The organism is Bradyrhizobium sp. JR4.3 (assembly GCF_040547695.1).
GTDB classification, from domain to species: domain Bacteria; phylum Pseudomonadota; class Alphaproteobacteria; order Rhizobiales; family Xanthobacteraceae; genus Bradyrhizobium; species Bradyrhizobium canariense.
On sequence record NZ_JBEPQF010000001.1, the window covers coordinates 440715 to 495957 of the forward strand.

Here is a 55243-nt window from a genome sequence, read left to right on the forward strand (position 1 = left end):
TGGTGACACAAAATGAAAATCGCGGATGCCAATGCAGCCACGAAATTGCGATTTTTACCCGGCGCTGCCTTTGGTCCAGAATTGTGATGCGGAGCGTGAAATATCCGACATAGAGTGGCGGAAATGGTCGGCGCGCCCTAGCTAAAAACAACGGGCAGGCAACGGCTTAAGCAGCCAAGCGCTCAAAAGGGCGGAAGAGGACATAATGGGCATCAACCAGGGTCCGATCAGTCTCGATCAGAAATACACCCAGGACACCGGACATATTTTCACGACCGGCATTCAGGCCCTGGTCCGCCTGCCGATGGCCCAGATCCGGCGCGACCGTGCCGCGGGGCTGAACACCGCGGGCTTCATCTCCGGCTATCGCGGCTCGCCGCTCGGCGGCTACGACCAGCAGCTCTTCGCCGCGCGCAAGCATCTCGAGCAGTACAACATCAAGTTCCAGCCCGGCGTGAACGAAGATCTGGCCGCGACCGCGGTCTGGGGCTCGCAGCAGCTCAACCTCTCGCCCGGCGCCAAGTATGACGGCGTGGTCGGCATCTGGTACGGCAAGGGCCCCGGCGTCGATCGCTGCGGCGACGTCTTCCGCCACGGCAATGCCGCGGGCTCCGCCAAGAACGGTGGCGTCTTGTGTCTCGCCGGCGACGACCACGGTGCAAAATCCTCGACGGTCCCGCATCAATCAGACCACGCCTTCATGTCGGCGCTGATGCCCTATCTCTACCCGTCGAGCGTCCACGAGATGATCGAGATGGGCCTTCTCGGTATCGCGATGTCGCGCTATTCGGGCTGCTGGGTCGGCATGAAGGTGATCACCGAGACGGTGGAGACCACCGCCGAGATCGACCTCACCGACGAGATGACGCCGTTCGTGATCCCGACCCATTTCGAGATGCCCGAAGGCGGCCTCAATCTGCGCTGGCCCGACGACCGCTTCGCCCAGGACCGCCGCCTGCAGGATTACAAGGGCTTTGCCGCGATCGCCTTTGCGCGCGCCAACAAGGTCAATCGTGTCACGATGGATTCGCCGAATGCCCGCTACGGCATCATGGCGTCCGGCAAGAGCTACGAGGATATCCGTCAGGCGCTGCGCGAGCTCGGTATCACGCCCGAGGTCGCCGCCAAGATCGGACTTCGATTGTACAAGATCGGCATGCCCTGGCCTCTGGAGCCGGAAGGCGTCAGGCAATTCGCCGTGGGCCTCGAGGAAATCTTCATCATCGAAGAGCGCCGCGAGATCGTCGAAAATCAAGTGAAGCAGGAGCTGTTCAACTGGCGCGACGACGTCCGTCCCCGGATCATCGGAAAGATGGACGACCACGACAAGCGCTTCCTCCCCTTTGCCGAAGAACTCAGCGTCGCCTCACTGGCCAGCTCGCTCACCGAGCGTCTGCTTCGACTTGATCTCAATCCCGAAATTGCAACGATGCTGCGCGCCAAGGCCGATTGGTTCAACGGCCGCCAGGCGTCGCAAATGCAGGCGACCGCGCCTGTCGCCCGCACCCCGTATTTCTGCTCCGGCTGCCCGCACAACACATCGACCAAGGTGCCCGAAGGCAGTCGCGCCTTTGCCGGCATCGGTTGCCACTTCATGGCCCTGTGGATGGATCGCTCGACCGAGACCTTCACACACATGGGCGGCGAGGGTGTGCCGTGGGTCGGCGTTGCCCCCTTCACCAAGGAAGAGCACGTGTTCGCCAATCTCGGCGACGGCACGTATTTCCACTCCGGCAGCCTCGCGATCCGCCAGGCGATCGCCTCCGGCGCCAACATCACCTACAAGATCCTCTATAACGACGCGACCGCGATGACCGGCGGCCAGCATGTCGACGGCGAATTGTCGCCGCAGCAGATCACCTTCCAGCTTCACAGCGAAGGCATCCGCGAGATCTATCTGGTCTCGGAAAACCCCGACGCCTATCCGGCGAACGAGATCGCGCCCGGCGTCAAGACCGCGCATCGTGACGAGCTCGATGCGGTCCAGAAAACCCTGCGCAAGGTCAAGGGCGCGTCCGCCATCGTCTTCGTGCAGACTTGCGCCGCCGAGAAGCGCCGCCGCCGCAAGCGTGGCACGATGGAGGATCCTGCGCGCCGTGTGCTCATCAATCCCGCGGTGTGTGAAGGCTGCGGCGATTGCTCGGTGCAATCGAACTGCATTTCGGTCGAGCCGCTGGAGACCGAGTTCGGCCGCAAGCGCGCGATCAACCAGTCGACCTGCAACAAGGATTATTCCTGCGTCAAAGGCTTTTGCCCGTCCTTCGTCACCGTCGACGGCGGCAAGATGCGCAAGCGCGCGCCGGCGGGCGTCGGCGATATCGGCGTGCTGCCCGAGCCGGCATCGCGCCCGAACCTGGACAAGCCCTACAACATCGCCGTCGGCGGCGTCGGCGGGACCGGCGTGCTGACCATCGGCGCGCTGCTCGGCATGGCCGCCCATATCGAGGGCAAGGCCTCGATGATCCTCGACATGTCGGGTCTTGCGCAAAAGGGTGGGGCGGTGCTGAGCCACGTCCGCCTGTCTGATCATCCGGCCGAGGTGACCTGCTCGCGCATCGTCACCGGCACGGCCGATGTCGTGCTCGCAGCCGACGAGGTGGTCGCGGTTGCCAAGGACACCATCTCGCTCTGCGATAGCAGCCGCACCCGCGGCATCATCAACAGCCACGTCATTCCGACCGCGGACTTCGTTCTCAACCGCGATTTCAACTTCCAGACCCGCAAGCTGAACGGGTTGCTGGAGACTGCGCTGCACAAGGACTCGGTATTCTTCGACTTCACCAAGCCGGCCGAACAGCTGCTCGGCGACAGCATCGCCACCAACATGATGATGATGGGCTACGCCTATCAGAAGGGCCTCTTGCCGTTGTCGGCGGAGTCGATCGAGCAGGCGATCGAGGTCAACGGCGTCTCGATCAAGATGAACAAGGAAGCCTTCCGCCTCGGCCGCCTCGCGGTCGCCGACCCCCAGCGCCTCGCCGATATGCTGAAGGGAACGGACGAGGCCGTTGCGCCCAGGACCCTGGACGCCATGACGCTCGACGAACTCGTCGAGCACCGCGCCAAGCATCTCACCGCCTATCAGAACGGCCGGCTGGCCAAGCGCTACCGCAAGCTGGTGGATCAGGTCAGCGACGCCGCCAGGCAGGGCGGCTATGACGAGGCGCTGACGCGCGCCGTTGCGGTCAACTACGCGAAACTGCTGGCCTACAAGGACGAATACGAGGTTGCGCGCCTCTACACCGATGGCGCGTTCGAAAAGCAGCTCCGCGACCAGTTCGAGGGCGACTTCAAGTTCAACTTCAACCTGGCACCACCTATTCTCAGCAGGGGCGTCGATGCGCTCGGCCGCCCGAAAAAGCGCGCCTTCGGCCCGTGGATGCTTCCGGTGTTTCGTGTGCTGGCAAAATTCAAGTTCCTGCGCGGTACGCCGCTCGACATCTTCGGTCGCAGCGCCGACCGCAAGCTCGAACGCGATCTGATCACCGGCTACGAGAAGGACGTCGCCACCGTGCTCGGCCTGCTGTCGCCGCTCACGATCGACACCGCGGTGGAGCTGCTGTCGTTGCCCGACCGCATCCGCGGCTACGGCCCGGTGAAGGAGAAGGCCGTAGCGGATGCCAAGGCCCGCTACGCCCAGCTCGCCGCCGACCTCGCGAACCCGCCGCCGGCTCCGCGGCAGATCGCGGCGGAGTAGAATTTTCGTGGGTGGACTCGCTAATCCACCCACCAAATTCCTGTTTTAAATCAACCACCGGTCTACTGTGCATGGGGTTGTTTTCGCAGAAAAGTGTGTTCCGATAAAACGAAACCGCTTGTGCTGTCGGGCAAAACACCTTTACGGTTCTGCCCGTCGTTCCCGTCATTGCGAGCGTAGCGAAGCAATCCAGAAATGCGTCCGCGGAAAGATTCCTGGATTGCTTCGCTGCGCTCGCGTGACGATTCCGGAAGCAGAGGCCCTCCCACCGCACCTCGGCCATTTGCGCGAACCCGCTGCTCTCTCGCCCGGCGGAATATTTCCGCGCTTGCCAACAGGGCAGCAGCGGTTCAGAAAAAACTGGAAGTGAGAAACGCCAGCGGAGACCTTATTTGACCATCAAGGGCAAAGCCTACATTGCCGGGATCTACGAACACCCGACCCGGCATGCGCCGGACAAATCCACCGCCCAGCTCCATGCCGAGGTCGCCAAGGGCGCGATCGAGGATGCCGGGCTCAGCAAGGACGATGTCGACGGCTATTTCTGCGCGGGCGACGCCCCGGGCGGCGCCTGGCCGATGGTCGATTATCTCGGCCTGAACACCAAGAAACTCCGCCATGTCGATTCCACCGAGACCGGCGGCTGCTCCTACATCATCCATCTCGGCCACGCCGCCGAAGCGATCGCCGCGGGCAAGTGCTCGGTCGCGCTGATCACGCTGGCCGGCAAGCCGCGTACCGGCGCGATGCCGCCGCGCGCGGCCGGCGCCGAGGCCGATTTCGAGACGGCTTACGGCGCGACCACGCACAATGCCTACGGCATGTGTGCCATGCGTCACATGCACGACTACGGCACCACCAGCGAGCAGCTCGCCTGGATCAAGGTCGCGGCCTCGCACCACGCGCAATACAATCCGCATGCGATGCTCAAGGACGTCGTCACCGTCGAGGACGTCCTGAACTCGCCGATGATCTCCGATCCCTTGCATCGCATGGATTGCTGCGTCGTCTCCGACGGCGGTGGCGCGCTGATCGTGACCACGCCCGAGATCGCAAAAAGTCTGAAGAAGCCGCTGGTCAGACTGATTGGCCACGGCGAGGCGATGAAGGGCCCGCGCGGCGGCAAGGATCTCGACCTCACTTACTCCGCCGGCATCTGGTCCGGCCCGCGTGCCTTCGAGGAAGCCGGCATCACGCCGAAGGACATCAAATACGCCTCGATCTACGACAGCTTCACCATCACCGTCTTGATGCAGCTCGAAGACCTCGGCTTCTGCAAGAAAGGCGAGGGCGGCAAGTTCGTCGCCGACGGCAATCTGATCTCGGGCGTCGGCAAGCTGCCGTTCAACACCGACGGCGGTGGCCTCTGCAGCAACCATCCCGTCAACCGCGGCGGCATGACCAAGATCCTCGAGGCCGTGCGGCAGCTGCGCGGCGAGGCGCATCCGAAGGTGCAGGTCAAGAATTGCGATCTCGCCATCGCCCACGGCACCGGCGGGCTTCTCGGTGTCCGCCACGCCGCCTCGACTGCGATTCTGGAGCGCGTGTGATGAGCGAAGCCAAGAAATATCCGGCCCCGGTGACGAACCCTGAGACAGCGGCGTTCTGGGACGCGGCCAAAGAGGGCAAGTTCATGATCAAGCGCTGCACCGCCTGCGGCGAAGCGCATTACTTCCCCCGCGCGATCTGCCCGTTCTGCTACTCCGACAAGACGGTGTGGGAGGAGTCTTCGGGCGAAGGCACGATCTACACTTACAGCTTGATGCGGAAGTCGCCGACCGGTCCTTACGCGATCGGCTATGTCACGCTGAAGGAAGGACCATCGCTCCAGACCAATTTCGTCGATTGCGATCTGACGACGTTGAAGATCGGCCAGAAGGTGAAGGTGGTGTTCAAGCCGACGGACGGGGCGCCGCTGCCGTTCTTCACGCCGGCGTAGTAGGCGCGGCGAGTTCTTCCCTTCTCCCCTTGTGGGGGAAGGTGGCGCGAAGCGCCGGATGAGGGGTATCTCTCCACAGAGAGATTGTTCGATGAGGAGCGAACCCCTCACCCAAACGAGTTTGTTGCGGGCACCTTGTAGCCCTCTCCCACAAGGGGAGAGGGCGCAACAATGGGCGCCGCTCAGCTGAAGCTGCCGGGAGGAAACAACAAAAATGTCCGCCAGATACGACGAACTCAAAGGCCTCAAGAACCTCGGCCAGAAATATGCCTACACCGACCGCGAAGTGATGCTCTATGCCTACGGTATCGGCCTCGGCGCCGATCCGATGGACGAAAACGAGCTCGCCTTCGTCAACGAGGGCACGCTGACGCCGCGACCGCTCAAGGTGGTGCCGACCTTTGCGTCCGTTGCGGCGTGGGGCGCGGGTCCGGGCGAGATGAACCTCAACCGCGTGATGGTGGTCGACGGCGAGCGCGACATCACCTTCCACCAGCCGCTGCCGGTCGCCGCGCACATCACCGCCGATTCCTCCGTTGTCGAAGTCTACGATAAAGGCAAGGACAAGGGCGTCGTCATCAGCCACCAGACCGTGCTCAAGAACGAGAAGGGCGAGAAGCTGGCAACGCTGGTCGCCTCGCGCTTCGCCCGCGGCGACGGCGGCTTTGGCGGGCCGAACCTGACCCAGCCGGATCCGCACAAGATCCCGTCGCGCGCACCCGACACGACCATCGACATCGTGACGCGTCCCGACCAGGCGCTGGTCTATCGCCTCTGCGGCGACCGCAACCCGCTGCACTCCGACCCTGAGTTCGCGAAGAAAGCCGGCTTCCCGCGTCCGATCCTGCACGGCATGTGCACCTACGGCATCACCTGCCGCGGCGTGCTCCAGACCTATGCCGACTACGATGCCTCCGCCTTCCGCCAGCACGTCGCGCGGTTCTCCTCGCCGGTCTATCCCGGCGAGACCGTGACCATGGACCTCTGGAAGGACGGCAGCGTGATCTCGTTCGAAGCCAAGGTGAAGTCGCGCGGCGTCACCGTGATCAAGAACGGCAAGACGGTGTTGGGTTAGCAACACGCGACGGCCGTCGTCTCCCTCGCCCCGCACTTGCGGGGAGAGGGCGGGGTGAGGGGCTCTCACCACGAGCCGAGACGGTATTGAGACCTGTACCCCCTCACCCGGATCGCAAGGGCGATCCGACCTCTCCCCGCAAGCGGGGCGAGGTAAGAAAAACAAAACCAGGGAGACGCCACCATGGGACTACTCGACGGGAAGGTTGCGCTGATCACCGGCGCGGGCGGGGGGCTCGGTGAGGCCTACGCGAAGCTGTTCGCGCGGGAAGGGGCCTCCGTCGTCGTCAACGACCTCGGCGGGCCCCGTGACGGCTCCGGCGCCGACACATCGATGGCGCAGCTCGTGGTGGATGCGATCAAGGCCGAAGGCGGCAAGGCCGTTGCCAATCGCGCCGACATCTCCACGATGGAAGGCGGCCAGTCGGTGTTCGACGACGCCATCAAGCATTTCGGCCGCGCCGACATCCTCGTCAACAATGCCGGCATTCTGCGCGACCAGACCTTCGCCAAGGCCTCTGAGTCCGACTGGGACAAGGTCATTAAGGTGCATCTGAAGGGCACCTTTTGTTGCACCATGCCGGTGTTTCGCTGGATGCGGGAAAACGGCGGTGGCGTCATCGTCAACACCTCCTCGACCTCGGGCCTGATCGGCAATTTCGGCCAGAGCAATTACGGCGCGGCCAAAGGGGGCATCTGGGGCCTGTCCAACGTGCTGGCGATCGAGGGGCGCAAATACAACATCCGGATCTGGACGCTTGCGCCGGGCGCGCTGACCCGCATGACCGCAGACCTGCCCCGCTATAAGGAGAACCCCGGTGCGGCGCTGGGGCCGGACGGCATCGCGCCGGCCGTGCTATACATGGTCAGCGATTTGTCGGGCGACCAGACCGGCAAGGTGCTGGGCGTGTCCGGGCCCCGCGGCGTGCGCGAAATGCGGATGATGGAAATGGACGGCTGGAAGCCGCCGCACACGGGCTGGAACGCCCAGGACATCGCCGATCATGCCAAGGAGATCTTCTTCTCCGAAGAGCAGATCAAGATGGGGGCGCGGCGGTTTTAGCCATCGACAGAGAGAAACAAGGACAACGATGAAGCTCACCGCCGACGCCAAGGGCACCTTCGCAATCGCGCCGACGCCGTTCCACGATGACGGCCGGATCGACGAGCGCTCGATCGACCGCCTGACCGATTTCTACGAGGAGGTCGGCTGCGACGGCGTCACGGTGCTGGGGATCCTCGGTGAGGCGCCGAAGCTCGATGCCGCCGAGGCCGAGCAGGTGGCGGTACGCTTCGTCAAGCGCGCCAAGAAGATGCAGGTGATCGTCGGCGTCTCCGCGCCGGGTTTTGCCACCATGCGCTCGCTGGCGAAGGCCTCGATGGAGGCCGGTGCAGCCGGTGTGATGATCGCGCCGCCGCCGTCGTTGCGGACCGACGACCAGATCATCGGCTATTACAAGCAGGCGGCCGATGCCATCGGCCCCGACGTGCCCTGGGTGCTCCAGGACTATCCGCTGACCTTGTCGGTGGTGTTCACCCCCGCCGTGATCCGCAAGATCGTCACCGACAATCCGAACTGCGTCATGCTCAAGCACGAGGACTGGCCGGGGCTGGAAAAGATCTCGACGCTGCGCAATTTCCAGAAGGACGGCTCGCTGCGGCCGCTCTCGATCCTCTGCGGCAATGGCGGGCTCTTTCTGGACTTCGAGATGGAGCGCGGCGCCGACGGCGCCATGACCGGCTATGCCTTCCCCGAGCTTCTGATCGACGTCGTGCGACTTTCGAAGGAAGGCAAGCGCGACGCCGCGCATGATCTGTTCGACGCGCATCTGCCGCTGATCCGCTATGAACAGCAGCCCGGCGCGGGCCTTGCCGTGCGCAAATACGTGCTGCAGAAGCGCGGCATCATCGCCTCCAGCGCCCAGCGCAAGCCCGGCGCCACCATCACGCCGACGGCGAAGGCAGAGGTCGAGTACCTGCTGTCGCGAGTCGCCCGCGTCGACAAGCGCGCAAATCTCGGCTCGCAATCCAGCGCGGCAGGTTAATCGAATGGCCGAGGCATCAGCATCACGCCCTGCGTCGACGATCCTCCTGCTGCGCGACGGCGCGAAGGTCGACGGCAAGAGCCGCGACGAAATTGAAGTCTTCATGATGGTCCGCCATCATCAGATCGAGTTCAATTCGGGCGCGCTGGTGTTTCCCGGCGGCAGCGTCGATGCCGGCGATCAGGAGATCGTCGCCCGCTCCGATCTGTATTCGGGCGGCGAGGGACTGAGTGAAGCGGACCGCGGATTTCGGATCGCCGCGATCCGCGAGACCTTTGAGGAAAGCGGGATCCTGCTGGCGCGGTCGAAGGATTCCGGCACGCCGGTGGATGCCAGGCGAGCCGGTGAGATCGCCGACGCGCATCGCGTCGCGCTCAACGAGCACAAGATCAGCTTCCTGAGCATTCTGGCCGATAACGGGCTCCAGCTCGCGCTCGATACGCTGGTGCCTTACGCGCACTGGATCACGCCCGAGGGGATGCCAAAACGTTTCGACACCTGGTTCTTCCTTGCGGCAGCGCCGCCCGACCAGCTCGGCGCGCATGACGGCCGGGAGTCGACCGATTCGATCTGGGTCTCGCCGCGCGAGGCGGTGGAGGGAGGCGAGAGCGGCCGCTTCAAGCTGCCGTTCCCGACCACGCGCAATCTGATCCGGCTCGCCAAGCAGGGAAGCGTGAGCGCGGCGCTGGAGCACGCCCGCGGCATGTCCGTCGTGACGGTGATGCCTGTCATGACCAAGACCGAAACCGGCCGTCAGCTCCGCATTCCCCGCGAGGCCGGCTATGACGGCGAGGTGTTCGAGGTCGGGGCGCTCGGCTAGAACACTTCGACACACAACGAAGTATCGGCGAGGGCAGACGCGCTAGGTTCCGTCCCTGACAACGGGATCGAGCGCGCGACATGGACAACCGACAGGACAACAACATTGCCGTCGAGCTGGCGTTGCTGCTCGCGCTGGCGACGCTGTGGGGCGGCTCCTACACCTTCATCAAGCTCGGCGTCGCCACCATTCCGCCGATCACGCTGATCGCGGCGCGCACCACGATTGCGGGCCTCCTGCTGCTCGCGATCATGTGGGCGCGAGGCATCAGGATGCCGACGGATGCCGCGACCTGGCAACGCTTCGCCTTCCAGGCCGTGCTCAACAGCGTGATCCCCTGGACGTTGATCGCCTGGGGCGAGCGGCACGTCGATGCCGCGCTCGCGACCATCCTCAACTCGGCCGGCCCGATCTTCACCTTCCTGCTCACGGCCCTAGTGACGCGTCACGAGGCGACGACACCGCGAAAGCTGGTTGGCGTGGTTGCCGGCATGGCCGGCATCCTGCTGATCGTCGGCGTCGACGCCGTCCATGATGTCGGAAGCGGCCTCGTCGCGGAGGCCGCTATCGTTGCCGCCACCATCTGCTACGCCTGCGCCGCGATCTTCGGCCGCAGCTTCAAGGGCCTCGATCCCATGGCGCCCGCGGCCGGCTCGCTGCTGGCGGGGGCGGCGGCGCTGGTCCCGGCCTCGCTCATCGTCGAGCAGCCCTGGACACTGTCGCCCTCGCTGAGTTCCGTGCTGGCGCTGCTCGCGCTGGCGACATTCTCGACCGCCGCGGCCTTCGTGATCTATTTCCGCCTGATCCAGACACTGGGCTCGGTCGGCACCACGGCGCAGGCTTATCTCCGCGTGCCGATCGGGGTTGCCATCAGCGTCGCCTTCCTCGGCGAGAGCCTGAGCCGGACCGCCTGGATCGGCCTTGCCTGCGTCGTTCTCGGCGTCGCCGCCATGACCATCCCGGCCCGGCGGCCGGCCGACGTCAAAACGTCATAAAGCCGAGGCGGCGGGGGTCCGGCAGGGCTGCAATACTAAGGATATTCGGCGGCGAGACGCATGTTCCCCCGGGACCGCAATACGTCGTATATTGGAGCTCCAATAGCCGGGTCCTCACATCACCAATGTCCGCCGAATTGACGCCGACCCCTGAGAAAAAGCGAACATTCTCGCTCTCCATCGGCCAGCTCACGTTCGGCAGCTTCCTTCTGGTGCTGGCGGTGATCATCGTCACCTCGACCGCGAGCGTGATCGCGATCCGGCACATCGACACGACCTTTGCCGAGCTGCAGCGGCTGCAGAGCGTCGGCGACCTCGCCGAGGACATCGACCGCCGCATGAACGAGCTGCGGCTCGCCGCGCGCGACTTCGTCACCGATCCCGGCGCCGGCATCCAGTTCAAGCAGGTGGGCGAGGCGGCCTCGACGCTCAGCGACATCCTGAAGAAGACCCGCATCGAGCTCGTGCCCGAGCAGCAGGACATGATCGACGGCGTCAGCGAGCGGCTTGCGACCTATCGCAGCGGGCTGGAGCGGATCTCGACGCTGATCGACCGCCGCGCGCAGCTGCTTGCCGGCCTGCCGCCGCTCCGTGACCAGTTCGACGCGGCTGTCTCTGGCACTGCGGACCGAGAGCTGGCGTCCCGCTTGTCGGAAGCGCAGAGCCGGATCGCGCTCGGGTTGCTTGCGCGCAACCCGTCTGCGGCTGAGCAGGCGGCGCAGAGCATGCGAGCGATGGGCGTCACTGATCCCAAGCTCAGATCGGCCGTCAACGACTACGCCGAGGCGATCATCGCGGTCGCTGTCCGTGAACGGCAGATCGCCGACATCGATCGCGAGGTGCTGGGAACCGAGGGCCGGCTGATCGGCCGCGTCACCGAATTGCTGCGCGAGGTCAGCGCCCGGCGCGGTCACGTGCTGTCGCGCGACTTTGCCCGTACGCTGACGGAGGCGCGCTGGCAGAGCATCGTGCTCGGTACCATCGGTGTGCTGATCGGTATTCTCGCGGCCGGCTTCGTGGTGCGGCGGACAGTCCGTCCGCTCGCCCAGATCGCGCGGTCGATCCGCGCGCTCGCAGCCGGCGAGAAGAACACCTCGATCCCGTCCGCCGATCTCGACAATGAGATTGGCGACATCGCGCGGGCGGCCGAAGTGTTCCGCCGCGCGCTGGAGGAGGCCGACACGGCGCGCGAGGCGGCGGTGCGCGCACTGACCGAGCAGCGCCTCGCCGAAGAGAGCTACCGGAAACTGTTCGAGGGCTCGGTCGATGGCATCTATGTCACGACGCCGGCCGGCGACCTTCTCAACGCCAATCCGGCGCTGGCGCGGATGATGGGCTATGACAGCCCGCAGCAGCTGATCGACAGCATCAACGACATCGCCCACACCATCTACGTCAATCCCGAGGCGCGCGTCGAATATCAGCGGCTGATGGCACGCGACGGCATGGTGCGCGAGTTCGAATACCAGGTGCGCCAGCGCGGCGGCGACATCCTGTGGCTGTCCGACAGTGCCACCGGCGTCCGCGACGAGGCGGGCAAGATCGTCCGCTACGAGGGCACGCTGCGCGACATCACGGACCAGAAGCGCGCGGAAGACGCCATCGCCGAAGGGCGGCGCCTGCTCCAGCAGGTCATCGACACCGTGCCCGCGGTCATCAACGTCAAGGACCGCGACCTGCGCTACGTGCTGATGAACCGCTATATGGCCGGCATCTTCGGAATCGAGCCTGGCGATGCGCTCGGCCGCACTACGGCCGACCTGATGTCGCGCTACGGCGCGGCCAAGTCCGACGAGAGCGACAAGCGCGTGCTGACGCTGCGGAAAGGCCTCGGCTTCTACGAAGAGGAGTACATCGATGCTTCCGGCCACATGCGGCAATGGCTCGTCAACAAGCTGCCGCTGCTCGATGCCGAAGGCGAGATCGAGCGGATCGTGACCGTGGCGCTCGACATCGGCGAGCGCAAGCGCGGCGAGCAGGAGATGCGGAAAGCCAAGGAATCCGCCGAGACCGCGCTGCGCAATCTGCGCGAGACCCAGGCCTCGCTGATCGAGGCGGAGAAGCTGGCCGCGCTCGGACGCCTCGTCGCCGGCGTCGCGCACGAAGTCAACAATCCCGTCGGCATCAGCCTCACGGTCGCCTCCGCGCTGGAGCGCAAGACCGCTATGTTCACCGCCGAGGTCGAGCGTGGCGAGCTGCGCCGCTCCACGCTCAACGACTTTCTCCATACCAGCCGCGACGCGTCCTCGCAGCTCGTCTCCAATCTCAACCGCGCCGCCGAGCTGATCCAGTCGTTCAAGCAGGTTGCCGCCGACCGCAACTATTCGGACCAGCGCAGCTTCGATCTCGGTGACCTCACCGAGCAGGTGGTGATGAGTCTGCGGCCGGGCCTGCGCAAGCACAATCTGACGCTCAACGTCGAGTGCCAGCCTGATCTGACCATGAACAGCTATCCTGGACCGTACGGGCAGGTGCTGACCAATCTGTTTCTCAACGCGGTGGCGCACGCCTTCCCGGACGGTCGGCCGGGGACCATCGACATCCAGGTGCGCGAGTCCGGCAAGGACAATGTCGAAATCATCTTCTCCGACAATGGCTGCGGCATGTCGCTCGACGTCCGCCGCCGTGCCTTCGATCCGTTCTTCACGACGCGGCGCGACCAGGGCGGCACCGGCCTCGGGCTGCACATCGTCTACAGCATCGTCACGAACAGGCTCGGTGGACGGCTCGATCTGGATTCCGAACCGGGCAGCGGCACACGCATCCAGATCATCCTGCCGCGCGTGGCGCCGCTCGAGCAGGCCGCGGAATAGCTCGAACGTTTTCGAGCGAAGTAGATGCCGGTCCGGGTGTAGAAAACGCGTCGAAACAACAATCCAGAGCTTCGGTCGATTCAATTAAAACCCGAAGCTCTAGTCGGCCTCTGCAAGCTTGTGCAGCGTCGCGCCGAAAATCTGGCTGGCCTTGCCGACCAGCGCGGTGCCCGTCATGTCCCCGCGCGTCTCCGTGAAGGTGCCGCTGACGCCGATGCCGACCGCGGCAGGCCCGCCGAACAGCGGATTGTCGTCGCCCCGCGGCGAGGTGTGACGCTGGACCAGCACCTCACCCTTGAAGGTGTTGTCCTTCACCGTGTAGCTGCCGGTGTAATAGAGGTAGGCATCGCCGCCAAGAATCTTGCCGTCGCGAAAAAGGATCACGCCGCTGCCCTTGCCGACCCGACCATCGAGCAGGTTCACGTGAATCGAATAGAGGCCGTTCTTCATAACGTCCCGAGGCCGGCCGCCGTCGCCCAATGGCGTAACCGGTAGGCATTTATGCCAAAGCGCATGCGGCCGCGCAACGCGGGAGTTTGGCCGCCGGCCTTGCGAGCCTGTCCGTGAGCCGTAGTTGTCCCGGCTTGTCTATGACACCGCCATGACGGTCTGATCATGAAGCGAGGCCAGTCGTTGCGAATCAAGTTGGCCCGCGAAATGCATAACCATTGTTGCACTGGCCGCGGGGTGCTGGAGCAAGACAAACGTGAGCAACTGGATCGATTCCGGCGGCGAGGAGCCGCGTCTGTACAGTGTGCGTCCCACGATTTGCGAAACACGACAACAGCGGATTGGCGGCGCGGTACGCTGGCGAACCGTGGCGAGCCTCGCTTGCGCCCTGGCCTTGATCGCACTCGCACCCCCCTTCGGGCACGCGCGCGACCGCGGCCAGTTCGTCAACACCAATGCCGAATTGAAGGCCTGGTTCGACGGACTGCGAAGCGGCAAGGGGCCTTGCTGCTCCGATGCAGACGGCTCGGCACTCTCAGACACCGACTGGGACAGCAAGGACGGGCACTATCGGGTCCGCGTCCCGCGCTATGGCTACGTGATCGACGGCCGACCGCAGGAGCTCGTCTGGGTCGAGGTGCCAGAGGAGGCCGTGATCTCGGAGCCGAACCGGGTGGGACGCACCATGGTCTGGCCGATCTACGGCTACATGGGCGTGGCCATCCGCTGCTTCATGCCCGGCAGCATGACTTAGGCGCGCGGGGCCGCACGTCGCCCGGTGCGCCGATGCGGCGCGCGCCGTGTCAGGTATATTTCTTGTCGCGCTCGAGCAGCTCGATGGAGATGCCTTCGGGGCCGCGGATGAAGCAGATCCGCACGCCGGGGCGGATCGTGGTCGGTTCACGCGTGAAGGTGACGCCCTTGGCCTTGATCTCGGCAGCGACGCCGTCGATGTCCTTCACCGTGAGACCGAAATGGTCGAGCCCCTGATGCGGGTGCGGCGGCGGCGGGTTGACCGCGTTGTCGCCCTCGAGTGGCGCAATGAAGATCCTTGCGCCTCCAAGATTCACGTCGATCCGTCCGGGAGCTTGCACGATCTCGCCACCAAGGATGTCCCGCAGCCAGGCCGCCGTGGCCTCCGGATCGGGGCTGCGCAGATGGACGTGATCCCAAGTGACGACTGGCATTTCATGTTCTCCCGACGGGTCTTGACGTTGCAGCGCATGTTAGCGGCCTCGGCCGGTGACCGCCACCGCTCTTGCCGACTCGCCAGTGCGCGGGAACCTTAGTTCGTCTTCCGGATTAAGGTAAGCAGTGGCGGAATCCGTTGTCGAACGTGCTTCCGCCGCGATCGGTGAGGCAACCATGAACGCTGGGTTTGACCGCATCGGGTTAGGGCGTTTCGCCGGGCCCGGCGAACGACTGGCGCGGGCGGTGACGATCGCGAGCGTTTCAGTTGGGCGAGGCCTGCTATGGCTGTTGGCGGCCATCATCGTCGGTTGCGGCGTCTGGATGCTGCTCCCTGTTTCCAGAGGCAACAGTGCCGAACCGGTGAGGTCTGACGTGGCAGCGGTCGAGACGGCGCCTTTGGGCGATGCGGCCGCCCCGTCGTCGCCTTCCGAAGCTCAGATTCCGACAATGGCAGAACTCGGTCGGATCAGGATTTCATCTCAGACCTGGCGCCGCGGCGGCCTTGGCTCGAAGGCGCTGGTGACGCTCACGCTCCGCAACGACAATGACTATGCCGTAAAGGATGTCGAGATCGTCTGCGCTTTTGCGCGGCGCGATGGCAGTCATCTCACCGACCGCAGCCGCGTTCTGGCTGATACGGTCGGCATGAAGAGCCGCAAGACTTTTGCGCGCATTCCTGTCGGCTTCGTCAACGTGAATGCCGATCAGGCGATGTGTTCGCTTGTGGCAGCACGCCGGACCTAAGGCCGGCATTTTCCGGTAGCGGAAAAGTTACTGTCCTGGGGGCTTGGGCAAAAAACTTGGCGTCGCCATTTGAACCGAACGGCTGGGCCAGGAACCAATTAAATGATCGCCCGTTAAGGCGGAGAGCCCACGCGGGGATGCGACGGGCGGAGCGTGGCCAAATGCCCATTTTTCGGTATTTCTTCTTTGTCGGTGGAGCCTTGCTCGCACTGCTGTTCGCGGCGAACTCCGTTCTGCCGACTTCGCCTGTGACTCAGGCTGTCGCAACCGCAAGCAACGAACAGCCTTTGATCCGGATCCGGTCCGATCGCCACCTGCCGGAGCGCGTCGTTCTCGACACCAGTCAGCCGACGCTTGCCGCCCCTGCGGTGAAGATCGCCGCCGTCGCGGCTCCCCAGCCGCCCGCGGAGAGCATGTCTCCGGCTTTGGCCGAGATTTCAGCCAAGGCACGGGTCCGCGAGACGTTCGCCCAATTCACGCCGGCCGCGAAGGCCAATACCGCTGCCGCCAAGAGGACCGAAGCCAAGACGCAAATTCAGCCGCAAGTTCAGGCGCAGGCCCAGCTTCCTCAGGCCCAGCCCCCTCGGACCCCGGCGCAGCAGCCCAAGCGCAAGGTCGCCAGAACGCGTCCGATGCCGCAGCAAGGTGGGCCGATGATGGTGATGGCGCAGCAGCCGCATTTCGGCTTCTTCAACAGCACTTGGTAAGAGCGGGTCCGACCCTTCTCGAATCCGGCAGGAAGGGCTTTTTATTGGCCGGCCTCTCTGCTAATTCGAACCCATCCGAACGTCGTCCGGCCTGCTGGCTCGCCAGCAGCGATCTGGGGCGTCTCGGTTGCGGCCCATTGCCTGGGCCAGGGCGCTCGTAGCTCAGCTGGATAGAGCATCGGATTTCGATTCCGAGGGTCGGGAGTTCGAATCTCTCCGAGCGCGCCAATTCCGGATATGTTCCGAAGAGGCGTTGACAACAACGACCGTCGCAGCGGCCTGGCCCGTCAGCCTGCCGTCGGACCCGCTTGCCGGCCCCGTGCCAGCGTGTCGGACGGGGTTTCGTGGAAGGTCGCGCGGTAAGCTGCGGAAAACTCGCCCAAATGGTGAAAGCCTTGGGCGCGCGCGCATGTGGCGACGGTGGCGCCGCCGCCCTTGAGAAGGCGAGACCGCGTCGCCCACAATTTTTTCAGGCGAATGTACTGGTGCAGGCTCATGCCACACACCTTGCTGACGGCGCCGCCGAGCGTCCGGATCGAGACGCCAAACTCGCCGGCGAGATCGGCGGTATAGATCGGAGCAGTCTGATGTGCAGCGACGTAATCGTCGATCCGCTGCACGAGTTTGATCGACCGCTCGCCCTGGACGGAGGCACTCCGGTCTGAGAGTGGATCGATGCGAAACAGATCGTCGAGCGCGAGCAGCAGGCCTTCCTGGAGATGGGCGGCCACCTCAGTCGTTTCGAACAAGGCCGGCTGCACCGACGCGGTTCGCAGAATGTCGAGAAGGAGCTGCCGTGCGTGGAGCAAAGCGGGGCGGTTCGCGCCGTGGGCCCGCAAATCGTCCGCCTGATCGAACCAGCCCCGGTCACTCAGGCCGGGTGAGAAGATGATCATCGCATGATGATTGGTCCGACGCTCGACGAAATGGCATTCATCGCTGCCGCGGAGCGCGATGAAGAAACGCGCGTCCAGATCCATGCCCTTGGAATTGACCTGAAGGTCGTCCGTCATGGGCAGGATCACCATCCCCCCGGGCATCCGATAGGCGCCGTCGAGGATGCGCGCGAACGAGCGCATCATGACGATGCGGCAGCCGGGCAGGGAGACGACAGCGCGAGCCGCCGCGAAATTCCGGACGTCGAGCGGAATGCTTCTCGCATCCTCCATCGACTCGATCGGCCGAAACGCATCGACGTCGGCAAAGCCGATCAATCGAAGCGCGGATGATGGGGCGAGGGCGTCGAACAACATGCGTGTGGCCGGCTGCCGCATATGACAATCAAATGAACGTCAGAACATCGCCATCAATGGCGAAACATCGCGTTTCAGTAAACCGGATTCCGGGCCGTAGTATTGCGGACATCATGGCATGCAGCCCGGCGGATCGATGTCGTCGTCAACGGTCTCGCGTCATCGGCTGGCCGGAGGCGAGGTCGATGAAATGCAGCCGCGTGCAGGCGGGACAGGCAAAGGAGGCAAAGCTCTGTGCCTCCTGTCTCTGTTGCTTCTCAAGATGTGTCTGCACATTCATGCCCGTCTGGGGACATCGAAAAACGATCAAATCGACCATCGTCGGAGAATGATGGCGTGGCGGATTTCGTCTTTGATCTAGATCAGTTTTGGAATGACTCCAGACCAACATCCTTGATCTCGCAAAAGCGAAGGGGCCCCGGAGGGCCCCTTTAGAATCACCAGCGGCGATAACGTGGTCCGTAGTAGCGCGGGCCACCATAATAGCGCGGCGCATATCGGGGACCGTAATAGGGGGCCGGGGCACCGTAGTATCCATAGTAGTTCGGGCGCCAGAAACAACGTCCCCAGGCGTCACAGACCATGCGGACCTGCTCGACGTCCGAGACCCGCGGCGTCGCAGGAGCTGGCGCGATGGGCATGGCAGACGCCGCCGGCGATGCGGCCAACGCACCCAACAGGGACGCGGCGACGAGGCCAATTCTAAGCTTCATGATGTCTTTCTCCGCTTACGCAATACAGGGATATCGAAGTTTGTTCTGATCAAATTGTGGCGGGAGCGAAATGTAATGCTGATGAACAGGTCTTCAGCCAGCCCGCCGCAGGCCTGACCTTTAGCTCCGCCAGACTATCCCAGGTTCGTGCTCTTGACCAATGCTGCGCTTGCGTTGCGCTCCGCGGGAAATCGCCGCCATCCTTGATCCCGCGCAATCCAACTGTGCAGCTTCGCCCCTAAGCTTGGCGTCGTGGCCAGCCTTTCGAGCATTTCGAAGAGCCGGCTCGCGAGGTCGCTTTGGAGCTGTGCAATGGACAAAATGAGAATCGACAAGGGTGACTGGCTGGTCGTGTGCGACGGGCGCAAGGCGCTCATTCTGGAAAACCTCGGCGACGAGATGTTTCCGAACCTCCACACCAGGGAGGTGCACGAACAGCCCAATCCCTCGACCGGTGCGCAAGGGACCGACGCGCCGGGCAGGCTCCATGGCGCGGCCGGCAGCACGCGCAGCTCGGTAGAGCAGACTGATTGGCACGACGAGGCCGAGCGCGCCTTCCTGCGCGGCCTGGCCGGACGGCTCGATGCCGCCGTCAGCTCAGGCGAGACCTCGGCCTTGACCCTGGTGGCCTCGCCGCGTGCGCTTGGGATGATCCGCGCCGATTATTCGGATGTGGTGCGCAAGGCACTCCAGGGCGAGGTCGGCAAGGACCTCGTCAAACTGCCGGTCTACGAGATCGAGAAGCAATTGCTGCTGTCGGGCGCCGCCAAATAGCGGCCCCCGCAGAGGACGCGCCTGCGCTCCTCAGAAGCAGGGGTGCCGGCGGCGGTCCTGGCCGACATAGGCGGCTGCGCTCTGGTAGCAATGGTTGGTAGACGGGCCGTCGTACAAGGCGAACGTCCCTGGCGTGATGCCGGGCCCGTAATTGTGCAGATAGCTGATCGGGTAGGGCAATGGGTTCGCGTAGTGGCGGTGGTACCGGTGATGTCCCCGCGCCTCTGCGAGGCCGGGGGCAAGGATTGCGGCCGACAGGGCTGCAATCGCGGCTACAAGCTTCAACTTGCTCATCTCGAATCTCCGGAACCCGCACGAATAGGTCAGCCGTTTATAACCAGTTCGGGCGGCCGGAGCACCCGTCTGCCGCCCGAAAACCGGGGCCAATCCCGCAGATTCCCGGGTGGGTGTGACAGAATTGCCGGTTCTATGGTCCAGACCTGCCCATTTTTGGCCTTTTCGAGATGCTTAACGAATTCCCCACACAAGTGTGACCAAAGAGAATTAGCTCAAGACTCCTGTTGCCGGCTTTTTGGGGTCCATAGGCCGGTCCATTCCTGAAGGCTTTCGCCGTCACCTCGCCATGCGCATCACGCTTCTGAGCCTGCTGTTGCTCTCGGTCGTCGCCGCCACGCCGGCGCGCGCCGAACTGCACATCACCCGCGACCACGGCGGCTATGTCGAGGAGTACAAGGCCAAGTACAAGCGCGTCCGCGAGAAGGGCGAGCGCGTCATCATCGACGGCATCTGCAACTCGGCCTGCACCCTGGTGCTCGGCATCGTGCCGATGAACAAGATCTGCGTGACGCCGCGCGCCAGCCTCGGCTTCCACCAGGCCTACTACGACAAAGCCTTCACCTTCGGCATCAAGGTCACCAGCGCGGAGGGGACGTCCGACCTGATGGCCTATTACCCCGACACGGTGAAGGACTGGATTCGCCGCAATGGCGGGCTCACCACCGACATGAAAAAGATCAAGAACGGCGTCGAGCTCTGGAAGATCATCGATCCCTGTCCGGACGAATGGTGAGCGGCTGAGCAGCCGCTTCCGTCGCAGCGCAGCATCGTCTGAACGGAATTGGCCGAAATTCGCATTGCCGCATTGGCCCCCGGTGGGGCAATGAGGGCGGCAATGAACCAAAATCAAGAAGCCCTGACCGCCCGTGCCGCGCCGATCCTGTTCGTCCTGCTTTGGAGCACGGGCTTCATCGGCACCAAATACGTCGTCAACAATGCCGATCCCTTGACCTACCTCGCGATCCGCATGGCGTTCGTGGTCGGTCTGATGGCGATCATCGCCACCGTTGCGCGACCGAAATGGCCGGACCGTATCGGCATCGCGCACAGCGCGGTCGCGGGCATTCTCGTCCATGGCTTCTATCTCGGCGGCACCGCAATCGCGATCGCGCACTCGATTCCGGCCGGGCTCTCCGCGCTCATTCCGGGCCTTCAGCCGATCCTGACCTCGACCATCGCCAACCGCTGGCTCGGGGAGAAGGTGACGCCGGTGCAATGGGCGGGGCTCGTGCTTGGCCTCGGCGGCGTGGTGCTGATCCTGCACGGCCGTCCCATGACCGGCGAAGCCGGGCTCGGCTGGCTCGCCTCCGTGGTCTCGCTGATCAGCATCACCCTCGGCACGCTCTATCAGCGCCGCTACTGCAACCATATCGACTGGCGGGCCGGCAATCTCGTGCAGTACGTGTCCGTCACGATCTTCTTCGCGATCGGCGCCTTCCTGTTCGAGGACCGCGTGGTGCACTGGACGCGCGAGTTCATGCTCGCGCTGGCCTGGCTCGCCGTGGCGCTCTCGATCGGGTCGATCGGGCTGCTGTACTGGCTGATCCGCCACGCCGCCGCCACGTCTGTTGCAAGCCTGTTCTATCTGGTGCCAGCCGTGACGGCGCTGATGGCTTATCTGCTGTTCGGAGAAAAGCTCGATGCGCTGGCGATCGCGGGCATGGTGATGTGCGCGGCCGCGGTGTTCGTGGTCAACCGACGCTTCTAGGACCGGCGGGCCGGGCCGCCGGAATACATCCCTGACGTGCGGCGTGCGTCGTGCTAGGCTTGGGGCATTTCAGCCTCCCTTTCACACGGTGATTTCCATGAAGAAAGCGCGTCGTGCACTGCTCGGCAGATCCCTGAAGCCAGTCCGGATTGCCTGCCTCAACTACGCGGAGCCGATGATCAGCGGCCGCAAGATGGCCAGGCTCACAGCGGCGCTCCAGAAATGCTACGACAAGCACTTCCTGCCGGTGTGGGGCTATCCGGTCGACCTCTATGTCACCGAAAAGCCGAAGCCGGGCGACTGGCAGCTGGTCTATTTTGACAAGGCGTCCCACAAGAACATGCTCGGCCGCCATGAGCTGACGCATCGCCGCCAGCCGATCTCAAAGATCTTCGTCAAGGCGCTGGGCGACGAGCCGGTCAGCGTGGCAGCCTCGCACGAGCTGTTCGAGATGGTGCTCGATCCCATGGCCAATCTCTGGGCCGACAAAAACCCGAACACCCAATATGCCTATGAGGTCTGTGACGCCGTGGAAGAGGACACCTTCTTCGTGGCCGGCTTTGAGATGTCGAACTTCGTCTATCCCTCCTGGTTCGAACCGTTCAAGCACCGCCCGGGCACCAAGTTCGACCACAAGGGAACGCTGAAAGAGCCGTTCTCGATGACCAAGGGCGGCTACGTCATCAAGAAGGTCAACGGCAGGAAGGTGATCAAGGCGTTCGGCTCGCCCGAGAAGCGGCGGCGCTTCAACGCCGAGGACCGGCGAGGTCATCGCAGCGAATTCCGAGATCCGCAAGGCGTCCATCACCCGGGCCGGCGTGCAGCCAAGCGGCGAGGGTAGGGTATCGCTGGAGCCGTCTCCGGGCGCGTCCACACCCGGAGACCTCGGCCTTTGCGATCAGCGCTTGGCCTTCTTGGCCTTCTTTTTCGACTTGGCAGCTTTCTTGGTGGCCTTCTTTGCCGTTTTCTTTGCTGCTTTCTTGGCCGCCTTCTTCGACGACTTCTTTGCAGCTTTCTTCGAAGTCTTCTTGGCGGCCTTCTTCGAAGTTTTCTTCGCAGCCTTCTTGGCTTTCTTCTTGGAAGCCTTCTTCGGCGCTACTTTCTTTGCAGCCTTCTTGGCGGCTTTCCTGACCTTCTTCACCGCAGCGACAGCGGCGTCCTTGGTCGCTTCCACGGCGGTGGTGATCGTATCCATCGCCTGTTCAGTCATTGGCTTGTCGTCGTCCATATCGTCCCCCACGGTTTGCATGGAGCGATGACGATAGCGCGTTTCATAATTGTGTCAAAGCAACGCTCAACCTTTGCGGATTTTTGCGTAGACGGCGAGCGCGCGCTCACATCCCTTGGCAAGATCGACGATCGGCTGCGGATAGGTCTTGCCGAGCGTGACGCCGACGCTCGCAAGCTCGATCGGCGTCGCCTGCCGGGGCTGGTGGATCAGCTTGGTCGGGACGTCGATCAGGAGGTGCTTGACCAGGAACGAGGCGACCACCTCGCACCCGGTTGTGCATCACGCCAGTGTGCCAGAGTTCGCGCAGGCCGGCGTCGACGATGGGATAGCCGGTGCGGCCACGCTGCCAGGCTGCGAGCGCCTTGGCGTCGGGCTTCCATGGGAAGCCATCGAAGTTTGCTTGCAGGTTTTCGGTGGCAAGGTTGGGATGGTCGTGCAGCAGGTGCCGGCAGAACTCACGCCAGCCAAGCTCGCTCAGGAACTTGTCGACGCCGGGACCGATCGCGGAGTTTTCCGCCGCGGCGAACCGCGCGGCGTGCCACACTTGGCGCGGGCTGAGCTCGCCGAACCTCAAATGCGGTAACAGATGTGAGGTCCTCTCCCGGTCCGGGCGGTTGCAGCGACTGCTCCAGCCACCAGCGCGCCGCGGCGCCCGGCGCTCGCCCGGCCGCCTCATCGAGCGCATAGAGGCAGATCACCGGCGCGCCGGTCGTTGCAGCGGCCTTGGCGGCAGCGTGGAGGGCGGGGTGATCGGACAGGCGGAGGTCGTCGCGAAACCAGACGACGATGGGGGGAGCGCTTGGCGTAGTCCTTAGCGTAGTTCTGGGCGTGGTCAGGGGTATCCTCGTTAACGATTTGGAAAGCATGTCGCGGTGGGAACCGCGTTAATGCGACCGTAAGCCGATTGCACGAATATGCAGGAATTACAGGAGTCATTCCATTCATGTACGGACGAGCAACGGCGAAGTTTCTGCCGCAATTCAAACTTGGCACCAAGGCGCTCCTGTGCGCGGTGCTGCTGATCGCCATGAATACGGCGCTCGTGGTCGGCGCCGGCTATTGGTCGCTCAGCTCCGCTTTCAATGATCGTGCGCTGCGCGATATCGAGGTGAGTTTGCGCACGCTGGCGCTGGCCTTTGCCGAAATCGTTCCCGACGCCAAGATCACGATGAAGGATGGCGCGGTCGCGCGCGCCGAGATTCCCAAGATGCCGGACTTCAGGGATCACGCCATCGTCGATCGCGCGGTGTCCTATGTCGGCGGCAACGCGACACTGTTCGTGTTCGACGAGGCGAGCGGGCAGTTCGTGCGGCGCTCGACCAACGTGAAGAAGGAAAATGGCGACCGCGCCGTCGGGACCCAGCTTGCCGCCGATCATCCGGCGCAGGCGCTGCTGCGTCGTGGCGAGGCCTACAAGGGCCCGGCCACCCTGTTCGGCAAGACCTTCATGACTGCCTATTTCCCGATCGCCGACGCCAGCGGCAAGGTCGCCGGCATCCTCTATGTCGGCATCCCGATGGCCCAATTCGAGAGCATGCTGGCCCAGACGATCGAAAGCATGGCGGCCGCCGCCGGGCTCGCCGCGCTGCTGGTGCTGGTCCTGACCTTGCTGGTCGTCCGCCGCGTTACCAAGCCGCTCACCTCGGTGACGCGCTCGCTGACGGCACTCGCCGAAGGCCAGAGCGACGTCGAGATCGATTGCGAGGATCGCGCCGACGAGATCGGCGAGATCGCCCGCACGGTCGCGGTGTTCAGGAGCAATTCGCAGGAGCGGGCGCGGATGCGCAGCGAGCAGGCGGCGGCTTCGGCTGCAGCCGCCGATCAGCGCAAATCCGACCTGCGCAATTTCGTCGAGGAGTTCCGTGGCGGTGTCGGCGGCATTCTCGACAAGGTGCTGACATCGTCAGGCGAATTCGAGCGCGCGGCGCGGCAGCTCACCGACACCGCGCGCTCCACCGCCGATCTGTCCGCGCGGTCGGCCGGAGCTTCCGAAAACGCCTCCGAGCACGTGCGTTCGGCGGCGTCGGCCTCGGACGAGCTGTCTCAATCGATCTCCGAAATCACCCGGCGGGTGCAGGAATCGAATGTCATTTCCGCTGAGGCGGTGCGGCAGGCCGAGGCGACCGATCAGCGCATCGCGCAGCTCTCCGAGGCGGGCGCGCGCATCGGCGATGTCGTCAAGCTGATCACCTCGATCGCCGAGCAGACCAATCTCCTGGCGCTGAACGCGACCATCGAGGCCGCGCGCGCGGGCGATGCCGGCCGCGGTTTTGCGGTGGTGGCCCAGGAGGTCAAGACGCTGGCCGGCCAGACCGCCAAGGCGACCGACGAGATCTCGAACCAGATCGCCAGCATGCAGCTTGCGACGGAGGAATCGGTTGTCGCCATCAAGGCGATCAGCCAGACCATCGAGCGCATCAGCGGCATCGCGGGCTCGATCTCGGCTGCGGTCGAGCAGCAGAAGAGCGCCACCCAAAACATCGTCGCCAGCGTTCGCGCGGCGGTATCGGGCACGGCCGATGTCGCCGTCAACGTCCGTCAGGCCGCCGAGGGTGCGAACGAGACGGGTGAGACGTCCAGCCGGATGTTTGCCTCCGCCCAGGCGTTGTCGGGCGAGAGCCTGCATCTGAAGGCCGAGGTCGAGGGCTTCCTCGAACGCGTACGCGCGGCGTAAGAGCTAACATCGTCATCCCGGGCGGCGCTGACGCATCGCCCGGGAATGACAGTTCCGTTATTTCGGCTGCGGCACGATCCGGATGTAGGGCTTCGGCTCCTTCCAGCCCTGCGGGTAGATCGTCTTGGCCTCGTCATTGGAGACCGAGCCCGCGATGATGACGTCGTCACCCTGCGACCAGTCGGCCGGGGTCGCGACGCGGTGCTTGGCGGTGAGCTGGAGCGAGTCGATGACGCGGAGGATCTCCTGGAAGTTCCGGCCCGTCGTCATCGGATAGACCAGCACCAGCTTGATCTTCTTGTCCGGCCCGATGATGAAGACGTTGCGGACGGTCTGGTTGTCTGCGGCGGTGCGGGTGAGGGGATCGCCCGAGATCGCGGCCGGGAGCATGCCGTACAGCTTGGAGACGTTGTAATCGGTGTCGCCGATCATCGGATAGTTCGGGGCCGCGCCTTGCGTCTCCTTGATGTCCTCCGACCATTTGGCGTGGCGGTCGACCGGATCAACCGAGAGGCCCATCAGCTTGACGCCGCGCTTGTCGAATTCCGGCTTCAGCTTGGCGAGCGCGCCGAGCTCGGTCGTGCAAACCGGCGTGAAGTCCTTGGGGTGCGAGAACAGCAGCGCCCAGCTATTGCCGATCCAGTCGTGGAACTTGATCTTCCCTTCGGTGGTCTCGGCTTCGAAGTCGGGGGCGGTGGCGCCGATCGGAAGTGTCATGGTTCTACCTCATGTTATTGAATTTACTTGCGAATTCATCTTGGACCGTGGTGACCATTATAGGGGCTCCACGATCCCAAGTGAACGCTAACTGAACTGCTTCAAGTAAAATGTGAATTCCTTCTTTGAAGGCCTGATTTCCTAGCACCTTTTTGTTACAGCCGCGCCTGCGGCGAAACATCTCCACCGGGGCTATACGGGCGCGATTGCCCCGAGAAAGCCTTTTATGACTTCCATCACGCTCGCCCGTCGCTTCCCAGAACCGAAATGGTCCTGACAGCGACCAATTGGCAACCATCTCAAAAAGTCGCGACCCCCGTACCGAATCATTAACCACCCCTTTACGCCGGCATGAAAATGCTGGCCGATCAGAAGAAATCTGGAAGTGAACTATGTCTGCCGCTGCGCATAAGTCTATTGAGTCGCCGTCCCTCGAACCGTCCTGCCGCGATACCTCGGCCCATGCACTGACCATCGTGCGCGACGGCGTGATCACGGGCGAAGGCCCGACCACCAAGGGAAGGGTCCATTTCTCCCGCTCGCTCGATGCCGATGACACCGCCTGGTGCGCCCGCATCCTGACCGCCACGGCCGTCAACGACCAGCCGATCAGCCGCACTGAGGCCGAAGTGCTGTTCGAGATCAACGAAGCTGCGACCGAGCGTACCGATGGCGGCCGGTTCGACGACCTGCTCGCCAAGGCGGTGGCCCATTATGCCGCCAGCGCCTCCGGCCTGAAGGTACCGCCGCGCAGCGTCGCGCTGTCCGCCGAGTCCGATATCGAGGGCTGGGCGCCGTCCTATGCCTCCAAGGTCAACAGCGAAATGCTGGAGTGGATCGCCGGCCAGATGCGCGGCAAGCGCCACAACAACCGTCGCCTGATGGCGATGGTGGCGACCTTCCTGGGCGCCACCGCGCTGCCTCTGGCGGGCCAGCTGCCGAACGTGTTCGACATCGGCATGTAAGATTCTGCGCCTCTCACGAGGACGCATTTGAACGGCGGGGTTATTTCCCCGCCGTTTTTTGTTTGCCGGCGTCCGGCTCCAGCCCGAGCGTGCGACCCGGGAAGCCGGCGGCGTCGAAATAGCGCTGGCTGCCGACGCGCTGGAAGTTCAGCACGGTCTGCAGGCCGTTCTCGGACTTCTTCGACTTCTCGCCCCCTTTGTACGCCTTCGGCATGATGCCGTTGGGCAGGGCCTCCGACATCACGCGGCCGACGAGGCCGCCGTTCTGCGAACTGCGCAGGCCGAGGAGCTGGGCGGCCGTCATGCCGACGTCGGCATTGCTCACCGGGATCTCGCTGACATAGCCGGCTTTGAAGTCCGGGCCGATGGCGGCCATGAAGTTCATGGTGTCGCCGCGGCTGAAGCTGCCATGCATGCCCTGGCCCTGGCGCAGCACGGTGTCGGCGACCTGCACCGAGCAGTTGGTCGGCGCCTCGCCGCAATCGCTGGCATAGGAGCGGAAGTTGACGACGATCGCCGGCGTCGGCGTCGCCGCCTTGCCGCGCAGGTTGATGCTCGACAGCGGCAGGGTGCCGGGGAAGCGGCCGAGCGAGTCGTCGACAAACAGGCCGGAGACGTAATCCTGCTCAAGCAGCGTCTTGATGGTCCTGGCCGCCAACTTCTTGTCCTTGTTCGGCAAATAGATCAGGTCGGAGCCGCCATTGGTGGCGACGACGAGATCGGGCTTTTCCGGATCCTTGCCGAGCACGCCGTTGCCGGCCTTGGGATGCTTGTTGCCCTCGACTTTGGCGTTCTTGTCGTTGGGATCGAACAGCGGCAGTTCGAGCGCCTTGGCGAGGTCGAGCGCCAGAAAGCCCATCGGCAAAAAGTCCTTCGGCGTGTCGTCATAGCTGAGCTTGGCCGAGGGGCTGGTCTTGCTTTCCTTGGAGATGGTCGAGAAGCCATGGTCGGCCTGGACCATGATGTTGGTGTTTGCTGCAAGGCCGAGCTCGTCCAGCGCCTTGCGGAGCTGGGCGAGGTTGTTGTCGGCATTCTTGATGCCGGCCATCGAGGTCGGCCCGTTGATGCCGGGCATGATCTGGTTGAGGCTGTCGCCGGTGTTGTGCTGACTGCCGTCGGGGTCGCGCGACCAGAACACCAGCACGAACGGCTTGTTGCGGGCCTTGAACATCGGCAGCACGACCTTGGCCGCGACGTCGGCGAAATAGGCCTGCTGCGCGACGTTGGCCACCGTGGTGCCGGGCGTCTTGGCATCGCCCGCCTTGGAGTTGTCGCCGCGCGGCGGCGTTGCGAGGGGCAGGCCGGCCTTGGTGAGAGCGGCCTTGACCTCGTCTGACAGCGTCACGCCATTTTTGCCGCCGGTGGCATCGTCGAACACGACCGAATGCAGGCCGGTCTTTTCGGGCTTGTCGGTGTGGTCGAACTGATAGGTCGGACCATGCTTGCCGAGCGCGGCGGTGCTGTAGCCCTTGTCGCGGGCCAGCTTCAGGATCGTGTCTTCATTGAGATAGTCGCCCTTGAAATGCTCGTCGATGTCGCCGAGCACGGCGTCATTCTCGATGAAGGGGACGACGGTGTCGCCGGCGGGCACCGAGGTGTAGTTGGTCCAGATCGTGTTGGAGAACACGCCGGTATCGCCGAGATAATGGCCGGTCGACATCGCCGAGCCGTTGGCCATGGTGAAGGTCGGGAACAGCGAGTGCGAATTCTTGAAATTGACGCCCTTGTCGCGGATTTCGGCCATTGCGGGAGCGGTCTCGGGTGTGACCTTCAACGCCCGCAGACCGTCGGGAATGAACAGGATCAGGTTGCGGGGCGTGTTGTTCTCAGCGGAGGCGGGTCCGGTCGAAAGTCCGGCGGACAACACTGTCAGTCCGGCTGACAGCAACACCAGTGAACGGCGCATCAAAATCTCTCCCTGCGAGGCGGCTTGGCCGCCAACCGCGGCCCCCGGCTTCGTTTAGTTTCGCTGCATGACGGTTTTGTTACAAGAGCGGTTGCGGATGCAAGAGGATTGGGGAGGGGCTCATCGCAAAAGCTCCTGGTAATGACGGAGTTCGTAGGATGGGCAGCGCACTTGCGATATCCATCATGCTTCCGCGTGACAAAAGCGTGATGGGTTCGCTTCGCTCTACCCATCCTACAATCCGCAGACGCGCCTTCGCATCCTCGCGGCTTGTTCGCCCGAGCTTTGCCTCGTCGCCTCACCCTCAAATGAAAGAGGGCGCAGGGAAGACCGGGTGCCGGCTGGCACCCGCGGTCCACTGTGCGAAATTGTCGTAAGAACATTGCACAGCGGCATACAGGTGAAGCCCAACACACGGCCTTCCCTGCGCAGTGGTTTTACGGCTTATGCCGTGCTCTCCCCGGGGAGCGATGCACTATTGCCCCCGTCGCCTTGCGGATGGCTGATGCGTGTGCCCGGTTGAGCACCCCACATCACCGCAACGCTTGGCGCACAGACCCCGGGCGCCAGGACCACACGATTTCGCCGTACGCCGATCACACCGGTCGTGTGCGCGAAGCCTTCACTCACGGTTGCCCGCCCTGCGAAGCCGTTCGCGCCGATGTGGCCCACGTCCACCGCCGTCCGGCCCGCGTTCGTGACGATCGCGATACGCCCCTCTTCCTTGGGTCGGAGTGAGAAAATTCCTAACAAAAATCCGAATTCTAATAAAGAGAAATATTTTGTCGCCGGTCCGTTGACCCCGGATTTGGGTGTTTCGTCTGAGACGACGCAAGAGATTGTGGCCGGAGCGGTCAATCCGGCGCGGTCGGCACCGGCGTATTCTGCGCGACCGCCTTAGCCGGCGCTGCCGCCGTGGAATTGCGGCCGCCATTGGCCAGGTTGCGGCGAAGCGATGGCGGCGCCGCCTGCAGGGCAAAGATGATCGCGATCTGGGTCCGGTTCTGGAGACGGTATTTGCGCATGATGTTGCCGATATGCGCCCGCACCGTGTTCTCCGAGATTTTGAGCTCGTACGCAATGTTCTTGTTCTGCATTCCGCGTGCGATCAGCATCATCAGGTCCCGCTCGCGTGGCGTTGGTGTGATCGGATGTTTCGAATCCGGACTCATGACTGCTCCTCCGTGGCCTCTGGTCGACGCGAACACCCCAGCATGTTCTCACTCCGTCTTGAGTGCCTCGATCGGACTGAGCTTGGATGCCTTGTGGGCGGGATAAAAACCGAAGATCAGGCCGGTCGCGATCGAGAAGGCGAGGGCAAGGCCGATCGCCTGGCCATCAATCGAGGTGATCCATCCTGCCATGCGAGCGACCGTCATCGAGAGCGTGACGCCGGCACCGACGCCGATCGCCCCGCCGAGCAGGCAGAGCACGAGCGCCTCGCAGAGAAACTGAAGCCGGATGTCCCGCATCCGCCCGCCAAGCGCGCGGCGGATTCCGATTTCGCGCGTGCGCTCGGTGACCGACACGATCATGACATTCATGATGCTGATGCCGCCAACCAGCAGCGAGACCGAGGCGATGGCGACGAGCAGGAGCGCGACGGTGCGGATCGCTCCCTGCTGCGCTTCCATGGCGGCGGCCGGATCCTGGACCTTGAAGTCGTCCTCCTGGCCGGCGGGAATACGGTGCCGCTGCCGCAGCAGGTTTTCGATCTCCGTTCGCGCCCCCGCCATCTGTCCGTCCGCAGCCACCTTGGCGATGATGTAGGCGACCGAATCCCGGTTGATGTTGCTTGCGCTGCCGAGGAAGCGCAGCTTGGCGGTGGTGAGCGGCACGAAGGCAACGTCGTCCTGCGCCGGTCCCTTGCGATCGAGGACGCCGACCACTTCGAGCGGCACCTTCATGATCCTGATCTGTGCGCCGATCGGGTCCTCGCCGGGCGCGAACAGCTCATGCGCCACCGTGCTGCCGAGGATCACGACCTTGCCGGCGCCTGCCTCCTCGCTGCCGGAAAAATAGCGCCCGGTCGCAAGCTGCCAGTCGCGCACCATGAAGTGCCCGGTCGTCGTCCCGTTGATCGTCGTGTTCCAGTTCTTGCTCTCGTGAATGACCTGCGCCGTTCCTGCAATCGAACCGGCCGCGGCCTGGATCTCGGGGATCTGCTCGAGAATCGCCTGCACGTCGCTCTCGGTCATGGTCAGCTTGCTGCCATCCTTGAGACGCACGCCGCCCTGGTAGACCGCGCCGGGGTTGATCATCAGCACGTTGGCGCCGATCGAGCGAATCTGCTCCTGCAGGCGAAGCTGCGCGCCGGACCCGATCGCAAACACGGTCACGATGGAGGCAACGCCGATCACGATGCCGAGCATGGTGAGGATGCTGCGCAACGGATTGAGGCGCAAGGCGTGCAACGCGATCTGAAAGCCCTGGAGCATCGTCATGGCGCAGAACTCCGTTTCGGCAGGATCGGAGCCAGCGTTTCGTCAGCAACGAGCGCTCCGTCATGCAGGCGGATCGTGCGCCGGCACTGGGTCGCGATCCCAGGATCATGCGTGATCATCACGATGGTCTGGCCGGTGCGGTTGAGCGCGGCGAACAGGGCCAGTATCTCGGCGCCGGTACGGCTGTCGAGCGCGCCGGTCGGTTCGTCGGCGAGCACGATCAGCGGTGAGGCGATCAGTGCGCGCGCGATCGCGACGCGCTGCTGCTCACCGCCCGAGAGCTGTCGCGGGAAGTGGTGGGCCCGGTGCACCATGCCGACAGCCTCCAGGCTCTGCTCGGCGCGGGCCAGACGCTCCTTGCGGCTGATGCCGCAATAGACCAGCGGCAGCGCGACGTTCTCAATCGCATTGTGGCGCGCGAGCAGATTGTAGGACTGGAATACGAATCCGATGCTGCGGGCGCGCAGGGACGACCGGTGGTCTTCCGAAAGATCGGCGACGTCGGCTCCCTCGAGATAGAGCGCACCCTCGCTCGGCAGGTCGAGCAGCCCGATCATGTTCATCAGCGTCGATTTTCCCGAGCCGGACGGTCCCATCACCGCGACGATCTCGCCTCGTTCGATGTCGAAGCTGACATTGCGCACCGCAGCCACCGCTACTCCGTCAGCGCGATAGGTCCTGGAAACCGACTGCAGGCTGATGAGGGGCTGGGGGGCCGTCATGATCCGAACCTGATGCCGAGAAACTCCATGCCGGCCGGCCGGATGGCCTGACCCACGGCGACCTGGCTGCCCTCGACGAGGTCTCCGCTCCTGAGCGCGACCTGTTCGGTGCCGGCCGCGCCGACGGTCACGGGAATACGCCGGAGCGAGCCGCTTGCGGTGCGCGCCCACACGCCGCTGCGCGCCGCGGCATCCGGCTGCGTGCCGGAGGGCTGGAAGCGCAACGCGGCAAGCGGCACTTTCAGCACGTCATCCTGCCGCTCGATCACGATCTTCACCAGGGCCGTCATGCCGGGCAGCAACGCGCCGTCGAGATTGGAGGTCGCCAGGACGACGGTGTAGGTCACGACGTGCTGCTGGTTCTGCGGTGCCTTGCGCACCTGCCGCACCACCGCCTCGAAGCGGCGGTCCGGGTAGGCATCCACCGTGAAATGGGCGCGCTGGTCGGGGGCGATGCGCCCGATATCGGCTTCGTCGACCTGGGCGTGAATTTCCATGTCCTCCAGTCGGTGCGCGACCACGAACGTGGTGCGCGATTCCAATCCGACCGCGAGCGTCTGGCCCTCGTTGACGAACCTGCCAACGACGACGCCATCGATCGGCGAGCGGATCACGGTGCGGTCGAGATCGGCCTGGGCGGCAGCGAGAACGGCCGCCTTCTCCGGCACGGCCATGCGTGCCTGCTGCAATTCCGCCTCGATCCGGCGGATATCCGCCTGCGCGCCGTCGACTGAGTAGGCGTTCAGGGACATGAGGACTTCGGCTTCGCGCTCTTGGGCAAGCCTCGCGGTGAACTCCGTCTGGGCGTCATCCACCGCCGTTACCGCCACGACGTTTTGTGACTGTAGAGCCAGCTTGCGCTGCAAGGTCTTCTGCGCCGACGCCTTGACCGCCTGCGCGCTGTCGAGCTTGGCCACGAGGACGTCTCTGCTGCCCCTGGCGTTTTGCAGATCGATCCTGGCGCGGTCGAGCTTGGCCCGCTCGATGTCGACAAAGGAGTTCGCCACCGCCACCGCCGCCCTGGCTTCGTCGACCTTGGCCGCAAAGCTGCGCGGATCGATCAGGGCGAGCGGTTGATCCTTGGTGACGGTGTCGTTGAAATCGACATAGACCCGGGCGAGCTGCCCGGACAACTGGGAACCCACCTCGATCGTCTTGACCGGCTGCAGGGCGCCGGTGACGGTGATGGTCTGCTCGATGCTGCCGCGCTGGATCGAGGCATAGCGGAATACGGGGGCGTCCGATCCGAAGCTCCGTGCGTCCCGCCCGACGGGTTTGAGCAGCCGCTGGGTCGATTCATAGGCGCGGGCCGCCTTCTCCGCGGCGCTCCCGGCCGCGTCGCTGATCACGGCTGGCCGGGCGGCGTAGACCGCGGCGAGGCCACATGCAGTTCCGAGCAAGGCAATAACTGGCACAAATCGCATATCAAAAACCCGCCTCTTGAAATGGCATCGTTGGCGGCAAGGACAAATATCGCGCTATGGTTGTAAACGCGCTATGGTTGTAAATCTCGGAAAAACGCAGTCGATCGTCAGTGTGTCGCCGCTGTAGGGGCGACGGTCGGGCGCGCTTGATGATCCAGAAGTAAAGTCCGCGGGGTGCTGTCTTTCGTGACTTGCCGGAAATGCATACGGAGCGTATCGATATGACGCGCGCGGTATCGAACTCGACAAGCTGACTGAACGTCCCGTCTGTTCTGGCCGAAGCGGCCAGCGCTGGGCGTTCAAGTCGGCACGTGGGTGGCGACGCCATGACGCAGTCGGCGATACCGAAGTTCCGACGCCAGATCGTCGCATTCCCGGTCGTTGCGCTCCCGATTGTCGCATTGTCGATATTGCGCCTCGCCATGATGCCGCAGGTCGCGAGGGCGAATCCCCCCAATCACGAAACCCGATATGTGAACGCCTTCACTCGTCTTGAACGGGTGTTGGCCCTAAGACGTCGAAGCGGCGGATCGGAGCGACTCGCTCGATCCCCGCGAATTCATCCAAGCACCTTGATCTCGCTTGCAAGAAGAATGGATGGCTCGTTGCTTGTTCATCGAGCCCCAAGCCGGGGAGCCCGTTGCCATGAGTTCAGGTCAAGCTACAGTTTATATTATTGACGACGAAATTCAGATTCGAACTGCGATTGGAAATCTCTGCGAGGAGACCGGGCACCAGGTGAAATTGTTTGCGTCGACCGACGAGTTTCTCGGGGAGAGTATTTCCGGCGGACCTTCATGCCTCGTGCTCGACGTCCGCTTTCCCGGCACGGCGCCGACCGGCCTCGAGCTTCAGCGCCGGCTCGCCGAGACCGGCGTGCTCATCCCGATCGTCTTCATCAGCGGCCATTCCGACGTCCGCGTCTCGGTTGAGGCCATGAAGCGCGGCGCAGTCGAGTTTCTTCCAAAACCCTTTCGCGAGCAGGAGATCCTCGACGCGATCAGGCATGGCATCGAGCGCGACCGCAGGCGGCTCGAACGCGAAGATAGCGTGCGCGAAGCTCGCCAGCGCGTCGAGACGCTGACGGCGAGGGAGCGCGAGATCATGCTGTTGATGGCCGAAGGTCTCGTCGCCAAGCAGATCGCAGCGAGACTCGGGGTGAGCGAAGTGACGGCCAAGGTCCATCGCACCAGGATGATGCGAAAGCTGGAGCTTCGCTCGCCGATCGAGGTGGTGCGGTTGGTCGACAGCATGGGACGCGAAGACGAGACGGCACGAATCGGCACGGGACAACCTTACAGCTAGTGCCGCTGGCACCAAGCCGCCGTGCAACGTCTAGTCCGTACCGATTAGCATGAACTGCAGTCTGTCGCACGCAGCACGATCGGTTCAAAGTCTGTCCTGCGATGTCGGCCTCCTCCAAGACGGCATCCGAACCCAGTCAGAGATCTTAGCCAGAAAGGATATTCCATGCGCAAATTGTTTTTTGCTTCCGTTGCCGTGCTCGCCCTGTCCTCCGCCGCGCAGGCCGCCAACACTTCGACCACCGTGCAAGTGGGCGCCGTGAACGGTTCCAGCGTCTCGCAGCAGGGCCTCACCAACGACACCTCGTCGACCAGCCAGCTCGGCATCATCAACAGTGCGACCACGATGCAGGGCACCAGCGCGGTCTCGCTCAACAACGGCAGCACGGTGAACCAGATCGGCGTGCAGAACTCGGCGACGACCGGCCAGGTGGCGTTGGGCAACAACGGCAGCGCGATCACCCAGAACTCGTTCGGGCCTGCCGCGCTCCAGAACAACGCCGCCGCCGTCGGACAGCTCAGCGTGTTCGGCATCAACGGCAGCACCGTCTCGCAGACGGCGCACTAAGCCAGCCCCGTTTGGCCGGACGCGTCAACTGCGGCGCGTCCGTGCCATCCTTGAAAGCACCGCCTCGGGCGGGACGACTCGGTAAGAGCTTGTCCGCCGACTTTCGCGGAGGAAATGTCATGCATCAAAAATATCTCGTTGCCACGATCGTCGCGTTCAGCCTGCTGACCGCCGTCGATGCCCAGGCCGGCAACTCGGCCAGCGTGCTGCAATTCGGCACCACCAACAACTCCTTCATCTCGCAGAGTGGCGGCACCAACAACAGCGCCACCACGATGCAATTCGGCGCCACCAATACTGCGACCACGTTGCAGATGGGTTCGCTCCTGACCGTCAACACCTCGGTAATCGGGCAGGGCGGCACCACCGCGACGGCGTCCAACACCGCGTTACTCGGCCAGGCCGGTGGCTCCAATTCGAGCCTGATCGGCCAGATCGGCGCGAACAACGCGGCGGCGGTCGGACAGCTCGGAATTCTGAACGGCTCGACGATTTTGCAGCAGACTCCTTGATCGCAAATCTTTTTCGATAGCGAGGCATGTCATGAGGCATTTTTCAGGCGCCGCCTGTGGCGCATTTCTCACCTTGTGTTGCGTGGGCGCCGGCTCGGCCGGTGCCCAGACCGCCGACATCAAGACCATCGTGTCGCTCGGCGGCCCGCCGGTCGTGCTGAACCAGAACAGCCAGCTCAACATGGCCGGCGTGTTCATGATCGGCGGCAGCACCAGCGCGACCGTCACTCAGAACGGGACGAACAACGCGACCGGAATCCTGCAATTCGGCGGGACGACGTCGGCATCGGTCGGGCAGGCGGGCGTGAATAATATCGCGTTCGTCGGCCAGGCCGGCCAGTCCACCAGCAGTTTCCTGTCCCAGTTCGGTGCGTTCAACTCGGCGACTGTTGTCCAGAATAGCCATTGAGCCGGCGCGGCCTCGTCGTCAGAAATGGAATGGGGGCAAGCGATGAAATGCGCTAGGCTACTCCTGGCATTGGCGGCATTGTTCGCCGTCAGCGTCGCGTCCGAGGCATCCGCCGGATCCGTCCAGCGCGGCGTGACAAACCGGAACGTAAGCATCGAAACGATCGTGCAATTCGGCAACGATGTCCAGCCGGTCACGATCGAAGAGAACAGCCGCATCAATATTGCGCGTGTCATCCAGATCGGTGGTACGGGAACAGTCGATGCGACGATCATCCAGAACGGCACGCGCAATTATGTCGATGTGATCCAGGTGGGTGGCACCACCAATGTGGCGATCGGTCAGTCGGGCGTGAGCAATATTGCCGACATCACTCAGGTCGGCAATTCCACCAACGCCCTCCTGCTCCAGATCGGAGATATGAACACGGGAACGGTGCGACAATTCGGGCGCTTCAACTGGCTGTCGATATTTCAGTTCAGCCGGTGATCGCGAAGGTGAGGTGCAACATGAGGTTCATCGTACTTGCAGCAGGAATGAGCATCATGACGGCGATGACAGCCGGGCCGGCCGGAGCTGGCGAGTCGGGTGACGGCCATACCACAATTGTTCAGGACGAGAATGGCACGTCCGTCATCACCCAGAGCGGCGATCCGGCGCAGGCCGAGGTCAAGATCGAGAAGGAGCCTAGGCGCACGACGGTCTATCGCCGCAGCGGCGGCAACACCGCCATCGTGTCGCAGGGCACCGGAAATCCGCAGGATATGCTGGACTGGCTGCGCAAGCAGCAGGGCCGCTGACGCACGAGGGCCCATCGTCCGTGATGGACGATGGGCCACGTCGTGAGCGAGCGCTACCAGCTGCGATAGACGCCGGTCACGGTGCCGTTGTTGTTGCCCTCCGGGCCGACATCGCCCTGCGTCGAGCTCGGCGCCGGATGGTTGGTGCCGTTGAGCGCACCGTAAGGTCCGGCGACATCCGGATAGTACGCGCGTGGCTGAACCGGTTCGTAAGCGGGAGCGGTGCGGTCCCAGCCCGCGCGCGGTCCGTTCCAATCATAGCCCTGGGCCGAGGCGGCCGCCGTGCCCGCGACGAGCGAAGCCGTGATCAGGCAGAGGAGTTTCGATTTGTTCTGCATGGGAGATGCTCCTTGCTGGTGTCGGGAGCCAACGACCGCAGTGCGGGAGCGTTCCGGGCGTTGTCGGCCGAAGCGATCAACTCCGATCAACTGGTTATGAAGTCCGCTTTTCCCGGAACACCTGCCACATCAGTCGGGATTCCCGGGCGTCTTGCCGCAGTCTGTTCCCTGTTAATCCCGTGCCTTAACCAATAATTAATTATACGTTTGCGGGTGGGCGACAGCCCGGCCTAGCGTGCGGTGGGGAGCCGCTATCCGCGAAGCCAAACGAGTTGGTGCGTATCATGATGTCCAGATCATTTGGGGCGTTGCTCGCCTCGCTCAGCGCAGCCGCGCTGCTCCTTGCCCCCAGCGACAGTTTTGCCAGGCCCGGTGGCGCCGTCGCACATGCCGCCACGCCTTCCGGTCCGGCGGCGCGTCCGCTGATTGCGCCGGGCGCCAGGTTCCGTGGCCGCAACACGCCCTGGGTCTACTGGCCGGGCGGCGGCGGGTTCTACTATGACAATGCGGGCTACGGTCAGCCTTTCGCCGAGACCGCCCAGCCCGTCTCGAACGACGTGCGCTACACCTATACGTACGACGTTCCCTGGGACTGGACGCATCGCTTCCCGCCGAACGTGGTGCCGTCCGACCGGCCTTACGTGCCGAGCTGTCCGACGGAGCAGGTGACTGTGCCCGGCCGCGGCGGCGGCGAGCACACCGTCAACATCATGCGTTGCTACTGAGCAGCGCGTTCGGCTCAGCTAGCCCAGCTCAAAACTGGTCACGCCGAAGACGCGGTCGATCCGCAGCGGCGCGATTGGCCCTGTGTACATCCGCGCCGTCTCGAACACCGGCTTCAGCCCGAGCTTTTCCGCGAGCGCAATCGCCTCGCGATTGACGGCGGGGACGTCGAGGAAGATCTCGCCGCCGTTTGTGCTCGCCAGCAGGGCCTGCACGATTGCGTCCGCCGCCGCGCGGTCGTCGGCGACGAGCGGGCCGATCTTACGGCCGGCCCGGCACGGTCGGATCACGCCCCATGCGGCGAGCTTGCCGTCGCGCAGCAGCGCGCGACCGACATGTCCTGATGTGCCGATCCAGGCACGCAGGAAGGCGCCGCGCGGAGCCGGGAACACCGTGGCATCGTCGGCTTCAACGAACGTAAACGGGATCGTGTCGAGCGCAACGACATCGGCGGGCGGCCTCGGTGGCGCGGCGACGAAGCCGCCATAGCGGACATTGGCGTAGGCAAGCTGGAAGCCGGACTTTCTGTAATTGTCCTGCTGCGCCACGACGCCGTCGAGGCCGATCACGCGAGTGCCCGCATGCGCGATCGCCGCGTTCCAGACGCGCAGGCCGTGGCCTCTGTCGCGAAAACCCGATCGCACGATGTAGAATCCGAGAAATGCAAAGCGATCGTCGTAATTGACGCAGGAGACGGTCGCGACCGGCTCGCCGTCGATCTCGCCGACGAAGAAGCCCCTCGCGTCCGGGATCGCGAAACAGGCGGCATCGGAGAGGCCCGGATTCCAGCCTTCCGCCGCGGCCCAGTCGACCGCGATGGCGATCTCCTCGGGGCGCAAATTGCGGATCTGCAAATCGCTCATCTTTCAGGTCGCTTTCGACGGTGGACCTTCCGGCTGGTCCGGCGGTAGAAGGCCTCATGATAGGCCGAGCCCGCGGCTCGCCTCCACGATATCATAGAGGATGATCGGTCATGGCAGCAGAGATGGCAGCAGAGAAGGTCGCACTCGTGACCGCCGGCGGCAGCGGCATGGGGGCAGGGGCCGCGCGCCGGCTCGCAGCCGACGGCTTTCGCATCGCCATCCTGTCTTCTTCCGGCAAGGGCGAGGCGCTGGCAACCGAGCTCGGCGGGCTGGGGGTCACCGGCTCCAACAAGTCGAACGACGATCTGAAGCGGCTGGTCGATGGCGCGATGGCCAAATGGGGACGCATCGACGTGCTCGTCAACAGCGCGGGCCATGGGCCCCGGGCGGCGATCACGGAGATTACCGACGAGCAATGGCACACCGGCCTCGACACCTATCTGCTCAACGTGATCCGTCCGACCCGGCTGGTGATGCCGATCATGCAGACGCAGAAGGCCGGCGCCATCATCAACATCTCGACCGCCTGGGCATTCGAGCCGAGTGCGATGTTTCCGACCTCGGCGGTGTTCCGCGCCGGCCTCGCCGCCTTCACGAAGATCTTCACCGACACCCATGCCGCCGACAACATTCGCATGAACAACGTGCTGCCGGGCTGGATCGACAGCCTGCCGCAGGTAGATGCGCGCCGCGACAGCGTGCCGATGCGGCGCTACGGCAAGGTCGAGGAGATCGCCGCGACGATCTCGTTCCTGGCATCCGACGGCGCGGCCTACATCACCGGACAGAATATCCGCGTCGACGGCGGACTGACGCGTTCGGTCTGAGACGCGGGGATTCGAATCGCGTTTAGCGCCCTTGTCGCGATGCGACACGGCCGTGCGTCCTGCGCCGCGGATGAGGGATAACTCGTGGCCCCTCGGTCACACCCGTCGCGCGTTCGCGCGCCGCACGGCCCGCACTACGTCACAGTCCCTATGAACTTCGCCGCAGCCCAAGACGGCAAGCAGTCCACGCCCTATGCCCGATCTGCGCCGGACAACTTCCGCCCGCGCGCATTCGAAACGCGAGATCAATCGCGTGAGGCAAGGAGACTGGAATGAAGAAGTTTTTGCTGGCGGCTGCCGGGGTTGTCTTGGGCTCCGCATCCTTGCAGGCTGCCGACCTCGCGGCGCACTATACCAAAGCGCCGATGATGGCGACGGCCTATAACTGGACCGGCTTTTACGTCGGCGGCAATGTCGGCGGACAATGGGGCAGCGCCGATCCGGCCACCTCGACTGCGTTCGATCCCGCCGCCTATTTCGCGAGCTCCAGTGTTTCCGCGATTGCGGCAGTCGGCGCCCAGCGCGTCAACAGCTCCAGCGTCACGGGCGGTTTTACCGCCGGCTACAACTGGCAACTCAATAACGCCGTGCTCGGCCTCGAAGGCGACATCAACTATTTCGGCTTCAAGGGCAGCGCGACGGGTTCGGCGCTCTATCCCTGCTGCGCCCCGACCGGCTTCACCGTGTCCTCGCAGGTCTCGGCCGACTGGCTCGCCACGATCCGCGGCCGCATCGGCTTCCTCGCGGCTCCGACCTGGCTGCTTTATGCCACCGGCGGCGCGGCCATCGCCGAGGTGAAGGGCAATTTCAACTTCACCGACACGTTCGCCGCGGCAACGGAGTCGGCTGCTATCCGCGACACACGCCTCGGCTGGACCGCGGGCGTCGGCACCGAATACGCCGTCGGCGGCGGTTGGTCGCTCAAGGCGGAATATCTCTACGTCGATCTTGGACGCAGCACCGTGACCAGCACCAATCTGCTTGGCGGCGCATTTCCGACCAACCTCTTCACCCACTCGGTCGATCTCAAGTCGAACATCGTGCGCGTCGGCGTGAACTACAAATTCGGCGGACCGGTCGTCGCCAGATACTGAGCATCCCGTTCCATCCCTGGCTGGAAAGCCCCGGCCTGGGGCCGGGGCTTTCCAGTTTTCGCGGGCCGGGGGTTCAGTGCGAAGCCACGAGGCGCGCCAACGCCGGCAGGATCCTGTAGCGCGCGATCTCGTGGGGATATTCGCCCCGATTGGCGAGCAGCACGATCCCGATCCGCTGCGCCGGCACGAGGCCGATATAGCCGGAGGCGTTGTTGAGCCCACCCGGCTTGTCGACGACGGTGGCGCGTGGAAGACGCACCGTCTCCCAGGCCATTCCCTGTCCGAACTTCTCGTCGACGCGGAAGATCTCGTGCTGTGTCATCCGCAATGCCTCGCGCAAGTGAGGATCGATCGACCGCCCGTCGACGCAGGCCGCAACGAATGTCGCGAGATCCCGCGGCGAGGAAAACATCTGGCCCGTGCCGGGAAAATCAAAATAACTCTGCTGGTTGCCGATGGGGCCGATCGCCATGCCCTGATCCGAGTAGCCCTGGACCGCGCGCTGCATCCAGGCCGCGTCCATGACGGCACGGCTGTCTTCGCCGCGTTCGGGCACGGAGGTCGCATTCATGCCGATCGGCTTGAGGATACGTTGTTCGAGCAGGGTCGCGATCGGAGCGCCGTAACAGCGCTCGAGCACGAGCTGAAGCAGTACATAGCCGGCGTGGCTGTAGACGCGCTGCTTGCCCGGCACCTCGCCGGCTTGCGGTCGCCAGCTGTTGAACATGTCGATGAGCTGCGCGCGGGAAAACGTGTCGCTCGGCCAGGGCGGATGGTCGGTCGGCAGCAGCATGCCTGAGGTGTGCGTCACGAGCTCGCCAACGGTGACGCGGCGGACATAGTCGCCGGTGAGCTCCGGGAGATATTTCGCCAGACGATCGTCGAGCCGCAGCTCGCCGCGGAGGGTGCCGAGCGCGACCAGCGTCGCCTCGAACGGCTTACGCAGGGAACCGAGGTTGAACAGCGTATCCGGCGTGACCGGCCTTTGCGTGGCGTCGTCGGCAAAGCCGTAGTTGAAGAACTCGACACGGCTGCCGGCATAAAGCGCGGCGGCGAGACCGCCCGGCTGGTCCGGTGTTGCGGTCGGCGCCAGCTCGTTCGCGACGATGTCGCGCATCTCCGCGATCATGTCGGAATCCGCGGCGGCGCCGCGCGGCCAGGCAAGCGCGAGCGGAACGAGCGCAGTCCGGGCCAGCGCCCGTCGGGTGAGATACGATGAGGTGACAACAGACGGCACGGCTCTGGCGCAGGATTCGATGCGCCCCCATTCTCTTGTAGCGGGAGGGGCGGTACCTCCCAATTCACGATTGCGCGTGGTGGGTTCCGCGCGAGTGGTTGTAGCCCGGATGGAGCGAAGCGCAATCCGGGATAGCGCCGCAGCCGAGCGAGCGGCCCTGGATTACGCTTCGCTCCACCCCAGGTTACCCGTCGGCAAACTTTAACTTAGCTAATTGGCTAACAATTATTGACGCCAGATGGCGGCAGCTCTATAGTTAGCTCCATGGCTAACCAATTATCCCGACTCGATCAGGTTTTCGCGGCCCTTGCCGATCCCACCCGGCGGGCGATCGTGATGCGGCTCTGCGCCGGCGAAGCATCGGTCGGCGAGCTAGCCGATCCGTTCGAGATGGCGCTGCCGAGCTTCATGAAACACATCCACGTGCTGGAGACGAGCGGGCTCGTCCTGTCGGAGAAATCCGGCCGGGTTCGCACCTGCCGCCTCAGTCCTGACGCACTCCTCAGCGCGGAGGACTGGTTCCAGCACCAGCGTGCGATCTGGGAGGCGCGGCTCGATCGCTTCGAAGCCTATGTGATGAAGCTGAAGAAAGAGCGGACGGCTGCCAAGCGGCCGTCCAAGACAAGTAACAAGACGATCAAACGGAAAGGTTCCTGATGATGACGAATTCTGCCAATCTCGCCCTGTCGCAATGGTCGCTCGACCGCGAGATCGTGATGTCGCGCGTGATCGACGCGCCGCGCGATCTGGTGTTCGAGGCCTGGTCTGACCCCAAGCATTTGCCGCAATGGTTCGGGCCGAAGGATTTCAAGCTCGAGACCTTCGAGATCGACGTGCGGGTTGGCGGCGTCTGGCGCTTCAACATGATCGGCCCGGACGGCACGGTCTACCCGAACCGCATGCGCTTCCGCCGCATCGAACGGCCGTCGCTGATGGAGATGGACCATGGCGCCGACCAGGACGAGGATCCCGGACTGTTCCGTTTCACCATCACCTTTGCCGAGCAGAGCAACGGCAAGACAGTTCTGATGATGCGCCAGCTGGCGTCGAGCACGGCGCAGCGCGACGGTATGATCAGCTTCGGTGCCGTCGAATACGGCTACCAGACGCTCGACAAGCTCGCGGCCTATGTGGGCGGAATGAAGAGGTAGCGCCAACGCTCGTCCGGAGGCTCGACGAGGGCCTCCGGAATATCGCCGCAACGACGAATATGACAGCGCGCAGGTCAATTATGACAGCGCGATAACGAAGTTTTTGTCGCTTGGAACGACGGATTTATGACAGAATTGCTACCTTGGATGTCAAATTTGACTACAGCGGAGCGATTCATGTTGCAGTGGCAGGCGCGGACAAATCCCCTCGCATGGTGGTGGGGGTCCCTGACGCTGGTCAGTGCTGCCAACATTCTCGTCTGGTTCATGCTGTACCGCGAGTTCTACCCGACGCCCGCCGGCAGCCTCAGTGGCGGCTCCGACATCGGGCTGATGTTCCTGCTCTGCGCCGGCTATGTCTTCGGCTGTGCGTTCCGCTCGTTCCTCCCGCGCGCCGACGTGCAGCGGATCTGTCTGTTCGACACCTGGCTCTCCAGCGTCTTCGTCGGCCGCACGGTCGCGACCGTGGCCGAACTGTGCTTCGCCGCGCAATGGGCGGTCATCCTGCATCAACTCGGGACCATGACGGGCGCGGAGACGGTCGTGAACATCGCGTGGGTGATTGTGCCCATCATCATCATCGCGGAGTGCTTCTCCTGGTATGCGGTGGTGACGACCAACTTCCTCTTCAACGCGATCGAGAACTCGCTGTGGGCGGTGACATTCTTCCTCGCGGGCATCGCGCTGTGCCGACTGATGCCGGAATTCCAGGGACCGGTGCGGTGGGCGCTGATTGCCGGCATCATCGGCATCGCCTGCTTCCTGGTCTTCCTCGTCACCGTCGACGTGCCGATGTATCTCAGCCGCTGGCGGGCAGGGCACGAAGAGGGCAACAGGTTGCTCGGCTTCCTCGAAGGCCTGCATGACGTCTCGACGCGCTGGGTCGTGACCCACGACATCGCGCACTGGAAGGGCGAGCTGACCTGGATGTTCCTGTATTTCACCGCCGCCGTGTGGTCGAGCCTCGCGCTCTGTGCGCTCTACGCGATGGAAGGCTATCTCACGCGCTATCTGGCCTGAGCGATCAGGCCTCGCCGAGATCGACCTCCGTCAAGATGCCCTGACGCAGCGCCAGCCGGACTAGCTCGATGTCGGATCCGACGCCGAGCTTGTCCTTGATCAGGGAATGCAGGTTCGCCACCGTCTTCGGGCTGACATGGAGCGTCTCGGCGATCTCCTCTGTCGTGTTCTCGGCGAGCAGCAGCCGCAGCACCTCGAACTCGCGCGGCGTGAGGACGTCGGCGGCAGAGCTTTCCCCGGCGAGCCGGCTCAGCGCGAGCTCATGATCGATGTCGGGACTAATCGCGATCTTGCCGGCGAGCACGTCCATCACGGCGCGCACCAGCGTCTCCGGCGGACTGGTCTTGGTGACATAGCCCCTGGCACCGGCGCGGATCGCCTGCATGGCAAAGCCGGCATTTTCATGCATGGTGAAGACGAGGATTCTCGCGCTCTTGTCCCACTGCCTGATGCGCCTGACCGCCTCGATGCCGCCGATGCCGGGCATGCTCAGATCCATGATGACGAGGTCGGGCGCCTCCGATTTGTAGAGACGATAGGCCTCCGCGCCGTCGGCGGCTTCGGCGATGACGCGAAGTCCCGGCTGCTTCTGGAGCACGGAACGATAGCCTTCGCGGACGACGGAATGGTCGTCGACCAGCAGAATGGTGGCATCGGCCGCGCTCATGCGGCATGCTCCAGCGGCGGCCGATCGGCGGCTGCGAGCGGAATGACCACGCGCAGTGCGGAGCCGCCGTTCGGCGCGGCCTCGAAGCTCAATTGGCCGCGCAAGGCTGCGACGCGCTCGCGCATGCCGAGCAGGCCCATTCCGGATTTCGCGACGGGATCGCTCGCGCGTCCGTCATCGTCGATCGCCAGCGCGATCTCGCTGGCCCCCATCGTCAATTCCAGGCTGACCCGCGTGGCGACGGCATGCTTGGCGGCATTGGTGAGCGCCTCCTGCACGATCCGGTAGAGGCTGGCGCTGATCGGGGCCGGCAGGGTCTCGAATGCGCCGTCGAACCGGATCGAGAAGCGCGTCTCGCCGCGGCTGCGTCCGTTCCAGCCCGCGACGAGGCCTTCGAGGCTGGCGACGAGCCCGAGCTCCTCGACATCGGGCGGTCGCAGCCGGAACAATGTGCCGCGCAGCGTCTCCATCATGCCGGTTGCGGTCCGCGCGATGCCGTCGCATTCGCCAAGCAGGGAGGGGCAGTCCTGCGCGGCGGTCTGGCGGGCGGAGGAGGCGAGCGCGCGGATGGCGGCGAGCGACTGGCCGAACTCGTCATGCAGCTCGCGCGCGAGATAGCGGCGCTCCTCGTCCTGAAGCGCGATCAGCTTCCGCGTCAGCTCGCTGCGTTCGGCAAGCGCGGTCTCGAGGCTTTCGGCGAGATGGTTGAAGCCGTCGCGGATCGCGGAGAGTTCGGCAAGGTCGAACGGCGGCAACCGCGTGGTGAGGTCGTTGGCGGCAATCCGCTCGAGGCCGGTGCGGATCATGCGGGTGGGGCGCAGCGCGCGTGCCAATGCGGCGTAGACCAGCGCGCAGAGCAGCGGCAGCGCGATCGCGAGCGCCAGCATCAGGCGGCCGGCCTCGTGCCAGGCCTCCGCCGTCTGCACGGCCGGCTCGACCGAGACGACGGCGTCGCCGAGCTTCGCTCCGCGCACGATCACAGGCCGTGCGGCTTCGCGGCCGGGGTCGAACAGGCTGCGATAGAAGGCCGTGAAAGCTTGCGGGGGCGGGTTCGCCGGGGCGGGCGCGCCGCTGCAGAAACGCTGGAGGATGTCGCCGCTCGTGCCGCGGAACGCCAGGCACAGGCCGGGCGTCATCACATAAGCCGAAACGGGGTCGAGGTTGGGAAAGTCCGAGCGGGGGCTCGCCACCCACTGGATCTTGCCCTGCTGCAGCTCCAGCGTCTTGGCCACGATCGCGGCGATATCGTCGAGGCGCGCATGCGCCGCGCGGTCGGCCGTAATCAGGAAATAAGCGGGGATCGCGGCGAAGCAGGCGGCCGATATCGCGGCCACGCGCAACGTCAGACGAACTTTGAGATCGAACCTCGGGCGGTTCCACATCGGCGGGCACCTGGTGCGAACGGGTTGTCGCGACCGCATTAAACGGCAGAACGCATCCGGCGGAAAGCGCCAGGCGTGAGTGCGGTGCACCGTCGTGAAATTTTCCCGGCCATCGCCGGGATCGGCGCCGCTGCATGGCTTGATTGCGCCGTCCAGATTGGCGCGCCGCACCGTCACACGAGGCACATTTATGCACCTGCGCCGGTTGATCCTCTCAGTCTGTCTCCTTCTCCTGATTCCGGCGTTTCATGCGCCGGCCGGCGCCGAAACCGCCATCGGCATCGCCATGGACGACTTCAGCTATACCGATACATCGGCTGAACCCGCCAACCAGACCGCCGCCCACGAGCGACGGCTGGCAGCTTTCATGGCCGCGCTCCGGCAAGACATTGGCGGAGACCGGCGCTACCGGCTCGTGCCCTCGGCCCAGGACGGCGCGGCCTTCAAGGTGATCGGCGGCATCCAGAAGACGAGCACGCTGGTGCAATGGGCCAAGGTCGCCGTGATCGACGTCAGTGCCAAAAAGATCGTGATGGACAAGCTCTACACCTTCCGCGGGGACAATGATGAATCCTGGGAGCGCGCCGAGATCTTCGTGTCCCGCGAGATCATGGCCGCGCTCGCCACGCCCGCGCCGATTGCAAGGGCTGTGTTCGAATTCGAGCTCGACGACAACACCGCGGCGCCGGCCACCGGCCTCGCGGCCGCAGATGCATCCTATCTGGCCGAAGTGACCGCCAGCGTCCGCGACGTCCTCGGCCAATCCGGCCGCTACCGCCTCGTCGATGTCGGCAGCGCCAACGAGGCGGCGGTGAAGGCGCGCGCCTTACGCGACTGCGCCGGCTGTGAGGCTGCCATTGCACAAGGGCTCGGTGCGGATCAGTCTCTCATTGGTGTGGTGCGGCGGGTCAGCCGCACCGAGTACACGCTCGGCTTTCAGGTGCGCGACGCCAGGACCGGCGCGGTGCTGGCACGCGGCGACAGCGGCCTGCGCCTCGGCGCGGACTATTCGTGGAAACGGGGCGCCGTGCGGTTGGTCAGTGATCGCATGATCGAGAACCAGCCGCAGCAATAGGCCTCAGAACGTCAGCTGCACCTTCATCGACTGCGAGCGGTCGCTGGCGAGCTCGAAGGCGGCGACCGCGTTCTCGAACGGCATGGTCGCCGTGATCAGCGGCTTGACGTCGATCAGACCTTCGCCCATCAGCCGCACCGCCAGCTCGAATTCGGGATCGAAGCGGAAGGTGCCACGCAGCTGCAATTCCTTGGCGACGATGGAGTTGATCGGCAGCGTCATCTCGCCGCCGAGGCCGAGCTGCACCAGCGTGGCGCCGGGCCTGAGCACATCGAGCGCGGTCCGGAGCGCGGCCTGATTGCCGGAGGCTTCGAACAGCGTGTCGAACACGCCCTTGCCGGCGCGCCAGGGATCGAGCGCGGCGGCATCGGCCGCGACGTTGATGGCGTGAGTGGCGCCGAGCTTCCTGGCGACCGCAAGCGGCGCCTCCGCGACATCGGTGACCACGATCTCGGCCGCGCCGCCGAAGCGCGACACCAAAATCATCAGCGCACCGATCGGGCCGCAGCCGGTGATCAGCACGCGCTTGCCGAGCAGGGGCCCGGCCTGCTTGCCGGCATGCAGGCACACCGCGAGTGGCTCGGCGACCGCGGCTTCCGCCAGCGACAGCTTGTCGGCGATCGGAACGGCCTGCGCCGCATCGACCGTGATGAATTCGCGAAACCCGCCCTGCACATGGGGAAAGCGCATCGCGCTGCCGAGGAAGCGCATGTCGAGGCACTGGTTGCGCATGCCTTCCTGGCAATGCAGGCACTGGCCGCACGGCTTGCTCGGATTGACCGCGACGCGGGTGCCCGGCTTCACGTTCGTGACGCCGTCACCGACGGCTGCGACGACGCCCGCGATCTCGTGCCCGAGCGCCATCGGCTGCTGGATGCGCACGACGCCGAAGCCGCCGTGATGATAGTAGTGCAGATCGGACCCGCAGATGCCGCCGTTCGCGATCTTGACGCGGACTTCACCCGGACCGGGCGCTGCATCCGGATAGAGATCGATCCGCAGATCTTTCGGTGCGTGGATCACGACGGCGCGCATGGTTGGCTCCCTTCAGCGTTTCGCGGCTCACATCGCAGCGATCATGCCGCCATCGACGTAGATGATCTGGCCGTTGACATAGGTCGAAGCATCCGACGCCAGGAAGATCGCGGCGCCCACCAGCTCGTCAGGTCGGCCCCAGCGCTTGGAGGGAACGCGGCCCATCAGCCAGTTGTTGAAGTCGGTGTTGTTGACCAGCGCCTCGTTCATGTCGGTCAGCATATAGCCGGGGCCGATCGCGTTGGCCTGGATGCCGTGCTGGGCCCACTCCACCGCCATCGAGCGGGTCAGGTTCTTGATGCCGCCCTTGGCGGCGGTGTAGGGGGCAATCGTGGGACGCGCGAGCTCGCTGCCGAGCGAGCCGATATTGATGATCTTGCCGTGCTTGCGCGGGATCATGCGCTTGGCCGCCTCGCGGCCGATCACGAAGGCGCTGGTGAGGTTGGTCTCGATCACCTTGCGCCACTCGTCGGTGGTGAACTCCACCAGCGGCTTGCGGTGCTGGATGCCGGCATTGTTGACGAGGATGTCGACCGCGATGCCCTTGTTGTCGAAGTCGTTGAAGGCGGCGACGATCGCGGGCTCGTCGGTGACGTTGAACGCGGCGCCTTCCGCGAGGTAGCCGGCGGCGCGAAACTCGGCGACGGCCTGCTCGACGCGCTTGGGATCGACGCCGTTGACGATGATCCTGGCGCCGGCCTTGGCCATGCCCTCGGCAATGGCGCGGCCGAGGCCGCGGGAGGAGCCGGTCACGAGCGCGGTGCGGCCGGAAAGGTCGAAGAGGGCGGTGCTCATCTCAGAATATCCTCAGACGTTGGAACGGCGCACGGTCAAATCGGAGCGGTCGAATACGGCGGGCAGAAGGTCGACGCCGAGGCCGGGGCCTTCCATCGGATAGACGAAACCATCCTTGATCGTGGGCATGGTGGTGACGAGCTCATTGTACCAGCCCTTGTAGAAGGCGCGCACCGATTCCTGGATCAGCGTGTTGGGCTGGCTGAACGACATGTGGATGGCGGCGATGAAGCCGATCGGGCCGATGCAGTCGTGCGGTGCGAAGGGCCGATGATAGGTCTCGGCCATCGCCGCGATCTTGCGGCCCTCGGTGAGGCCGCCGGTCCAGCACAGATCCGCCATCACCACATGCATGGCGTCGCGGTCGAGCATGTCCTTGTAGGGGAAGCGCGAGCCCAGCGTCTCGCTGGCGCAGACCCAGACGTCGGTGCAGCGGGCGTATTCGGCCAGGGCCTGCGGCGAGTTCATCCGGATCGGGTCTTCGTACCAGGTCGGCTTGTAGGGCTCGAGCGCGCGCGCGATCTGTTTCGCGGTCGGCAGGTTCCAGAGCGAATGAAGCTCGACCATGATCTCCATCTTGTCGCCGACCGCTTTTCGGATCTTCTCGAACGGCTCGATCGCCTGCTTCATCTGCGCGGCGGAGATGTAGAGACCCTTGTTCTCCTGTGCCGCCGGATCGAACGGCCAGATCTTCATCGCCGAGATGCCGCTTTCCAGCAGGTTTTCGGCGAGCGCATCGGCGTTGTTCATGAAGCCGTCCAGGTCTTCGTAGGGGCCCTTGGAGCCACCGAGATTCCAATTCGCGACCGGGCTGATATTGGTGGAGCGGACATATTGGGTGCCGGCGCAGGTGTTGTAGATGCGCTGCTTGTCGCGGCAGAGGCCGCCGAGCATCTGGTGCACCGGCTGATTGCAGACCTTGCCGAACAGGTCCCATAGCGCGATGTCGATTGCCGAAGCCGCGCGATATTCGACGCCGGTGGACGACTGCGCCATCGGCAGGTTCAGCATGTCGCGATGGATCGCCTCGATGTGCAGCGGATTGCGGCCGAGCAGGCGGCCGGCAAAGGTGTCGTGGATCTGGGCCTCGACCGCGCCGGCGCCGTAGAAGGTTTCGCCGAGGCCGATCATGCCCGTGTCGGTGTGGACGCGCACCCAGATGACGTTGGAGAATTCTTCGGTGCGCAGCGTCTCGATCGACGTGATCTTCACGGCAATACTCCTCCCATCGCAGGCGCGCGCAGCGCCATCTTGTTTGTCATTCTGCACCGCAGCATGGTGCGGGCACGGGCGGAGTCTTACGCCCGCTTGTAATATATCACAACATGTTTTAGGGATATCACCAACAAGGCGCCGCCCTGCAACGACGGCGCGGGCTGAGGGGAGAGACGACATGGCAACGCGCAAGCGCGCGCTCGAGGTGGTGAGGAATGACGACGGTGAGGGCAAGCCCTCCCGGCGCAACCGTCTCAACTTCTTCGAGCTGGCCTATCAGAGGATCGAAGAGCTGCTCGTCCATTGCGAGCTCAAGCCCGGCCAGTTCATGACGATGCTGGAATTGCAGCACATCACCGGCTTCGGCCGTACGCCGGTTCATCACGCCGTCAATCGTCTCTCCGCCGATACGTTGATCATCATCCGTCCGCGCCACGGTCTGCGCATTGCGCCGATCGATCTGGCACGCGAGCGCATGCTGCTGGCCTTGCGCCGCGACATGGAGCGCTTCGTGATCCGGCTCGCGGCCGATCGCGCCAGCCTCTCGCACCGCAATCAGGCGCTGCACATCGAGCGTCTTTTGCGCGAACGCCGCGCCAGTCTGACCCTCGACGAGTTCAATCATATCGACCGCCGCATCGACGCGCTGGTGCTGGAGGCGGCAGGCGAGCCCTTTCTGGTGCACACGCTGCGGCCGCTGCACACGCTGTACCGGCGCATCGGCTACATCCACCACCGGTTCATGCCGGGACAGGCCGAGCTGTCAGGCACGATCGATCATCACCTCGCCATTCTCGCCGCGGTCGCCAGCCGCCGCGTCGAGGACGCAGTGAAGGCGAGCGATGCACTGATCGACTATATGGGCGAGATGTTCACCGGCATGGAGGTCGGGATCGACCCGCGCCTGCTCGATTGCAGCATCGAGCCGCTGCTTGGCACATGATCCGGAAAAGTGTGCAGCGGCTTTCCGAAGAGATCATGCTCAAACAATTAGGCCAAAACGCGATGACGATCCTGATCTCATCGCGCTTTAGAAAGTTTTGAAGAGAGGACCAAAGATGTCGACGATGGCGATGCCACAACCGACCGCGAGCGAAGCCGCGGTCCGCTACCTCATCACGAACTACAGTCCCAAGGGCAACAAGGTCGGCTGGCTGATGATGGCCTCGATCCTGGTCGAAGCCTGGGACCTCTATTCGATCGCCTTCGTGCTGATCTTCATCAAGGAGCAGTTCAATCCCGATCCGCTGATGCTGGGTCTGGCCGCGGCCGGTACGCAAGGCGGCGCCATGATCGGCGCACTGCTCGGCGGCTGGCTCTCCGACAAGATCGGCCGCCGCGTCATGTTCCTGGTGACGATGGTGATGTTCATCGTGCTGGCGCTGGCGCAGGCCTTCGTGCCCAGCGTCGGCTGGCTCGTCGTGATCCGCTTCCTGCTCGGCATTCCGCTCGGTTCGGACATCTCGACCGGCTACACCTACATCATGGAATCCATGGCCAAGGGTGAGCGCGAGGTCATGGGCAACCGCTGGCAGTTCATGTTCGCGGTCGGTGAGGTCCTCACCATCGGCGTCATCGTGATCTTCCTGCTGATCGACATGCAGCACGAGATGCTGTGGCGCGTGACGCTCGGCCTCGGGGCGCTGCCGGCGCTGATCATCCTGGTGATGCGCCACGACGTGCCGGAGACGGCGGTGTGGCTGGTGCAGAAGGGACGCTACCGCGAAGCCAAGCAGGTCGCGCGCGAGATGTTCAACGACGATCTCGCCATGCTGCCGGACCATGACGTGGAGGTGCCCAAGGTCTCCACCCGCGCCTTCCTCGCCGACCTCAAGAAGGATCCGATCCGCTGGCGCGCCACGATCTACGGCTGGATCGCCTGCTTCGCGCAGGCCAGCGAGTTCTCGACCTTCGCGTTCTACCTGCCGGTGCTCTTTGTGATGGTCGGCGTGTCGAGCGTGCTCGGCATCAATCTGGTGACGATGGCGCTGTTCTCGTTCGCTGCGCTGTCCGGCTGGGTCGGTCCGCTGCTGACGCCGAAGATCGGCCATCGCGGCATCTCCATTGCGGGCTTCTCGATCGTGCTGGCCTCCCTGCTGGTTGCCGCCTTCGCGCTCTACACCGACAACAAGATCCTGCTGCCGTTCGCGGCTGCCGCCATGCTGTGGGGCCATTATTGGGACGCGTCGAACTGCATGACGATCCCGACCATGGTCGCCAAGCCGAAATACCGCGGCACCGCCAGCGGCTTCGCCTACATGTTCGTGAAGTTGCCGTCGTTCCTCGCGATCTTCCTGTTCCCGACGGTGTTCGCTGCAATCGGGCAGGCGAATGCCACGCTGATGGTCGCGATCTTCCCGCTGATCGGATTGCTCGCCGCGATCTTCATCCTGCCGGAAGTCTACGGCTACGAGAACGATTGATCTCGCAAGCTACCTGATCGCGGCCGCCAAGGCCGCGATCAGGGCCGGTGGCGTCACCAGCAGTCCGAGCTTGAGGAACGGCCAGGCGCCGACCTCGATCTTCTCCCGTCGCAGCGCCACCAGCCACAGGATGGTCGCGAGCGAACCGGTCACCGACAGATTGGGCCCGAGATCGACGCCGATCAGGATGGCGCTGACGACCGGCGCGGGTAAATGATCGCTGGCGGCGACCGAGCCCGCAACGAGGCCGACGGGAAGATTGTTGGCGATGTTGTCGGCGACTGCGGTGGCGATGCCGACGCTCCAGGCCGCCTTCGTCACGGATTGCCCGACGGCTTCATGCAGCAGCGCGCTGAGTTGCCCGATCACGCCGGTCTTGATCAGCGCTTCCACCATCACGAACAGCCCGCCGACCAGCGGCAGCACGCTCCAGGAGACGCCGCCCAGCACAGGTACCGGCGATTGCCGGCTGACCAGCAGCACGATTGCGGCCGTCACCACGCCGCAGACGAAGGTCGGCAGGCCCAATTGCTTGTCCAGCGCGGAGGCCGTGACCAGCACGATTCCGATCGCCGCGATGCCGATGGCCGTCAGCTTGCCGCCGCGGCCGAGTTTTGGATGCGGCACGCTGCGCGCGATCGTCTCTTCCTTCAGGGCGCGGTGCTGGGTCAGGCGCAGCACGACATAGGTCAGCAGGATCGAGGCCGCCGAGGGCAGGGCGAACAGGCGCAGCCATTCGGTGAGCGCAGGCATGTGGGCCCCGAACACGACGAGATTGGCCGGGTTGGAGATCGGCAGCACGAAGCTTGCTGCGTTGGCGATGAAGGCGCAGACGAAGAGATAAGGCAGCGGCTTGGCGCCGGCTGCGCGCGTCGCGGCATAGACGGCGGGCGTCAGCACGATCGCGGTGGCGTCGTTCGAGAGCAGGACGGTGACGAGCGTGCCGACGATGTAGATCAGCAGGAACAGCCGCTGCGGCGAGCCGCCGGCATATTCCACGGCGAGCGCTGCGAGATAGTCGAACAGGCCCTCGAGCCGCGCCAGTTCGGCGATCAGCATCATGCCGATCAGGAAGAGATAGACATCGACGCCTTTCTCGATGCCGGTCAGCGCATCCTGCCACGGCAGCAGGCCGAGCAGCACCAGCGCGCCGGCGCCGATGACGGCCCAGATCGCCTCCGGCAGGCGAAAGGGCCGGATGATGACGCCCGCGGTCGCGGCGACGATGATGCTCCAGGCCAGGATGGCGTCAGACGGCACGGTCAGTCCTCGAAGTGGGAAGGCTTCATTCGAGAGCGATAGCGGAAGCCGATGCCGATGTCTTCCCCCGCGGGCGCGGACGGCTATCTGCGATTTGCCGCGTCTCGGCCCGAGCTTCAGTCCACAATGTTGCTCAAAAGCCTGTGGGGTTAGGGCGCCGCGATAGCGCCGTCGTTGCGAGCGGAGCGAAGCAATCCAGACTGTCTCCGCGGAGCGAGTTCTGGATTGCTTCGTCGCAAGAGCTCCTCGCAATGACGGAATCTGTGGAGGCGTCTCGCGATGTTCACTCTCACCGCGCCATCGACAGCTTTGCCGTGATCGCCTTGCGCAAGATGCGCGACAGCGCTTCGACCGAATACGGCTTCTGGATCAGCTCGAAACCGCGATCGGCGTTCTCGGCGAGAACGTTGCTGTAACCAGAGGTGAGCACGACGGGCAGGCCCGGATAGCGTTCGCGGATGATGCCGGCGAGCTCGACGCCGTTCATGCCGGGCATGATGACGTCGGAGAAGACGAGATCGACGGCGAACTCGTTCTCGCCGAGGATGGCGAGCGCCGCATTGGCGTTGGCGGCGCGGCGGACGACATAACCGAGGTCTTCCAGCAGCTCCGTGGAGAACCGGCCGACCTCGTCGTCGTCTTCCACTACGAGCACGCGATAGCCGCGCCCGGTGGACGCGGCCTCATAGGTCAGCGCCGCGGCTTCCTGATCCGTCGCGGGGCTTTGCGCCCGCGGCAGATAGATGGTGAAGGTCGCGCCTTCACCATGCTTGCTCGTCACGGCGATGTCGCCCTCGGACTGCTTTGCGAAGCCGAAGGCCTGGCTCAGGCCGAGGCCGGTGCCCTTGCCGACCTCCTTGGTGGTGAAGAACGGTTCGAAGATGGCTTCCATGTTTTCAGGCGCGATGCCGCTTCCGGTGTCGGCGACCGAGATCGCGACATAGTCGCCGCCGCGCGCCGGTTGCGCGCGCAGGTTAGGGATGCCCTGAACCTTCCGGACCGCGATGGTGAGGCGGCCTTCGCCGTCCATGGCGTCGCGCGCGTTGATCGCGAGGTTGATCAGCGCGGTCTCGAATTGCGCGATATCGGCGACCGTGAAGCAGTCGCCATCGTGAACCTCCACCGCGATTTCGATGCGAGCACCGACCAGCGGCCGGACCAGTTGCGCGACGCCTTCAACCTGGCTGCCGACATTGAAGATCTGCGGTTTCAGCGGCTGCCGGCGCGCAAACGCCAGCAGCT

The 55243-nt window shown here is 64.3% G+C and carries 55 protein-coding genes, 1 tRNA gene and 2 pseudogenes (1 of these 58 running past the window's edge); 34 read left to right on the forward strand and 24 right to left on the reverse strand.

Annotated elements, in window-relative coordinates:
- The first annotated feature begins 205 nt into the window (after positions 1–205).
- From ABIB91_RS02315 to ABIB91_RS02355, 9 genes are all read left to right on the forward strand, one after another.
- Complete coding sequence (locus ABIB91_RS02315; RefSeq protein ID WP_354158544.1) at positions 206–3697, forward strand: indolepyruvate ferredoxin oxidoreductase family protein; 3492 nt, start codon at positions 206–208, stop codon at positions 3695–3697.
- Positions 3698–4089: 392 nt separating this feature from the next.
- On the forward strand, positions 4090–5247 hold the full coding sequence (locus ABIB91_RS02320; protein WP_007603083.1) for a thiolase family protein: 1158 nt from the start codon (positions 4090–4092) through the stop codon (positions 5245–5247).
- Entirely contained in the window at positions 5247–5636 is a 390-nt protein-coding gene (locus ABIB91_RS02325) for a Zn-ribbon domain-containing OB-fold protein (protein WP_007603084.1), read from the forward strand. Before ABIB91_RS02320 ends, ABIB91_RS02325 begins: the two co-directional genes overlap by 1 nt.
- 214 nt (positions 5637–5850) lie before the next feature.
- Positions 5851–6711: a MaoC family dehydratase gene (locus tag ABIB91_RS02330; protein WP_007603085.1), complete on the forward strand. Its 861-nt coding sequence runs from the start codon at positions 5851–5853 to the stop codon at positions 6709–6711.
- A gap of 183 nt (positions 6712–6894) precedes the next feature.
- Complete coding sequence (locus ABIB91_RS02335) at positions 6895–7773, forward strand: SDR family oxidoreductase (RefSeq protein ID WP_007603086.1); 879 nt, start codon at positions 6895–6897, stop codon at positions 7771–7773.
- Positions 7774–7801: 28 nt separating this feature from the next.
- Positions 7802–8755, forward strand: a complete 954-nt coding sequence (locus ABIB91_RS02340) for a dihydrodipicolinate synthase family protein (protein WP_007603087.1) — start codon at positions 7802–7804, stop codon at positions 8753–8755.
- 4 nt (positions 8756–8759) lie between these two features.
- Positions 8760–9575 (forward strand): NUDIX hydrolase, encoded by an 816-nt coding sequence (locus ABIB91_RS02345; protein ID WP_354158541.1) that lies wholly within the window; start codon positions 8760–8762, stop codon positions 9573–9575.
- Between the two features lie 80 nt (positions 9576–9655).
- Entirely contained in the window at positions 9656–10570 is a 915-nt protein-coding gene (locus ABIB91_RS02350) for a DMT family transporter (RefSeq protein ID WP_354158539.1), read from the forward strand.
- A 125-nt stretch (positions 10571–10695) separates the two neighbouring features.
- The gene (locus ABIB91_RS02355; RefSeq protein ID WP_007603090.1) at positions 10696–13383 is read left to right on the forward strand and encodes a PAS domain S-box protein; all 2688 of its coding nucleotides are present in this window, start codon (positions 10696–10698) and stop codon (positions 13381–13383) included.
- A 99-nt stretch (positions 13384–13482) separates the two neighbouring features.
- Here the strand turns inward: ABIB91_RS02355 and ABIB91_RS02360 are convergent, their stop codons facing one another.
- A complete protein-coding gene (locus ABIB91_RS02360) occupies positions 13483–13833 on the reverse strand; it encodes a GrlR family regulatory protein (protein WP_007603093.1) in 351 nt (116 codons plus the stop codon).
- Between the two features lie 256 nt (positions 13834–14089).
- Between ABIB91_RS02360 and ABIB91_RS02365 the strand changes: the two genes are divergently transcribed.
- Complete coding sequence (locus ABIB91_RS02365; protein WP_219684072.1) at positions 14090–14587, forward strand: hypothetical protein; 498 nt, start codon at positions 14090–14092, stop codon at positions 14585–14587.
- Positions 14588–14636: 49 nt separating this feature from the next.
- Here ABIB91_RS02365 and ABIB91_RS02370 read toward each other — a convergent pair whose 3' ends face one another.
- Positions 14637–15020, reverse strand: a complete 384-nt coding sequence (locus ABIB91_RS02370) for a VOC family protein (RefSeq protein ID WP_354158536.1) — start codon at positions 15018–15020, stop codon at positions 14637–14639.
- 178 nt (positions 15021–15198) lie between these two features.
- On the opposite strand from ABIB91_RS02370, the gene ABIB91_RS02375 reads away from it, so the two are divergent.
- From ABIB91_RS02375 to ABIB91_RS02385, 3 genes are all read left to right on the forward strand, one after another.
- Entirely contained in the window at positions 15199–15768 is a 570-nt protein-coding gene (locus ABIB91_RS02375; RefSeq protein WP_354158534.1) for a hypothetical protein, read from the forward strand.
- Between the two features lie 161 nt (positions 15769–15929).
- Entirely contained in the window at positions 15930–16475 is a 546-nt protein-coding gene (locus ABIB91_RS02380) for a hypothetical protein (RefSeq protein WP_354159286.1), read from the forward strand.
- Between the two features lie 151 nt (positions 16476–16626).
- A tRNA-Arg gene (locus tag ABIB91_RS02385) sits at positions 16627–16703 on the forward strand.
- A gap of 59 nt (positions 16704–16762) precedes the next feature.
- Here the strand turns inward: ABIB91_RS02385 and ABIB91_RS02390 are convergent.
- Positions 16763–17728, reverse strand: coding sequence for an AraC family transcriptional regulator (locus tag ABIB91_RS02390; protein ID WP_354158532.1), 966 nt, complete (start codon positions 17726–17728; stop codon positions 16763–16765).
- Between the two features lie 437 nt (positions 17729–18165).
- The gene (locus ABIB91_RS02395) at positions 18166–18441 is read right to left on the reverse strand and encodes a hypothetical protein (protein WP_007603100.1); all 276 of its coding nucleotides are present in this window, start codon (positions 18439–18441) and stop codon (positions 18166–18168) included.
- A 312-nt stretch (positions 18442–18753) separates the two neighbouring features.
- Between ABIB91_RS02395 and ABIB91_RS02400 the strand changes: the two genes are divergently transcribed.
- The gene (locus ABIB91_RS02400) at positions 18754–19215 is read left to right on the forward strand and encodes a host attachment protein (protein WP_219684024.1); all 462 of its coding nucleotides are present in this window, start codon (positions 18754–18756) and stop codon (positions 19213–19215) included.
- A gap of 30 nt (positions 19216–19245) precedes the next feature.
- Here ABIB91_RS02400 and ABIB91_RS02405 read toward each other — a convergent pair whose 3' ends face one another.
- Positions 19246–19509, reverse strand: coding sequence for a hypothetical protein (locus tag ABIB91_RS02405; RefSeq protein ID WP_007603106.1), 264 nt, complete (start codon positions 19507–19509; stop codon positions 19246–19248).
- A gap of 289 nt (positions 19510–19798) precedes the next feature.
- Between ABIB91_RS02405 and ABIB91_RS02410 the strand changes: the two genes are divergently transcribed.
- The 3 genes from ABIB91_RS02410 (at position 19799) to ABIB91_RS02420 (ending at position 22061) form a co-directional block, all read left to right on the forward strand.
- Positions 19799–20245, forward strand: a complete 447-nt coding sequence (locus ABIB91_RS02410; RefSeq protein ID WP_007603109.1) for a hypothetical protein — start codon at positions 19799–19801, stop codon at positions 20243–20245.
- 102 nt (positions 20246–20347) lie between these two features.
- Positions 20348–21220, forward strand: coding sequence for a DMT family transporter (locus ABIB91_RS02415; RefSeq protein ID WP_354158529.1), 873 nt, complete (start codon positions 20348–20350; stop codon positions 21218–21220).
- A gap of 97 nt (positions 21221–21317) precedes the next feature.
- Positions 21318–22061, forward strand: a complete 744-nt coding sequence (locus ABIB91_RS02420) for a hypothetical protein (RefSeq protein ID WP_219684021.1) — start codon at positions 21318–21320, stop codon at positions 22059–22061.
- 57 nt (positions 22062–22118) lie between these two features.
- Here ABIB91_RS02420 and ABIB91_RS02425 read toward each other — a convergent pair whose 3' ends face one another.
- The 3 genes and pseudogenes from ABIB91_RS02425 to ABIB91_RS41685 all read right to left on the reverse strand — a co-directional run.
- Positions 22119–22448, reverse strand: coding sequence for a histone (locus ABIB91_RS02425; RefSeq protein ID WP_502916937.1), 330 nt, complete (start codon positions 22446–22448; stop codon positions 22119–22121).
- A 66-nt stretch (positions 22449–22514) separates the two neighbouring features.
- Positions 22515–23145, reverse strand: a pseudogene (locus ABIB91_RS02430) (FAD-binding domain-containing protein); the annotation flags it as partial.
- A pseudogene (locus tag ABIB91_RS41685) lies at positions 23126–23317 on the reverse strand (deoxyribodipyrimidine photo-lyase); the annotation flags it as partial. The pseudogenes ABIB91_RS02430 and ABIB91_RS41685, both read right to left, overlap by 20 nt.
- A 77-nt stretch (positions 23318–23394) precedes the next feature.
- On the opposite strand from ABIB91_RS41685, the gene ABIB91_RS02435 reads away from it, so the two are divergent.
- A complete protein-coding gene (locus ABIB91_RS02435) occupies positions 23395–25125 on the forward strand; it encodes a methyl-accepting chemotaxis protein (protein ID WP_354158525.1) in 1731 nt (576 codons plus the stop codon).
- Positions 25126–25182: 57 nt separating this feature from the next.
- On the opposite strand, the gene ABIB91_RS02440 is transcribed toward ABIB91_RS02435, so the two are convergent.
- Positions 25183–25842: a peroxiredoxin gene (locus ABIB91_RS02440; RefSeq protein WP_007603114.1), complete on the reverse strand. Its 660-nt coding sequence runs from the start codon at positions 25840–25842 to the stop codon at positions 25183–25185.
- Positions 25843–26234: 392 nt separating this feature from the next.
- On the opposite strand from ABIB91_RS02440, the gene ABIB91_RS02445 reads away from it, so the two are divergent.
- Positions 26235–26807, forward strand: a complete 573-nt coding sequence (locus ABIB91_RS02445; RefSeq protein WP_007603116.1) for a hypothetical protein — start codon at positions 26235–26237, stop codon at positions 26805–26807.
- A 40-nt stretch (positions 26808–26847) separates the two neighbouring features.
- On the opposite strand, the gene ABIB91_RS02450 is transcribed toward ABIB91_RS02445, so the two are convergent.
- The 5 genes from ABIB91_RS02450 to ABIB91_RS02470 all read right to left on the reverse strand — a co-directional run bounded on the left by ABIB91_RS02450 (position 26848) and on the right by ABIB91_RS02470 (position 33303).
- The gene (locus tag ABIB91_RS02450; RefSeq protein WP_354158522.1) at positions 26848–28713 is read right to left on the reverse strand and encodes an alkaline phosphatase family protein; all 1866 of its coding nucleotides are present in this window, start codon (positions 28711–28713) and stop codon (positions 26848–26850) included.
- 854 nt (positions 28714–29567) lie between these two features.
- On the reverse strand, positions 29568–29885 hold the full coding sequence (locus tag ABIB91_RS02455) for a response regulator transcription factor (RefSeq protein WP_035994724.1): 318 nt from the start codon (positions 29883–29885) through the stop codon (positions 29568–29570).
- A 48-nt stretch (positions 29886–29933) separates the two neighbouring features.
- Positions 29934–31157 (reverse strand): ABC transporter permease, encoded by a 1224-nt coding sequence (locus tag ABIB91_RS02460; RefSeq protein WP_106944263.1) that lies wholly within the window; start codon positions 31155–31157, stop codon positions 29934–29936.
- The gene (locus tag ABIB91_RS02465) at positions 31154–31879 is read right to left on the reverse strand and encodes an ABC transporter ATP-binding protein (RefSeq protein WP_354128528.1); all 726 of its coding nucleotides are present in this window, start codon (positions 31877–31879) and stop codon (positions 31154–31156) included. Before ABIB91_RS02465 ends, ABIB91_RS02460 begins: the two co-directional genes overlap by 4 nt.
- Positions 31876–33303, reverse strand: coding sequence for an efflux RND transporter periplasmic adaptor subunit (locus tag ABIB91_RS02470; protein WP_007603121.1), 1428 nt, complete (start codon positions 33301–33303; stop codon positions 31876–31878). Before ABIB91_RS02470 ends, ABIB91_RS02465 begins: the two co-directional genes overlap by 4 nt.
- Before the next feature lie 645 nt (positions 33304–33948).
- Between ABIB91_RS02470 and ABIB91_RS02475 the strand changes: the two genes are divergently transcribed.
- The 6 genes from ABIB91_RS02475 (at position 33949) to ABIB91_RS02500 (ending at position 36896) form a co-directional block, all read left to right on the forward strand.
- Positions 33949–34608 (forward strand): response regulator transcription factor, encoded by a 660-nt coding sequence (locus ABIB91_RS02475; RefSeq protein WP_354158519.1) that lies wholly within the window; start codon positions 33949–33951, stop codon positions 34606–34608.
- Between the two features lie 165 nt (positions 34609–34773).
- Positions 34774–35175, forward strand: coding sequence for a hypothetical protein (locus ABIB91_RS02480; RefSeq protein ID WP_007603123.1), 402 nt, complete (start codon positions 34774–34776; stop codon positions 35173–35175).
- Positions 35176–35294: 119 nt separating this feature from the next.
- Positions 35295–35687, forward strand: a complete 393-nt coding sequence (locus ABIB91_RS02485) for a curlin (RefSeq protein ID WP_035994727.1) — start codon at positions 35295–35297, stop codon at positions 35685–35687.
- 31 nt (positions 35688–35718) lie between these two features.
- Positions 35719–36096 (forward strand): curlin, encoded by a 378-nt coding sequence (locus tag ABIB91_RS02490; protein ID WP_035994730.1) that lies wholly within the window; start codon positions 35719–35721, stop codon positions 36094–36096.
- Positions 36097–36165: 69 nt separating this feature from the next.
- The gene (locus ABIB91_RS02495; RefSeq protein WP_283843468.1) at positions 36166–36585 is read left to right on the forward strand and encodes a curlin; all 420 of its coding nucleotides are present in this window, start codon (positions 36166–36168) and stop codon (positions 36583–36585) included.
- Between the two features lie 20 nt (positions 36586–36605).
- Positions 36606–36896, forward strand: a complete 291-nt coding sequence (locus ABIB91_RS02500; protein WP_354158516.1) for a hypothetical protein — start codon at positions 36606–36608, stop codon at positions 36894–36896.
- A gap of 53 nt (positions 36897–36949) precedes the next feature.
- Here ABIB91_RS02500 and ABIB91_RS02505 read toward each other — a convergent pair whose 3' ends face one another.
- Complete coding sequence (locus tag ABIB91_RS02505; RefSeq protein WP_354158514.1) at positions 36950–37234, reverse strand: hypothetical protein; 285 nt, start codon at positions 37232–37234, stop codon at positions 36950–36952.
- Positions 37235–37518: 284 nt separating this feature from the next.
- On the opposite strand from ABIB91_RS02505, the gene ABIB91_RS02510 reads away from it, so the two are divergent.
- The gene (locus tag ABIB91_RS02510) at positions 37519–37959 is read left to right on the forward strand and encodes a hypothetical protein (RefSeq protein WP_354158512.1); all 441 of its coding nucleotides are present in this window, start codon (positions 37519–37521) and stop codon (positions 37957–37959) included.
- 18 nt (positions 37960–37977) lie between these two features.
- Here the strand turns inward: ABIB91_RS02510 and ABIB91_RS02515 are convergent, their stop codons facing one another.
- Positions 37978–38820, reverse strand: a complete 843-nt coding sequence (locus ABIB91_RS02515; protein ID WP_354158510.1) for a GNAT family N-acetyltransferase — start codon at positions 38818–38820, stop codon at positions 37978–37980.
- A 122-nt stretch (positions 38821–38942) separates the two neighbouring features.
- On the opposite strand from ABIB91_RS02515, the gene ABIB91_RS02520 reads away from it, so the two are divergent.
- Both ABIB91_RS02520 and ABIB91_RS02525 read left to right on the forward strand, forming a co-directional pair.
- Entirely contained in the window at positions 38943–39647 is a 705-nt protein-coding gene (locus tag ABIB91_RS02520; protein ID WP_354159284.1) for an SDR family oxidoreductase, read from the forward strand.
- 272 nt (positions 39648–39919) lie between these two features.
- A complete protein-coding gene (locus ABIB91_RS02525; protein WP_354158508.1) occupies positions 39920–40741 on the forward strand; it encodes an outer membrane protein in 822 nt (273 codons plus the stop codon).
- A gap of 73 nt (positions 40742–40814) precedes the next feature.
- Here ABIB91_RS02525 and ABIB91_RS02530 read toward each other — a convergent pair whose 3' ends face one another.
- The gene (locus ABIB91_RS02530; protein WP_502916938.1) at positions 40815–41978 is read right to left on the reverse strand and encodes a serine hydrolase; all 1164 of its coding nucleotides are present in this window, start codon (positions 41976–41978) and stop codon (positions 40815–40817) included.
- Between the two features lie 264 nt (positions 41979–42242).
- On the opposite strand from ABIB91_RS02530, the gene ABIB91_RS02535 reads away from it, so the two are divergent.
- The 3 genes from ABIB91_RS02535 to ABIB91_RS02545 all read left to right on the forward strand — a co-directional run bounded on the left by ABIB91_RS02535 (position 42243) and on the right by ABIB91_RS02545 (position 44149).
- Positions 42243–42635: an ArsR/SmtB family transcription factor gene (locus ABIB91_RS02535; RefSeq protein WP_354158506.1), complete on the forward strand. Its 393-nt coding sequence runs from the start codon at positions 42243–42245 to the stop codon at positions 42633–42635.
- Between the two features lie 2 nt (positions 42636–42637).
- The gene (locus tag ABIB91_RS02540) at positions 42638–43129 is read left to right on the forward strand and encodes an SRPBCC family protein (RefSeq protein WP_354159281.1); all 492 of its coding nucleotides are present in this window, start codon (positions 42638–42640) and stop codon (positions 43127–43129) included.
- 177 nt (positions 43130–43306) lie between these two features.
- The gene (locus ABIB91_RS02545) at positions 43307–44149 is read left to right on the forward strand and encodes a hypothetical protein (RefSeq protein ID WP_354158504.1); all 843 of its coding nucleotides are present in this window, start codon (positions 43307–43309) and stop codon (positions 44147–44149) included.
- A gap of 4 nt (positions 44150–44153) precedes the next feature.
- Here the strand turns inward: ABIB91_RS02545 and ABIB91_RS02550 are convergent, their stop codons facing one another.
- Positions 44154–44816, reverse strand: coding sequence for a response regulator (locus ABIB91_RS02550; protein ID WP_354158502.1), 663 nt, complete (start codon positions 44814–44816; stop codon positions 44154–44156).
- On the reverse strand, positions 44813–46198 hold the full coding sequence (locus ABIB91_RS02555; protein ID WP_354158500.1) for a HAMP domain-containing sensor histidine kinase: 1386 nt from the start codon (positions 46196–46198) through the stop codon (positions 44813–44815). Before ABIB91_RS02555 ends, ABIB91_RS02550 begins: the two co-directional genes overlap by 4 nt.
- Before the next feature lie 190 nt (positions 46199–46388).
- Between ABIB91_RS02555 and ABIB91_RS02560 the strand changes: the two genes are divergently transcribed.
- Positions 46389–47273 (forward strand): DUF3280 domain-containing protein, encoded by an 885-nt coding sequence (locus tag ABIB91_RS02560; protein ID WP_354158498.1) that lies wholly within the window; start codon positions 46389–46391, stop codon positions 47271–47273.
- A gap of 3 nt (positions 47274–47276) precedes the next feature.
- Here the strand turns inward: ABIB91_RS02560 and ABIB91_RS02565 are convergent, their stop codons facing one another.
- Genes ABIB91_RS02565 through ABIB91_RS02575 form a run of 3 tightly spaced genes read right to left on the reverse strand, consistent with a single transcriptional unit; the run spans position 47277 to position 50315 of the window.
- Entirely contained in the window at positions 47277–48308 is a 1032-nt protein-coding gene (locus ABIB91_RS02565) for an L-idonate 5-dehydrogenase (protein ID WP_007603143.1), read from the reverse strand.
- A gap of 27 nt (positions 48309–48335) precedes the next feature.
- A complete protein-coding gene (locus ABIB91_RS02570) occupies positions 48336–49103 on the reverse strand; it encodes an SDR family oxidoreductase (RefSeq protein WP_219684007.1) in 768 nt (255 codons plus the stop codon).
- 12 nt (positions 49104–49115) lie between these two features.
- Positions 49116–50315 carry a mandelate racemase/muconate lactonizing enzyme family protein gene (locus ABIB91_RS02575; protein WP_007603145.1) on the reverse strand — a complete coding sequence of 400 codons (1200 nt, stop codon included), beginning with the start codon at positions 50313–50315 and terminating at the stop codon, positions 49116–49118.
- Positions 50316–50496: 181 nt separating this feature from the next.
- Here ABIB91_RS02575 and ABIB91_RS02580 point away from each other — a divergent pair, with 181 nt between their 5' ends.
- Both ABIB91_RS02580 and ABIB91_RS02585 read left to right on the forward strand, forming a co-directional pair.
- Complete coding sequence (locus ABIB91_RS02580; protein WP_219684005.1) at positions 50497–51261, forward strand: GntR family transcriptional regulator; 765 nt, start codon at positions 50497–50499, stop codon at positions 51259–51261.
- Between the two features lie 115 nt (positions 51262–51376).
- Positions 51377–52741 (forward strand): MFS transporter, encoded by a 1365-nt coding sequence (locus ABIB91_RS02585; protein ID WP_354158494.1) that lies wholly within the window; start codon positions 51377–51379, stop codon positions 52739–52741.
- A 9-nt stretch (positions 52742–52750) separates the two neighbouring features.
- Here ABIB91_RS02585 and ABIB91_RS02590 read toward each other — a convergent pair whose 3' ends face one another.
- Both ABIB91_RS02590 and ABIB91_RS02595 read right to left on the reverse strand, forming a co-directional pair.
- Positions 52751–54001 carry an arsenic transporter gene (locus ABIB91_RS02590; protein ID WP_354158492.1) on the reverse strand — a complete coding sequence of 417 codons (1251 nt, stop codon included), beginning with the start codon at positions 53999–54001 and terminating at the stop codon, positions 52751–52753.
- Between the two features lie 289 nt (positions 54002–54290).
- Positions 54291–55243 carry the final stretch of a PAS domain-containing hybrid sensor histidine kinase/response regulator gene (locus ABIB91_RS02595; RefSeq protein ID WP_354158490.1) on the reverse strand. 1525 nt of this gene lie beyond the right edge of the window, so 953 of the gene's 2478 nt are visible here — the last part of the coding sequence; the start codon falls outside the window, past its right edge; it ends in the stop codon at positions 54291–54293.

What these genes read in the sequence shown, in the direction of transcription:
- ABIB91_RS02315 (WP_354158544.1), top strand. Translation starts at nt 206, where the DNA reads ATGGGCATCAACCAGGGTCCGATCAGTCTCGATCAGAAATACACCCAG.
- ABIB91_RS02325 (WP_007603084.1), top strand. Translation starts at nt 5,247, where the DNA reads ATGAGCGAAGCCAAGAAATATCCGGCCCCGGTGACGAACCCTGAGACA.
- ABIB91_RS02330 (WP_007603085.1), top strand. Translation starts at nt 5,851, where the DNA reads ATGTCCGCCAGATACGACGAACTCAAAGGCCTCAAGAACCTCGGCCAG.
- ABIB91_RS02335 (WP_007603086.1), top strand. Translation starts at nt 6,895, where the DNA reads ATGGGACTACTCGACGGGAAGGTTGCGCTGATCACCGGCGCGGGCGGG.
- ABIB91_RS02340 (WP_007603087.1), top strand. Translation starts at nt 7,802, where the DNA reads ATGAAGCTCACCGCCGACGCCAAGGGCACCTTCGCAATCGCGCCGACG.
- ABIB91_RS02345 (WP_354158541.1), top strand. Translation starts at nt 8,760, where the DNA reads ATGGCCGAGGCATCAGCATCACGCCCTGCGTCGACGATCCTCCTGCTG.
- ABIB91_RS02350 (WP_354158539.1), top strand. Translation starts at nt 9,656, where the DNA reads ATGGACAACCGACAGGACAACAACATTGCCGTCGAGCTGGCGTTGCTG.
- ABIB91_RS02355 (WP_007603090.1), top strand. Translation starts at nt 10,696, where the DNA reads ATGTCCGCCGAATTGACGCCGACCCCTGAGAAAAAGCGAACATTCTCG.
- ABIB91_RS02360 (WP_007603093.1), bottom strand. Translation starts at nt 13,833, where the DNA reads ATGAAGAACGGCCTCTATTCGATTCACGTGAACCTGCTCGATGGTCGG.
- ABIB91_RS02370 (WP_354158536.1), bottom strand. Translation starts at nt 15,020, where the DNA reads ATGCCAGTCGTCACTTGGGATCACGTCCATCTGCGCAGCCCCGATCCG.
- ABIB91_RS02375 (WP_354158534.1), top strand. Translation starts at nt 15,199, where the DNA reads ATGAACGCTGGGTTTGACCGCATCGGGTTAGGGCGTTTCGCCGGGCCC.
- ABIB91_RS02380 (WP_354159286.1), top strand. Translation starts at nt 15,930, where the DNA reads ATGCCCATTTTTCGGTATTTCTTCTTTGTCGGTGGAGCCTTGCTCGCA.
- ABIB91_RS02390 (WP_354158532.1), bottom strand. Translation starts at nt 17,728, where the DNA reads ATGTTGTTCGACGCCCTCGCCCCATCATCCGCGCTTCGATTGATCGGC.
- ABIB91_RS02395 (WP_007603100.1), bottom strand. Translation starts at nt 18,441, where the DNA reads ATGAAGCTTAGAATTGGCCTCGTCGCCGCGTCCCTGTTGGGTGCGTTG.
- ABIB91_RS02400 (WP_219684024.1), top strand. Translation starts at nt 18,754, where the DNA reads ATGGACAAAATGAGAATCGACAAGGGTGACTGGCTGGTCGTGTGCGAC.
- ABIB91_RS02405 (WP_007603106.1), bottom strand. Translation starts at nt 19,509, where the DNA reads ATGAGCAAGTTGAAGCTTGTAGCCGCGATTGCAGCCCTGTCGGCCGCA.
- ABIB91_RS02410 (WP_007603109.1), top strand. Translation starts at nt 19,799, where the DNA reads ATGCGCATCACGCTTCTGAGCCTGCTGTTGCTCTCGGTCGTCGCCGCC.
- ABIB91_RS02415 (WP_354158529.1), top strand. Translation starts at nt 20,348, where the DNA reads ATGAACCAAAATCAAGAAGCCCTGACCGCCCGTGCCGCGCCGATCCTG.
- ABIB91_RS02420 (WP_219684021.1), top strand. Translation starts at nt 21,318, where the DNA reads ATGAAGAAAGCGCGTCGTGCACTGCTCGGCAGATCCCTGAAGCCAGTC.
- ABIB91_RS02425 (WP_502916937.1), bottom strand. Translation starts at nt 22,448, where the DNA reads ATGGACGACGACAAGCCAATGACTGAACAGGCGATGGATACGATCACC.
- ABIB91_RS02435 (WP_354158525.1), top strand. Translation starts at nt 23,395, where the DNA reads ATGTACGGACGAGCAACGGCGAAGTTTCTGCCGCAATTCAAACTTGGC.
- ABIB91_RS02440 (WP_007603114.1), bottom strand. Translation starts at nt 25,842, where the DNA reads ATGACACTTCCGATCGGCGCCACCGCCCCCGACTTCGAAGCCGAGACC.
- ABIB91_RS02445 (WP_007603116.1), top strand. Translation starts at nt 26,235, where the DNA reads ATGTCTGCCGCTGCGCATAAGTCTATTGAGTCGCCGTCCCTCGAACCG.
- ABIB91_RS02450 (WP_354158522.1), bottom strand. Translation starts at nt 28,713, where the DNA reads ATGCGCCGTTCACTGGTGTTGCTGTCAGCCGGACTGACAGTGTTGTCC.
- ABIB91_RS02455 (WP_035994724.1), bottom strand. Translation starts at nt 29,885, where the DNA reads ATGAGTCCGGATTCGAAACATCCGATCACACCAACGCCACGCGAGCGG.
- ABIB91_RS02460 (WP_106944263.1), bottom strand. Translation starts at nt 31,157, where the DNA reads ATGACGATGCTCCAGGGCTTTCAGATCGCGTTGCACGCCTTGCGCCTC.
- ABIB91_RS02465 (WP_354128528.1), bottom strand. Translation starts at nt 31,879, where the DNA reads ATGACGGCCCCCCAGCCCCTCATCAGCCTGCAGTCGGTTTCCAGGACC.
- ABIB91_RS02470 (WP_007603121.1), bottom strand. Translation starts at nt 33,303, where the DNA reads ATGCGATTTGTGCCAGTTATTGCCTTGCTCGGAACTGCATGTGGCCTC.
- ABIB91_RS02475 (WP_354158519.1), top strand. Translation starts at nt 33,949, where the DNA reads ATGAGTTCAGGTCAAGCTACAGTTTATATTATTGACGACGAAATTCAG.
- ABIB91_RS02480 (WP_007603123.1), top strand. Translation starts at nt 34,774, where the DNA reads ATGCGCAAATTGTTTTTTGCTTCCGTTGCCGTGCTCGCCCTGTCCTCC.
- ABIB91_RS02485 (WP_035994727.1), top strand. Translation starts at nt 35,295, where the DNA reads ATGCATCAAAAATATCTCGTTGCCACGATCGTCGCGTTCAGCCTGCTG.
- ABIB91_RS02490 (WP_035994730.1), top strand. Translation starts at nt 35,719, where the DNA reads ATGAGGCATTTTTCAGGCGCCGCCTGTGGCGCATTTCTCACCTTGTGT.
- ABIB91_RS02500 (WP_354158516.1), top strand. Translation starts at nt 36,606, where the DNA reads ATGAGGTTCATCGTACTTGCAGCAGGAATGAGCATCATGACGGCGATG.
- ABIB91_RS02505 (WP_354158514.1), bottom strand. Translation starts at nt 37,234, where the DNA reads ATGCAGAACAAATCGAAACTCCTCTGCCTGATCACGGCTTCGCTCGTC.
- ABIB91_RS02510 (WP_354158512.1), top strand. Translation starts at nt 37,519, where the DNA reads ATGATGTCCAGATCATTTGGGGCGTTGCTCGCCTCGCTCAGCGCAGCC.
- ABIB91_RS02515 (WP_354158510.1), bottom strand. Translation starts at nt 38,820, where the DNA reads ATGAGCGATTTGCAGATCCGCAATTTGCGCCCCGAGGAGATCGCCATC.
- ABIB91_RS02520 (WP_354159284.1), top strand. Translation starts at nt 38,943, where the DNA reads ATGGCAGCAGAGAAGGTCGCACTCGTGACCGCCGGCGGCAGCGGCATG.
- ABIB91_RS02525 (WP_354158508.1), top strand. Translation starts at nt 39,920, where the DNA reads ATGAAGAAGTTTTTGCTGGCGGCTGCCGGGGTTGTCTTGGGCTCCGCA.
- ABIB91_RS02535 (WP_354158506.1), top strand. Translation starts at nt 42,243, where the DNA reads ATGGCTAACCAATTATCCCGACTCGATCAGGTTTTCGCGGCCCTTGCC.
- ABIB91_RS02540 (WP_354159281.1), top strand. Translation starts at nt 42,638, where the DNA reads ATGACGAATTCTGCCAATCTCGCCCTGTCGCAATGGTCGCTCGACCGC.
- ABIB91_RS02545 (WP_354158504.1), top strand. Translation starts at nt 43,307, where the DNA reads ATGTTGCAGTGGCAGGCGCGGACAAATCCCCTCGCATGGTGGTGGGGG.
- ABIB91_RS02550 (WP_354158502.1), bottom strand. Translation starts at nt 44,816, where the DNA reads ATGAGCGCGGCCGATGCCACCATTCTGCTGGTCGACGACCATTCCGTC.
- ABIB91_RS02555 (WP_354158500.1), bottom strand. Translation starts at nt 46,198, where the DNA reads ATGTGGAACCGCCCGAGGTTCGATCTCAAAGTTCGTCTGACGTTGCGC.
- ABIB91_RS02560 (WP_354158498.1), top strand. Translation starts at nt 46,389, where the DNA reads ATGCACCTGCGCCGGTTGATCCTCTCAGTCTGTCTCCTTCTCCTGATT.
- ABIB91_RS02565 (WP_007603143.1), bottom strand. Translation starts at nt 48,308, where the DNA reads ATGCGCGCCGTCGTGATCCACGCACCGAAAGATCTGCGGATCGATCTC.
- ABIB91_RS02570 (WP_219684007.1), bottom strand. Translation starts at nt 49,103, where the DNA reads ATGAGCACCGCCCTCTTCGACCTTTCCGGCCGCACCGCGCTCGTGACC.
- ABIB91_RS02580 (WP_219684005.1), top strand. Translation starts at nt 50,497, where the DNA reads ATGGCAACGCGCAAGCGCGCGCTCGAGGTGGTGAGGAATGACGACGGT.
- ABIB91_RS02585 (WP_354158494.1), top strand. Translation starts at nt 51,377, where the DNA reads ATGTCGACGATGGCGATGCCACAACCGACCGCGAGCGAAGCCGCGGTC.